At 63.3% G+C, this 54,824-nt stretch carries 57 protein-coding genes (1 of these 57 running past the window's edge); 22 read left to right on the top strand and 35 right to left on the bottom strand.

Translation table 11 applies throughout. The annotated features are described in order from the left end of the window. A protein-coding gene (locus tag B3C1_RS14960) for an EAL domain-containing protein (protein WP_008485846.1) crosses the window boundary here: on the top strand, positions 1-441 show its final stretch. The gene continues 2,076 nt to the left of window position 1, outside the view; the window shows 441 of its 2,517 coding nt (coding positions 2,077-2,517); its start codon lies beyond the left edge, outside the window; its stop codon occupies positions 439-441. 41 nt (positions 442-482) lie between these two features. Here B3C1_RS14960 and B3C1_RS14955 read toward each other — a convergent pair whose 3' ends face one another. Continuing rightward, positions 483-1,661, bottom strand: coding sequence for an acetyl-CoA C-acetyltransferase (locus B3C1_RS14955; protein ID WP_008485845.1), 1,179 nt, complete (start codon positions 1,659-1,661; stop codon positions 483-485). A gap of 144 nt (positions 1,662-1,805) precedes the next feature. On the opposite strand from B3C1_RS14955, the gene tcdA reads away from it, so the two are divergent. Further along, positions 1,806-2,579: a tRNA cyclic N6-threonylcarbamoyladenosine(37) synthase TcdA gene (gene tcdA, locus B3C1_RS14950; RefSeq protein ID WP_008485844.1), complete on the top strand. Its 774-nt coding sequence runs from the start codon at positions 1,806-1,808 to the stop codon at positions 2,577-2,579. A 3-nt stretch (positions 2,580-2,582) separates the two neighbouring features. On the opposite strand, the gene B3C1_RS14945 is transcribed toward tcdA, so the two are convergent. The 18 genes from B3C1_RS14945 to B3C1_RS14860 all read right to left on the bottom strand — a co-directional run bounded on the left by B3C1_RS14945 (position 2,583) and on the right by B3C1_RS14860 (position 19,951). Further along, on the bottom strand, positions 2,583-3,521 hold the full coding sequence (locus tag B3C1_RS14945) for a DMT family transporter (protein WP_008485843.1): 939 nt from the start codon (positions 3,519-3,521) through the stop codon (positions 2,583-2,585). A gap of 70 nt (positions 3,522-3,591) precedes the next feature. Beyond that, on the bottom strand, positions 3,592-4,416 hold the full coding sequence (locus tag B3C1_RS14940; protein ID WP_008485842.1) for an AraC family transcriptional regulator: 825 nt from the start codon (positions 4,414-4,416) through the stop codon (positions 3,592-3,594). Position 4,417: 1 nt separating this feature from the next. Then, complete coding sequence (locus tag B3C1_RS14935) at positions 4,418-4,795, bottom strand: SufE family protein (protein ID WP_008485841.1); 378 nt, start codon at positions 4,793-4,795, stop codon at positions 4,418-4,420. Further along, positions 4,792-5,991, bottom strand: a complete 1,200-nt coding sequence (locus tag B3C1_RS14930) for an aminotransferase class V-fold PLP-dependent enzyme (RefSeq protein WP_008485840.1) — start codon at positions 5,989-5,991, stop codon at positions 4,792-4,794. Before B3C1_RS14930 ends, B3C1_RS14935 begins: the two co-directional genes overlap by 4 nt. Before the next feature lie 74 nt (positions 5,992-6,065). Further along, positions 6,066-7,721 (bottom strand): sensor domain-containing diguanylate cyclase, encoded by a 1,656-nt coding sequence (locus B3C1_RS14925; protein ID WP_008485839.1) that lies wholly within the window; start codon positions 7,719-7,721, stop codon positions 6,066-6,068. Between the two features lie 107 nt (positions 7,722-7,828). After that, entirely contained in the window at positions 7,829-8,203 is a 375-nt protein-coding gene (locus B3C1_RS14920; protein WP_008485838.1) for a YciI family protein, read from the bottom strand. Next, entirely contained in the window at positions 8,203-9,036 is an 834-nt protein-coding gene (locus tag B3C1_RS14915) for a YciI family protein (RefSeq protein ID WP_008485837.1), read from the bottom strand. Before B3C1_RS14915 ends, B3C1_RS14920 begins: the two co-directional genes overlap by 1 nt. A gap of 83 nt (positions 9,037-9,119) precedes the next feature. Beyond that, positions 9,120-10,340 carry an RNA polymerase sigma factor gene (locus B3C1_RS14910; protein ID WP_008485836.1) on the bottom strand — a complete coding sequence of 407 codons (1,221 nt, stop codon included), beginning with the start codon at positions 10,338-10,340 and terminating at the stop codon, positions 9,120-9,122. A 3-nt stretch (positions 10,341-10,343) separates the two neighbouring features. Continuing rightward, complete coding sequence (locus B3C1_RS14905) at positions 10,344-10,658, bottom strand: CPCC family cysteine-rich protein (protein ID WP_008485835.1); 315 nt, start codon at positions 10,656-10,658, stop codon at positions 10,344-10,346. A 3-nt stretch (positions 10,659-10,661) separates the two neighbouring features. Next, on the bottom strand, positions 10,662-11,141 hold the full coding sequence (locus B3C1_RS14900; protein WP_008485834.1) for a DUF2059 domain-containing protein: 480 nt from the start codon (positions 11,139-11,141) through the stop codon (positions 10,662-10,664). Positions 11,142-11,208: 67 nt separating this feature from the next. Further along, positions 11,209-12,039: a patatin-like phospholipase family protein gene (locus tag B3C1_RS14895; RefSeq protein WP_008485833.1), complete on the bottom strand. Its 831-nt coding sequence runs from the start codon at positions 12,037-12,039 to the stop codon at positions 11,209-11,211. A gap of 110 nt (positions 12,040-12,149) precedes the next feature. Then, positions 12,150-12,770, bottom strand: coding sequence for an EF-hand domain-containing protein (locus B3C1_RS14890; RefSeq protein WP_008485832.1), 621 nt, complete (start codon positions 12,768-12,770; stop codon positions 12,150-12,152). Positions 12,771-12,884: 114 nt separating this feature from the next. Then, positions 12,885-15,353, bottom strand: a complete 2,469-nt coding sequence (locus B3C1_RS14885; protein ID WP_008485831.1) for a TonB-dependent receptor plug domain-containing protein — start codon at positions 15,351-15,353, stop codon at positions 12,885-12,887. Between the two features lie 132 nt (positions 15,354-15,485). Continuing rightward, positions 15,486-16,136 (bottom strand): DUF4272 domain-containing protein, encoded by a 651-nt coding sequence (locus tag B3C1_RS14880; protein ID WP_008485830.1) that lies wholly within the window; start codon positions 16,134-16,136, stop codon positions 15,486-15,488. Between the two features lie 67 nt (positions 16,137-16,203). Next, the gene (locus B3C1_RS14875) at positions 16,204-16,683 is read right to left on the bottom strand and encodes a TspO/MBR family protein (RefSeq protein WP_008485829.1); all 480 of its coding nucleotides are present in this window, start codon (positions 16,681-16,683) and stop codon (positions 16,204-16,206) included. A 60-nt stretch (positions 16,684-16,743) separates the two neighbouring features. Further along, positions 16,744-17,100, bottom strand: coding sequence for a cupredoxin domain-containing protein (locus tag B3C1_RS14870; protein WP_008485828.1), 357 nt, complete (start codon positions 17,098-17,100; stop codon positions 16,744-16,746). Next, positions 17,094-17,735 (bottom strand): class I SAM-dependent methyltransferase, encoded by a 642-nt coding sequence (locus B3C1_RS14865; RefSeq protein WP_008485827.1) that lies wholly within the window; start codon positions 17,733-17,735, stop codon positions 17,094-17,096. The genes B3C1_RS14870 and B3C1_RS14865 overlap by 7 nt, the downstream gene beginning before the upstream one ends. Beyond that, a complete protein-coding gene (locus B3C1_RS14860) occupies positions 17,732-19,951 on the bottom strand; it encodes a heavy metal translocating P-type ATPase (protein ID WP_008485826.1) in 2,220 nt (739 codons plus the stop codon). Before B3C1_RS14860 ends, B3C1_RS14865 begins: the two co-directional genes overlap by 4 nt. Before the next feature lie 112 nt (positions 19,952-20,063). Between B3C1_RS14860 and B3C1_RS14855 the strand changes: the two genes are divergently transcribed. Beyond that, positions 20,064-20,291 (top strand): hypothetical protein, encoded by a 228-nt coding sequence (locus B3C1_RS14855; protein ID WP_008485825.1) that lies wholly within the window; start codon positions 20,064-20,066, stop codon positions 20,289-20,291. 26 nt (positions 20,292-20,317) lie between these two features. Here the strand turns inward: B3C1_RS14855 and B3C1_RS14850 are convergent, their stop codons facing one another. Continuing rightward, complete coding sequence (locus B3C1_RS14850) at positions 20,318-21,061, bottom strand: outer membrane protein OmpK (RefSeq protein WP_008485823.1); 744 nt, start codon at positions 21,059-21,061, stop codon at positions 20,318-20,320. A gap of 308 nt (positions 21,062-21,369) precedes the next feature. Here B3C1_RS14850 and B3C1_RS14845 point away from each other — a divergent pair, with 308 nt between their 5' ends. The 13 genes from B3C1_RS14845 (at position 21,370) to gpt (ending at position 33,740) form a co-directional block, all read left to right on the top strand. Next, a complete protein-coding gene (locus tag B3C1_RS14845) occupies positions 21,370-22,872 on the top strand; it encodes an acetyl-CoA hydrolase/transferase family protein (RefSeq protein WP_008485822.1) in 1,503 nt (500 codons plus the stop codon). A 93-nt stretch (positions 22,873-22,965) separates the two neighbouring features. Next, positions 22,966-24,006, top strand: a complete 1,041-nt coding sequence (dinB, locus tag B3C1_RS14840; RefSeq protein ID WP_035482359.1) for a DNA polymerase IV — start codon at positions 22,966-22,968, stop codon at positions 24,004-24,006. 85 nt (positions 24,007-24,091) lie between these two features. Then, positions 24,092-24,274 (top strand): hypothetical protein, encoded by a 183-nt coding sequence (locus B3C1_RS14835; RefSeq protein ID WP_008485820.1) that lies wholly within the window; start codon positions 24,092-24,094, stop codon positions 24,272-24,274. Then, positions 24,271-24,519 (top strand): hypothetical protein, encoded by a 249-nt coding sequence (locus B3C1_RS20475; protein ID WP_008485819.1) that lies wholly within the window; start codon positions 24,271-24,273, stop codon positions 24,517-24,519. Before B3C1_RS14835 ends, B3C1_RS20475 begins: the two co-directional genes overlap by 4 nt. After that, positions 24,516-25,964 (top strand): PepSY-associated TM helix domain-containing protein, encoded by a 1,449-nt coding sequence (locus tag B3C1_RS14825; protein ID WP_008485818.1) that lies wholly within the window; start codon positions 24,516-24,518, stop codon positions 25,962-25,964. The genes B3C1_RS20475 and B3C1_RS14825 overlap by 4 nt, the downstream gene beginning before the upstream one ends. A 62-nt stretch (positions 25,965-26,026) precedes the next feature. Further along, positions 26,027-27,568, top strand: coding sequence for a M17 family metallopeptidase (locus tag B3C1_RS14820; protein ID WP_008485817.1), 1,542 nt, complete (start codon positions 26,027-26,029; stop codon positions 27,566-27,568). A 250-nt stretch (positions 27,569-27,818) separates the two neighbouring features. Further along, positions 27,819-27,941 (top strand): hypothetical protein, encoded by a 123-nt coding sequence (locus tag B3C1_RS20760; protein ID WP_272944687.1) that lies wholly within the window; start codon positions 27,819-27,821, stop codon positions 27,939-27,941. Between the two features lie 173 nt (positions 27,942-28,114). Beyond that, positions 28,115-29,164 (top strand): phosphate ABC transporter substrate-binding protein PstS, encoded by a 1,050-nt coding sequence (gene pstS, locus B3C1_RS14815; protein ID WP_008485815.1) that lies wholly within the window; start codon positions 28,115-28,117, stop codon positions 29,162-29,164. 71 nt (positions 29,165-29,235) lie between these two features. After that, entirely contained in the window at positions 29,236-30,171 is a 936-nt protein-coding gene (gene pstC, locus B3C1_RS14810) for a phosphate ABC transporter permease subunit PstC (RefSeq protein WP_051012933.1), read from the top strand. Next, on the top strand, positions 30,168-31,004 hold the full coding sequence (pstA, locus tag B3C1_RS14805) for a phosphate ABC transporter permease PstA (RefSeq protein ID WP_008485813.1): 837 nt from the start codon (positions 30,168-30,170) through the stop codon (positions 31,002-31,004). Before pstC ends, pstA begins: the two co-directional genes overlap by 4 nt. A gap of 14 nt (positions 31,005-31,018) precedes the next feature. After that, a complete protein-coding gene (gene pstB, locus B3C1_RS14800; RefSeq protein WP_336391126.1) occupies positions 31,019-31,804 on the top strand; it encodes a phosphate ABC transporter ATP-binding protein PstB in 786 nt (261 codons plus the stop codon). A 168-nt stretch (positions 31,805-31,972) separates the two neighbouring features. Beyond that, entirely contained in the window at positions 31,973-33,265 is a 1,293-nt protein-coding gene (locus B3C1_RS14795) for an NCS2 family permease (RefSeq protein ID WP_008485811.1), read from the top strand. A gap of 4 nt (positions 33,266-33,269) precedes the next feature. Beyond that, positions 33,270-33,740, top strand: a complete 471-nt coding sequence (gene gpt / locus B3C1_RS14790; protein ID WP_008485810.1) for a xanthine phosphoribosyltransferase — start codon at positions 33,270-33,272, stop codon at positions 33,738-33,740. 35 nt (positions 33,741-33,775) lie between these two features. Here gpt and B3C1_RS14785 read toward each other — a convergent pair whose 3' ends face one another. Both B3C1_RS14785 and B3C1_RS14780 read right to left on the bottom strand, forming a co-directional pair. Further along, positions 33,776-34,429 carry an HAD family hydrolase gene (locus tag B3C1_RS14785; RefSeq protein WP_008485809.1) on the bottom strand — a complete coding sequence of 218 codons (654 nt, stop codon included), beginning with the start codon at positions 34,427-34,429 and terminating at the stop codon, positions 33,776-33,778. A gap of 80 nt (positions 34,430-34,509) precedes the next feature. Continuing rightward, entirely contained in the window at positions 34,510-36,051 is a 1,542-nt protein-coding gene (locus B3C1_RS14780) for a methyl-accepting chemotaxis protein (RefSeq protein WP_008485808.1), read from the bottom strand. Between the two features lie 235 nt (positions 36,052-36,286). Here B3C1_RS14780 and B3C1_RS14775 point away from each other — a divergent pair, with 235 nt between their 5' ends. From B3C1_RS14775 to B3C1_RS14765, 3 genes are read left to right on the top strand one after another with little or no spacing between them, the layout of a single operon-like run. Further along, on the top strand, positions 36,287-39,010 hold the full coding sequence (locus tag B3C1_RS14775) for an Ig-like domain-containing protein (RefSeq protein WP_192813389.1): 2,724 nt from the start codon (positions 36,287-36,289) through the stop codon (positions 39,008-39,010). Then, complete coding sequence (locus tag B3C1_RS14770) at positions 39,010-41,631, top strand: TonB-dependent receptor plug domain-containing protein (RefSeq protein ID WP_008485806.1); 2,622 nt, start codon at positions 39,010-39,012, stop codon at positions 41,629-41,631. Before B3C1_RS14775 ends, B3C1_RS14770 begins: the two co-directional genes overlap by 1 nt. Further along, a complete protein-coding gene (locus B3C1_RS14765; RefSeq protein WP_008485805.1) occupies positions 41,628-42,722 on the top strand; it encodes a cytochrome-c peroxidase in 1,095 nt (364 codons plus the stop codon). Before B3C1_RS14770 ends, B3C1_RS14765 begins: the two co-directional genes overlap by 4 nt. Here B3C1_RS14765 and B3C1_RS14760 read toward each other — a convergent pair. From B3C1_RS14760 to trhP, 4 genes are all read right to left on the bottom strand, one after another. Then, on the bottom strand, positions 42,719-43,285 hold the full coding sequence (locus tag B3C1_RS14760; protein WP_008485802.1) for a lipid-binding SYLF domain-containing protein: 567 nt from the start codon (positions 43,283-43,285) through the stop codon (positions 42,719-42,721). The two genes, B3C1_RS14765 and B3C1_RS14760, sit on opposite strands and share 4 nt — an antisense overlap. A gap of 159 nt (positions 43,286-43,444) precedes the next feature. Further along, positions 43,445-44,824, bottom strand: a complete 1,380-nt coding sequence (locus B3C1_RS14755) for a YjiH family protein (protein WP_008485801.1) — start codon at positions 44,822-44,824, stop codon at positions 43,445-43,447. Between the two features lie 118 nt (positions 44,825-44,942). Then, entirely contained in the window at positions 44,943-45,182 is a 240-nt protein-coding gene (locus B3C1_RS14750; protein WP_008485800.1) for a YfhL family 4Fe-4S dicluster ferredoxin, read from the bottom strand. Beyond that, positions 45,179-46,450 carry a prephenate-dependent tRNA uridine(34) hydroxylase TrhP gene (gene trhP, locus B3C1_RS14745; protein WP_008485799.1) on the bottom strand — a complete coding sequence of 424 codons (1,272 nt, stop codon included), beginning with the start codon at positions 46,448-46,450 and terminating at the stop codon, positions 45,179-45,181. Before trhP ends, B3C1_RS14750 begins: the two co-directional genes overlap by 4 nt. A gap of 118 nt (positions 46,451-46,568) precedes the next feature. Between trhP and B3C1_RS14740 the strand changes: the two genes are divergently transcribed. Then, a complete protein-coding gene (locus tag B3C1_RS14740) occupies positions 46,569-47,423 on the top strand; it encodes an HDOD domain-containing protein (RefSeq protein WP_192813388.1) in 855 nt (284 codons plus the stop codon). A gap of 89 nt (positions 47,424-47,512) precedes the next feature. Further along, positions 47,513-48,397: a lipid kinase YegS gene (gene yegS, locus B3C1_RS14735; protein WP_008485795.1), complete on the top strand. Its 885-nt coding sequence runs from the start codon at positions 47,513-47,515 to the stop codon at positions 48,395-48,397. Between the two features lie 49 nt (positions 48,398-48,446). Here the strand turns inward: yegS and B3C1_RS14730 are convergent, their stop codons facing one another. The 8 genes from B3C1_RS14730 to B3C1_RS14700 form a co-directional block, all read right to left on the bottom strand. Continuing rightward, positions 48,447-48,806: a YgiW/YdeI family stress tolerance OB fold protein gene (locus B3C1_RS14730; protein WP_008485794.1), complete on the bottom strand. Its 360-nt coding sequence runs from the start codon at positions 48,804-48,806 to the stop codon at positions 48,447-48,449. Between the two features lie 62 nt (positions 48,807-48,868). After that, positions 48,869-50,146 carry an ATP-binding protein gene (locus tag B3C1_RS14725; RefSeq protein ID WP_008485793.1) on the bottom strand — a complete coding sequence of 426 codons (1,278 nt, stop codon included), beginning with the start codon at positions 50,144-50,146 and terminating at the stop codon, positions 48,869-48,871. After that, complete coding sequence (locus tag B3C1_RS14720) at positions 50,143-50,799, bottom strand: response regulator (protein ID WP_008485792.1); 657 nt, start codon at positions 50,797-50,799, stop codon at positions 50,143-50,145. The genes B3C1_RS14725 and B3C1_RS14720 overlap by 4 nt, the downstream gene beginning before the upstream one ends. 93 nt (positions 50,800-50,892) lie before the next feature. Further along, positions 50,893-51,678, bottom strand: a complete 786-nt coding sequence (locus B3C1_RS14715; RefSeq protein WP_008485791.1) for a DUF2071 domain-containing protein — start codon at positions 51,676-51,678, stop codon at positions 50,893-50,895. Beyond that, a complete protein-coding gene (locus B3C1_RS20275) occupies positions 51,675-51,812 on the bottom strand; it encodes a hypothetical protein (protein WP_156804568.1) in 138 nt (45 codons plus the stop codon). Before B3C1_RS20275 ends, B3C1_RS14715 begins: the two co-directional genes overlap by 4 nt. Positions 51,813-51,863: 51 nt before the next feature. Further along, complete coding sequence (locus B3C1_RS14710) at positions 51,864-52,337, bottom strand: hypothetical protein (RefSeq protein WP_008485790.1); 474 nt, start codon at positions 52,335-52,337, stop codon at positions 51,864-51,866. 13 nt (positions 52,338-52,350) lie between these two features. After that, complete coding sequence (locus tag B3C1_RS14705; protein ID WP_008485789.1) at positions 52,351-52,926, bottom strand: O-methyltransferase; 576 nt, start codon at positions 52,924-52,926, stop codon at positions 52,351-52,353. Then, on the bottom strand, positions 52,927-53,259 hold the full coding sequence (locus B3C1_RS14700; RefSeq protein WP_008485787.1) for an Mpo1-like protein: 333 nt from the start codon (positions 53,257-53,259) through the stop codon (positions 52,927-52,929). A gap of 205 nt (positions 53,260-53,464) precedes the next feature. Here B3C1_RS14700 and B3C1_RS14695 point away from each other — a divergent pair, with 205 nt between their 5' ends. After that, positions 53,465-54,208, top strand: coding sequence for a class I SAM-dependent DNA methyltransferase (locus B3C1_RS14695; protein WP_008485785.1), 744 nt, complete (start codon positions 53,465-53,467; stop codon positions 54,206-54,208). A gap of 171 nt (positions 54,209-54,379) precedes the next feature. Here B3C1_RS14695 and B3C1_RS14690 read toward each other — a convergent pair whose 3' ends face one another. After that, the gene (locus B3C1_RS14690; protein ID WP_008485784.1) at positions 54,380-54,661 is read right to left on the bottom strand and encodes a hypothetical protein; all 282 of its coding nucleotides are present in this window, start codon (positions 54,659-54,661) and stop codon (positions 54,380-54,382) included. Positions 54,662-54,824 lie beyond the last annotated feature (163 nt).

Here is a 54,824-nt window from a genome sequence, read left to right as displayed (position 1 = left end):
CAGCATGGCATACCGCCTCAGCTGATCGAGCTGGAGATCACCGAAAGCTGCCTGATGCCGGAGCGGGCTGACGCCATGCTGGCCCTGCTAGAAGCGATCCGGGCCAGGGGCATACAGCTGTCTATCGACGACTTTGGCACCGGCTATTCGTCTCTGGCCTACCTGCGCAAGCTGCCCCTCAATACCCTTAAGCTGGATCGCAGCTTCGTCCAGCACCTGCCCCACAGCGCCGAGGACGTTGAGATCAGTCTGGCGGTGCTGGGGCTGGCTCGGGGCCTTGGCCTGCAGGTGATAGCCGAAGGGGTGGAAACCCCGGAACAGGCCAACTTCTTGGCCCAGCACCAATGTGGCCAGGGTCAGGGTTACCTGTATTCGCCAGCCCTGCCGGCCCATAAAGCCGCCGAGTGGCTGACCGGCCAAGCCTGGCTGGGCGGGCAATAAAAAAGGGGGCCAGCTGGCCCCCTTAAGATCCCGATTATCTGTTAGCGCTCCACCGCCAGGGCTACCCCTTGGCCGCCGCCGATGCAGAGGGTAGCCAGACCCTTCTTGGCGTCGCGGCGGATCATCTCGTGTACCAGGGTCACCAGCACCCGGCAGCCGGAGGCGCCGATGGGGTGGCCTATGGCAATGGCGCCACCGTTGACGTTGACCTTGTCGGCATCCCAGCCCAGTTCCTTACCCACCGCCAAGGATTGGGCGGCAAAGGCTTCGTTGGCCTCGATAAGATCCAGGTCGGCGATGGACCAGCCGGCTTTGTCCAGGCAGCGCTGGGTGGCGGACACCGGGCCTATGCCCATGATCGCCGGGTCGACGCCGGCATTGGCGTAGGCCTTGATGCGGGCCAGCACCGGCAGTCCCAGTTCCTTGGCCTTGTCGGCGCTCATCAGCACCACTATGGCGGCGCCGTCGTTGATGCTGGAGGCGTTACCGGCGGTGACAGAGCCGTCCTTTTTAAAGGCCGGGCGCAGCTTGGCCAGGGCCTCGGCCGTGGTGCCGGCGCGGGGCTGCTCGTCGGTGTCGAACAGCACAGGGTCGCCCTTGCGCTGGGGAATGCTGATGGGGGTGATCTGGCTCTTGAAGAAGCCTGCTTCGATGGCGGCCACCGCCTTTTGCTGGGACGCGGCGGCGAAGGCGTCTTGCTCTTCGCGGCTCAGGCCGTATTTTTCCACCAGGTTCTCGGCGGTAATGCCCATGTGGTAGTCGTTAAAGGCGTCCCACAGGCCGTCCTGGATCATGGTGTCCACCATCTGGGCATGGCCCATGCGCAGGCCGGTACGGGCGCCGGGCAGCACATAGGGGGACAGGCTCATGTTTTCCATGCCGCCGGCGATCACCACCTGGGCATCACCACAGCGAATGGCCTGGGTGGCCAGGTGCAGTGTTTTCAGGCCGCTGCCGCAGACCTTGTTGATGGTCATGGCCGGCACCTGGTGGGGCAGGCCGGCTTTGATCACCGCCTGGCGCGCCGGGTTTTGCCCGGAGCCTGCGGTCAGCACCTGGCCCAGCAGCACTTCGTCTACCTGGGCGCCGTCCAGTTCCAGCTTGGCCAGGGTGTCCTTGATCAGGGTGGCGGCCAATTCGGGGGCCGGGATCTGGCTGAGGCTTCCTTGGAAGCTGCCGACGGCGGTGCGTGTTGCGGCAACGATCACTACATCCTGCATGGTCTTCTCCTATCAAAGGCGCGGTGCGCCCACTCGGTTGGGGGTTTGGTTCATCATGCCTGGGAATTATGTCAATTGGGTATAGGTCATTAGTTGCAGGGGCCAAGCGTGCTAGAATGCGCGCCCAGCTTTCAGGGGCAACAGATGAGCGATTTCGACACCCGCTTTGGTGGCATTATCCGTTTGTACGGGGTATCAGGCGCCACCATATTGAAAAATAGCCACATTTTCGTGGCAGGTATAGGTGGCGTTGGCACCTGGGTGGCCGAGGCCCTGGCCCGCTCCGGGGTGGGCGCCATTACTCTGGTGGATATGGACGATGTCTGCACCACCAACACCAACCGCCAGATCCACGCCCTGACCAGCACCATAGGCCGCCCCAAGACCGAGGTGATGGCCGAACGCATCCGCCTTATCAACCCCGAATGCCAGGTGACGGCGGTGGACGATTTCGTCACCCCCGACAACGTGGCCGAGCTGCTGGCACCGGGCTTTGACTATGTCATCGACGCCACCGACTCCTTGGGGGCCAAGGCCGCCATGATCGCCTACTGCAAGCGCAACAAGCTGCGCATCATCACCATAGGGGGCGCCGGCGGCCAAGTGGACCCTACCCAGGTGCAGGTGGCGGACCTGACCAAGACCATTCAGGACCCCTTGGCCCGCAAGCTCAAGGAGCGGCTGCGCCGCAACTACCACTTCTCCAAGACCCGCAAGTTCGGGGTGGACTGCGTGTTCTCCTCGGAAGCCCTCAAATACCCCAAGCCCGACGGCAGCGTCTGCGCCGCCAAGCAAACCGAGGGCTCCATGCGCATGGACTGCACCTCTGGCTTTGGCGCCTCCATGGCGGTGACCGCCACCTTCGGGCTGGTGGCGGTGGCCCGGGTTATCGAAAAGCTGACCGGCGTCAAGGCCTGAGCCCTAGCGCCGGCCCTTGGCCAGCACCGTCAGGGTGACCGCCAGCAGCATGCACAGCACCCCGGCCAGGGTCGGCCAGTCCGGCCAGCTTTGGCGCAGGCCATAGCTGTAGGCCAGGCCGGTCAGGATCTCGAAGGCGGCCATGGGCCCCATCAGCACCGTCGGTAGCCGCTGGCTGGCGGCGTTCCAGCACAGGGTTCCCAGCCAGGAACAGAGCAGGGCTATGGCCAGCATCAGGGCCACAAAGGTGCCGGGCTCGGGGCCAAGGGGCAGGGGAAAGCCGGGTTGGCTCTGGCCCAGGTAAAGGCAAGCCAGGGCAAAACCCAGCAAGGATAGGGGCAGGGTCGCCAAACCCTGGGCCGTGGCCCAGGCGGCCGGTGAGCGCCTGGGATTATCCTTGAGCCAGCGGGCGTTTTTCAGGGCGTACCAGGCCCAGCAGGCCACGGCGCCACAGGCCATCAGCAATCCCAGCAGGTAGGCCGAGTCGGTCAGGGCCAGGCCTTCCCTTGCCAGCTCACTGATATTGACCAGCACCAGCCCCACCAGCATCAGGGCCATGGCTAGGGCCAGGCTGCCCCAGCCCAGCTGCCCTTCCTTGTCTCGGTACAATAGATTGGCGGCCACCGCTATCACCACCGGCAAGGTGCCCACCACCATGGTGGCGATGGGGGCCCCCACTCGCAGCACGGCCCCGGCCACACCGCAGTAGTAAAAGAGGTTGCCGAACAGGGCCAGCAGCAGCGCCAGCTGCCAGTCGCGCCGGCTCAGCTGCCCAAGGGCCCGGCGCTGCTGCCAGGCCAGGGGCAGGGCGATAAGGCCAAGGGCCAGGTAGCGGCCGGTGGATTGCAGGGCAGCAGGGTAGTCCGGCACCAGCAGGGGGCCGACGAAGACCAGGCCCCACAACAGGCCGGCGGCAAGGGCGAACAGTATCCCGACCAACATGGGCCACTCCTACGACAACAGGGGCTTGCAGACTAGCAGGGCGCCGGTGGCGCCGTATTGTCGCAAATTGCTAGGGACGGTAGCACTGCTGCTGGTAGCGCCCCGGGGTGGTGCCGTAACGGCTGGCAAAGGCGCGGGTCAGGTGGGCCTGGTCGGTCAATCCCACCTGGGGAGCCACCTGGGCCAGGGGCACCCCTTTGGCCAGCAGGCACTTGGCCTCATAAAGGCGTATGGCCATCAGCATCTGCTGGGGAGTGACATGGAACTGGGCCTTGAACTGGCGCAGAAAATGGTAGGGGCTGAGGCCGGCTTCCCTGGCTAGCTCTTCCAGGCGCAGCGGCCTGTGGTATTGGCTGTGCAGCAGATCCCGCACCGCATCGAAGCGGTGCCGGGGGGAGGGGGCCCTTGGCCGCTGCTGGGCAAAGGGGCGCAAGGTGTCCACCAGGGTCAGCAGCAGGCTGTCCACCGCCAGGGGCTGCTGGGGCTGCCACAGGGCGCCCAGCAGTGCCGACAACTGCTGGCAGCGCTGGGGATGGGCTTGCAGCACCTCTTTGAAATGCCAATCCGGGGTACCGGTCAGGTCGGCCAGCAGGGCCGGTTCCAGGTAGATCATCCGGTAATGCCAGCCCTGGTCGCTGGCGGCATGGCCGGTATGGAGTTCGTCAGGGTTCATCAGCACCAGGGCGCCGGTGCCGGCCAGGTGATTGGCCCCCCGGTAGCGAAAATGCTGGGCGCCCCTGTCAATCAGGCCGATGCCGAAGGCCTGATGGGTATGGGGGTCGAAGCTGTGGCGGCTGATATGGGCCCGGTACAGCTCCACCTGGGGATAGCCGGCCAGGGGCTGAAAGTCGGCCCTGTCGGTCTGGCTGGTGAACTGGGCCGGTACCCCTTGCATCTCAGTCCAGCTCGCCGTGGATCTTGGCCAGCATGGCGTAAAGGCCGTTGGCGCGGCTGGGGCTGAGGAACTGGGCCAGCCCCACCCGTTCGAACTCGGCCCGGGCGTCGATATGGCGGGCCAGGGCCAAGGGCTGGCCTTGGTAGAGGCTAAAGAGCAGCGCCATCAGCCCTTTGACGATGCGCGCCTCGCTGTCGCCATGCAGGTCCAGCTTGTCGTCCACCACCGCCACCCTCAGCCAGGTCTTGGCTTCGCAGCCGCTCACCTGGTCTTCCGGCTGCCGGTCGGCCAGGGCCGGCAGGCTGCGGGCCAGGCCCAGCAGGAAACGGGTGCGGCCTTCGAAGTGACGCTCGGCGGCAAAATCGTCAAAAAGGCTCATGGCAACTCCAAAAAGAGGTCGATACCGTCCCCCAGGGCCGCCAGGCAGGCGTCCACCTCGGCGGCGGTGTTGTAGGGGGCCAGGGCGATACGCAGGGACCCGGCAATGCCCAGCAGGCCGTGCAGGGGCTGGGTGCAGTGGTGGCCGGCCCGCACCGCGATATTGTTGCCGGCAAGATAATGGGCCAAGTCGCTGTGGTGGACGCCGGGCACCGTGATGGACACCAGGCTGACCCTGGGGCCGTTCCCCAGCACCTGAACCGGCAGCTTGGCCAGGCCCGCCAGCAGGCGCTGGGTCAGGGCCGCCTCATGGGCGCTGGCGTCCAGGCCTGTTAGCAGCTCGGCCGCCGCCCCCAGGCCGATGATCTCGCTGATCGGGCCGGTACCGGCTTCCAGGCGGTGGGGCAGGGCATTGAAGGTGACGGTATCGAAGCTGACCCTGTCTATCATCTCCCCGCCCCCCATAAAGGGCAGCAGTTCCCCCAGGCTTTCCAGGCGCCCGGTCAGCACCCCCACCCCGGTTGGGCCAAACATCTTGTGGCCGGAAAAGGCGTAGAAGTCGCAGCCAAGGGCCCGGATGTCCACCTTGAGGTGGGCCACGGCCTGGGCGCCGTCAATCAGGCTGAGGGCACCGGCGGCGCGGGCCTTGGCGCAAATCTGGACAACGGGGTTGATCAGCCCCAGGGTGTTGGACACATGGCAGCAGGCCACCAGCTTGGGCTTTTGGGCCAGAAGCCGGTCATAGGCGGCCATGTCCAGGGCGCCTTTGCCATCCAGGGGGATGGGCTCAATCCGGGCGCCGGTGCGCCGGGCCAGCAGTTGCCAGGGCACCAGGTTGGCATGGTGCTCCATGGCCGACACCAAGATCAGATCCCCTGGGCCGAAATGATCGATAAGGCCCCAGGCCACCAGGTTGATGGCCGCCGTGGTGCCGCTGGTGAAGATAACCGCCTCGCGCCTGGGCGCCCCGATAAGGGCGGCGACGGCGTCGCGGCTGGCTTCCAGGGCGTCGGTGGCCCGGGTCGCCCAGGGGTGGCTGCCCCGGTGCACATTGGCCCGGTACTGGCGGTAGTACTGGTCCATGGCGTCCAGCACTGGGCTGGCGGTCTGGGTACTGGCGCCGTTATCCAGGTACAGGGGGGCCCCTGGCTGGGCCAGGGCCGGGAACAGATCACGAAAGGCGTTAGGTTCGAACATGGCTCTTGGCATTGCCGGCTGATGGCCGGAATTGTCGGCAATGGCGAGCGGCGGCGCAAGTGCCCGCGCTTGGCTCAGTGGGCCAGGCAGACCCGGTTACGGCCCTGGTGCTTGGCCCGGTAGACGGCTTTGTCGGCCCGGCTGACCAGGGTCGACACCTCGTCGTCTTCCTGCCCTAGGCTGGCTACCCCTATGCTCAGGGTGGCCCTGAACGGTAGGCCGTCGTCCCCAGGCAGATCCAGTACCGCAAAGGCCTGGCATAGCAGTTCGGCGGCCTTTTTGGCCCCCTCCAGGGTGGTGTCCCCCAGCAGCACCAGGAACTCTTCGCCCCCCAGGCGGCCGGCCAAGTCGGTAACCCGCAGCTTTTCCCGGAACAGGTCAGCCAGGCGTTTCAGTACGGCGTCTCCCACGTGGTGGCCGTGGTTGTCGTTGATCTGTTTGAAATGATCCACGTCGATCAGCAGCACCGAGCAAGGGGTCTGGTAACGCTGGTGGCGCTGGTAGGCGTCTTCCAAGGCCTGGAACAGGTGGCGGCGGTTATAGAGGCCGGTCAGCTCGTCGGTCAGGGACAGGGTTCTTAGCTGCTCTTCCAGGTGCTTACGCTCGGTGATGTCGGTGATAAGGCCGTGCCAGAGCACGGTGCCGTCATCCAGCAACTCGGGGATGGAGTTACCCTCCAGCCATTGCTCCTTGCCGTCAAAACAGACCCGGTATTGGCAGTGCCATTTATTGAGGCTATTGGCCGACAGGCTGATGGACTGGGCCAGGGCGTCCTGGTCGTCTGGGTGGACCCGGTCAAACACCAGGCTGGCGTCGTCCTGCACCTGCTGGGGGCTCAGGCCGTAGATGTCGCGGATCCCTTCGCTGGCGTAGGGAAACCAGGAGTGGCCGTCCCTGTCCAGGGCGTACTGGTAGATAAGGCCGGGTATGGTCTTGGCCAGCTTGCTGAGGCGCTCCTCGGCTTCCTTGCTGTCGGTGATGTCGATATGGGTGCCGGTAACCCACAGGGGCTTGCCGTCCGCCGTGCGGCTGGTCAGCCGGCCTCTGTCGTGCACCCAGATCCAGTGGCCGTCCCTGTGGCGCATGCGGCAGACATGGTCATAAAAGGGCAGCTCGCCGTCGAAGTGGCGTTTGACCTTGGCGCTGGTGCCGACCCAGTCGTCCGGGTGGACAAAGCTCTGGAAAGTGGCCTCGGTGGTGGGCTCCAGTTCGGCCTTGGTGTAGCCCAGCATCTGGGCCCAGCGCTCGTTGATGATGTTCTCGCCGGTCTGGACGTTCCACTCCCAGGTACCGGCCCGGGTGCCGTCGATGATGGTTTCCAGGCGGGTTTTCTGGCTCTGCAGCCGTTCCCTGTCCCTGACCGACAGGGTCACGTCCTTGATCAACACCAGCAACGCCTTGGGTTGGCGGTTGCTGGCCAGCAGGTAACTGAGGTTCAGGCGCAGGTGGCGCCCTTCGCTATCAAGGGCCACCGGCAGGGCCGACACCAGGGGACTGCGGTCGGGCCTTGGCTGGTCAAAATCCAACTTTTCCAAATAGGGACTGAGCCAGGGCAGCAGTTGCGCCAGGGGTTGCTCGAGGAGATTGTCATTGCCCAGGGCACGGCGGGCGGCCTTGTTGGCAAAATGCACCAGGCCCTGGCGGTTGGCCACCAGCACGCCTTCACTGAGCTGTTCGCTGATCTGAGCCAGCTCGTCAGAGGCGTTGAGAAAGTCGATGAAAGGATGCACGGGTCGGGGATGCTGCTTTTGTTGCGGCAACGTTATCACAAGCCGCCCTGTTGCCAAAGTGAACAGGGCAGTTTTTGTCCCGCCCTGGTCGTAAAGGCAAAAAGCCGTCAGCTGTAATGGCTGTTGGACTCGGCCTTGAGCTCCCGCACCGGCCTTATCTCCACGCAACCATAGCGAGCCGGGGGAATGCGCCCGGCCAACTGGATGGCCTCGTTGAGATCCCGGGCCTCCAGCAGGTAAAAACCGGCCAGTTGTTCCTTGGTTTCACTAAAGGGGCCGTCGGTGACCGTGACCTTGCCGTCTCTGACCCTGACTGTGGTGGCACTGGCCACCGGCAGCAGGGCTTCGCCGCCAATCATCTGCCCCGCTTCCCTCAGGCCGTCGCCGCAGGCTTGGCATTCGCGGTTAAGGGCGTCCCATTGGTCCTGGGACAAGGCGGCCATGGCCGCCTCTTGGTAGTAGACCATGGCCAGGTATTTCATCAGCAGCATTCCTTGTTGTCTTGCTCGCAATTGATCATCCAGGGCACGCCGAAGCGGTCGGTAACCATGCCAAAGCCCTTGGCCCAGAAGGTTTCGCTAAAGGGCATGGTGACCTGGCCACCTTCGGCCAGTTGGTCGAACACCACTTTGGCTTCGGCGGGGTCGCTAAAGCCCAGATGCAGGTGCATGCCCTGCGGCGCCTGGTAGTGTTCCTCGGGGGCGTCGGAGGCCATCAGCAGCCAGTTACCCAGGCGCAGGCGGCCGTGGATGATCTTGTCGTGCCATTGGGGCGGCACCTCGGCGGCGGCCGGGGTGTCGCCGTGGGTCATCAGCACTTCTATCTTGGCGCCAAGGGCGCTGGCGTAGAAGTCGAAGGCCTGGCGGCAGTCGCCTTTGAAGTTGAGGTAGGCGTTGCAAAGGGCCGGCCCGGCCTTGACCTTGTCCCACAGCGCCTTGTGCAGCTCGACGCCGCTGCCGGGGGCAAAGTCTTCCATTTCAAAAAGGGGCCTGAGTTCCAGGGTCACGTCCCCGTCTTCCTTGGGCCATTGCTTGGCCCAGGCCAGGGCCTCGTCCATGGAGTCCACTTCCAACAGGGAAAAGCCGGCCAGCAGCTCCTTGGTTTCGCTAAAGGGGCCGTCGGTGACCTGCAGCTGGCCTCCTTCGAAACGCAGCTGCTTACCCTGGGCACTGGGCTTGAGGCCCATGCCGTCCCGCAGTATGCCGGCATTGAGCATGCGCTCGTGGAATTGGCCCATGGCCACCAGCAGTTCGTTATCCGGCAGTTGGCCCGCTTCGGTGTAGGCGTCGGCTTTACGTTGAATGATGACTCGCATGGTAGAACTCCTTTCTCAATATGGGATTGTCACCATCTAGTCGCCCGGCCTTCGGCCATTTCGACAGGCTGGGGAAATTTTTTTCAACAAGAGGCCAGCTGTCTCTGGATAAAGCGTTTTTCCTGGTCCTGGCCGGTCAGGGCCAGGGCCTGCCGATAGGCTTGGCGTGCCTCTTGGGGGCGGCCAAGGCGGCGCAGCAGATCGGCCCGGGCGGCATGGGCCAGGTGATAGTCCTTAAGGTAGCCGGCGGCCAACAGGGCTTCTATTTCCGCCAAGCCCGCCGCCGGCCCCTGGGCCATGGCCAGGGCCACGGCCCGGTTAAGGGCCACCACCGGGCTGGGGTGGCACCGCAGCAGGTGGTCGTAAAGCCCGAGGATCTGAGGCCAGTCGGTGTCCTGGTAACGGGGCGCCAGGCTATGCACGGCGGCAATGGCCCCCTGCAGGCAGTAAGGTCCTGGGTTGCCCTGGGCCAGGGCTTGGGTCAGCCACTGGTCCCCTTCGGCGACCAGAGCCGGCAGCCAGCGGCTGCGATCCTGGTGTTCCAGGGTCACCAGATCGCCGGCTTCGTCGACCCGGGCCGGGCGCCGGGCGTCCTGCAGCAGCATCAATGCCAGCAGGCCCTTGGCCTCGGGGTGGGGCAGCAACTGGCACAAGAGCCGCCCCAGGCGGATGGCTTCGCCGCTCAGGTCCTGGCGCAACAACGCCTCGCCTCCCGAGGCGCTGTAGCCTTCGTTGTAGAGCAGATAGAGCACCGCAAGTACTCCGTCCAGGCGCTCGGCCAGCATGGGGCCTTGGGGCACTTCATAGGGAATGGCGGCGTCGCGGATCTTGGCCTTGGCCCTGACGATGCGCTGGGCCACCGTCGGCGCCGAGGTCAGGAAGGCGCGGGCGATTTCTTCGGTGCTAAGATCGCACAGCTCGCGCAGGGTCAGGGCCAGGCGCGCCTCTGGCGCCAGGGCCGGGTGGCAACAGGTGAAGATAAGGCGTAGCCGGTCATCTTCTATGCCCTGGGGATCAAGGGGCTGCTGGCGTTCTTCCAGCTCGGCGATCAGTTCGGCCTGGGCATTGTCGAAGCGAGCGCGGCGGCGCAGTTGGTCTATGGCCTTGAAGCGGCCTGTGGACACCAGCCAGGCCCTGGGGTTGTCCGGCAGGCCCTGCTCTGGCCATTGGGCCAGGGCGGCGGAGAAGGCCTCGTGCAGGGCCTCTTCGGCCAGATCAAAATCCCCCAGCAGGCGGATCAAGGTGGCCAGCACCCGCCGCGATTCCTGGCGGTAGCACTGGGCTATCTGGCTTTCAATGGTCAAGGCTCAGTCCTGGCGCTTGGGCAACCGCCGGGGCCGGCAGCGGAACTGCTCCCGCTCGTCCACCGGCAGCACATGCACCATCATGTCGGTTTCGCAGGCCCCAAACAGCTGGAAGTTGTACCTGGCCTGGCGCAGGGTCAGGCAATGGTTGGCGGTGGACACCTCGTCAGGGGTGTCCAGATCCAGCCCCTCATCCTCCCAGAAGCAGACAGGGCAGATAAGGTAGCGGCCCCGCTCGGGCAAGGTCACGTAGTCGCAGCAGGGACACTGCAACCGTGGCCTGGCGTCGGCGGGGCTGTACCAGTCGGGGTCTGCCATGGCTTAGCCGCCGGTTTTGCCGCCCTCAAGGGCTTGCAGGCGCTCGGACTCGGCCTGGATCATCTGGCGCAGCTCGTCGCTGTGGGCCTGGACCCGCTCATAGCCCAGTTGGGCGCCCTTGCTCATCAGCTGGGGCAGCTGTTCTATGGTTTTTTGGCCGGTGGGGGTGCTGTAGAAGGCGTTCAGCTCCTTGAGCTCGCTGGCGGAGAAGGCGTCGCTGTAGAGGCGCACCATATCGGGCTTGACGCTCTCGTAGCTCATGTATTTCTGCATGAAGCTCATCATCACGGCCTTGTAGGGCTGCAGCGCCGGGCTCTGGGCCAGCTGCATGTCCAGCATCTGCTCGATGGAACCGGACAGCACCTTGTCCATATGGATGATTTCCAGCAGCCGTTCGGCTTCCTGCTTGGCGGCGTCGTCGGCCAGGGCCTGGTGGGACAGCAGCAGGGTGGAGGCAAGCAGGATGGGTTTGATGAATTTCAAGATCTACTCCTTTAGAGAACCGCCGGGCGGCGGCCTGATGTTTGTTCAGTGTAACGGGGCCAAGGCCCTATGGCGAGACTTGACCAGCGGCCAGGCCCATGGCGTAACCGGCGTCGAGCTTGTGCTTGTCTGTGGTGGTGCGGCCCACGGCGAATTGGGCCGGTGGCGCTATTACCCGGATGCGGCAATCGGCAGGCGGGTTTTCGATAAAGTCGATGGCGGCATTGTAGCTATGGTGCCTGTGGAGCATGGCTTGGGCCAGGGCCGGGGTCTTGGCCAGCAGCCGTTTGACCAGCCAGGGGGCACGGCTGGGGCCCTTGCGGTAACCCAGGGGCCTAGACAGCACCACTGTGATGTCCCTGGCGCCCATCCGGTAGGCCTGGAGTACCGGAATGGAATCCGCTACGCCGCCGTCGGTCATGGCGGCCCCTGCCACTTCGGGGTAGTGGCGGTAGGCCAGGGGCACAGAGCAGGAGGCCTTGAGCAGCTGCTCCAGGTTTTGGGCGTCGGCCTTGATGTAGGCGGCCTGGCCGTCTTCGATACGGGTGGCCACCACATAGAGGGGAATGGGCTGGGCGGCGAAGGTTTCGATATCCAGGCGAATTTCGCGGATGGTGATCTCCCAGAGCCAGTCCAAATCCAGCCAATGGCCACCGGCCAGGAAACGGCGAAAGGCGATAAATTCGGGGCGGCAGGAATAGTCGGTGATCACCTTGTGGTTACGGCCCCGCTGCCCGGCCAGCCAGGCGGCCAGGTTGGTGGAACCGGCCGACACCCCCAGGCAGAAGTCGAAGGGGCGGTAATGCTGGTCGATAAAGGCGTCCAAGACCCCGGTGGCAAAGATGCCGCGCATGGCACCCCCTTCCACCACCAGGGCCCTGCTGTTGTCTGGCTGCATGCTGGCTCTCGTCAGGCTGGTGAGGGGCCAGTGTACCCCAGTTGCGCGGCGCCGGGCCCAGACAGAGTGTCAGGGCCATTGTTATAAAGCCCCCTGGCGGGGGCTTTTGGTCAATGCTTGTTGGGCATGTCCTTGTGGTAGGCGTCAAACTCGGCCCGAGAGATCTGGCCGTCGCCGTTGCTGTCCATGGCTTTGAAGCGTTCGTCGCTGTTGTGGCCCATCATCATCTTGCCCTGTTCGCCTTCGGTTTTGGCCATGCTGCGGTGGGCCTTGTCGAATTCGTCTTTGGAGATGCTGCCGTTACCGTCCTTGTCGAAGGCGTCGAATGACGGCATGCCGTGCATGCCCTTGGCGGCCATGTCGTCCTTCATCATGCCCTTGTCTTTCATCTTGCCGTCGCCGTGCATCATCTGGTCTTTGTCCATCATCTTGCCGTCGCCGTGCATCATCTGGCCTTTGTCCATCATCTTGCCATCGCCCTGCATCATCTGGCCTCTGTCCTTCATGGCCTTGTGCTCGGCTTTCATGGCGGCAAATTCGCCGGGGCTGAGGTTGCCGTCACCGTCCTTGTCCAGGGCTTTGAAGGCGTTGGCACTGCCTTTGCCTTTGGCGAACTCGCTTTGGCTGATCAGGCCGTTACCGTCCTTATCCAGTTGCTCGAAACGGGTGTGGTGGCCGGCCAGTGCCGCCAGGGGCATCAGGGCGGTCAGGGCTATCAGGAAGGTTTTCATATCGGCTCCCAGGAGAGGTTAGGAGTTCAAGCTTAGGTTATGGACTGGCGGGCGCCAGTCCTTGGCAAGCCCCGCCGGTGGCAGCGGGGCTTGACAGCAGCACAGTCCCTTGGCTTAGAAGGTCCAGTTAAGGCGGCCGTAGTAGTAGCCACCGTTGATGCCAAAGGGCAGGGTTTCCCAGCCGTATTGGAAGCCGGCCTGGGCAAAGATGTCGCCTTCGGCGCCCCAGTCGTCCGGGTATTGGTCAAAGAGGTTGTTGGCGCCCACCGTCAGGGCCAGGCTGTCGGTGAAGTGGTAGCGGACGTACAGGTCGGTCAGCCACTGGCTGCTCCAGGTCTTCTTCATGCCGGTAAAGGCCGAGCCGGACACTTCCCCGTAGTAGTGGAAGGCCAGGTTGAAGTCCCAGTCACCAGTGCTGTAGTTGCTGGACAGGGTGGCGGTTTCCCCCGGTTGCCCCTCTTCGATACGCAGGCGCTGGGTGTCGGAGTAGAGCATGTCGGCGGGGATCAGCGATGAGCTGGAATGGACGGCGTCCACTTCGGTGTCCACCCAGCTGAAGGCCAGGTTCAGGCCCCAGCGGTCACCCCCGGCCAGGTCCAGGGTGTAGGCCGCCACCAGGTCGACCCCCTTGGTGGTGGTGTCGATGGCGTTGGTAAAGAACTGGGCCGCCCCCAGGCGGTTGTCGGCCAGCAGCTGGTCTATGGTGGCGTTGCCGCCGCTGATGGCTTCGGACAGCACTATGCGATCGTCAATCTTGATCTGATAGGCGTCCACCGTGATGTTGAGGCCGTCCATGGGGCTGGCCACCAGGCCCAGGCTGATGTCGGTGGAGGTTTCCTTCTTCAGGTCGCTGATGCCGAACTCCCGGGCCAGGGGCGAACTGTTGGCGATGGTGCCGGTTTCCACCAGGGTGCCGTTGACCAGGTTGGTGAGCACCTGGCTGTAGTAGATCTGCTGCACCCCGGGGGCGCGAAAGCCGGTGGACAGGGTGCCCCTGATCGACAACTTGTCGCTCAAGGCATAGCGGCTGGACAGCTTGTAGGAAAGGTTGTCGCCGGCGATGTCGTAGTCTTCGTAGCGCAGGGCCGCCGCCACCAGCCAGTCGTCGCTGAGGTCGTATTGGCTGTCCAGGTAGAGGCTGTAGCTGTCGCGGTTTTCGTCCACTTCGGTGCTGGGCTTGAAGCCGGGAAAACCCTGGATACCGGGGTCGGTCAGGCCTCCCACGTCGGTATTGATGATGTCGATGCTGGCGTCGTCGGTGCGGCCATAGGCGTAGGACCAGAGATCGCCCTTGTTGATCTCGTAGCCGTCACGGCGCAGCTCCAGGCCCAGGGCCAGCAGCAGCGGGTTGCTGGCACCTATGTCCACCGACCCGGCCAAGTCCAGGTTGAAGGTGGTCTGATTGAAGATCAGCTCGCCGTCAAAGGCGGTGGTGGGGGTATCGGCGTAGATGCCGCCCCCCGGCGCCGGTTCGTAGTACCAGGAGACGTTGGCGGAGTTGGCCGAGTAGAAGCGAAACTCCGACTGGCCGGTCACCACTGAGGCGTCCCAGGTCCAATCCAGGCCCATGGCCCCTTTGATACCAAGGCCAAGGGAGGCGTCTTCCACTTCGGTGTTGAGCTGGGGCAAAAAGCCCTGGGGGTAGAGGGCGGGAATGACCCGGGGGTGGCCTACACCCCGGTAGAAACCAAAGCTTTCCCCTTCCCGTTTGGAGTAGCCGCCGAAGGCATACAGGTCTAGCTCCTGGCCCAGGCGGTATTCGCCGTTGGCCCACAGGTATTTGTTCTCGCTGTCGGCATCGCCGATGCGCAGCCTGGTGACCGGCTGGCCGTTTTCGTCCCACCAGTCACCGATCAGCTGGCCGCCGGTGGACTCCAAGGTGGCCTTGGAGGCGCGGTTGGTGTCGCCCCTGTCCCGGTACTCGGCGGTGAGGTTCAAAAAGCCCTTACCCCCCAGGTCGATGCCATGGTTGACCGAGGCCACCAGGGTTTCCCCGTCCCCTTCGTAGGTCTGGCCCGCTTCCAGGCCCACCTCGGTGCGGTCTGTGCCTTCCTTGAGGACGATGTTGATGACACCGGCGATGGCGTCCGAGCCGTACTGGGCGGCGGCACCGTCCCGCAGTATCTCGATGCGGGCCACGGCGCTCATGGGAATGGCGTTGATGTCATAGCCGGCGCTGCCCTTGCCGATGGTTTCCTGGACGTTGACCAGGGCCTGCTGGTGGCGGCGCTTGCCGTTGACCAGCACCAGTACCTGGTCGGGGCCCAGGCCGCGCAGGGTGGCGGGGCGGATGATGTCGGAGCCGTCCGACACAGTGGTGGACGAAAAGTTAAAGCTGGGGGCCAGGGATTGCAGGGCCTTGCCCAGTTCGGTGGCGCCGGTGCGCAGCAGGTCGTTGGCCGATAAAAGGTCGACAGGGGCCGGGGTCTCGGTGGCGGTGCGGGATGAAAAGCGGGAGCCTATGGTGAGGATCCGTTCTATGTCCTCTTCGGCGCCCTGGTTGTCGGCAGCCAGTGCTGGCAGTTGGTAGAAGGTCAGGCAGGCGGCAACGGCGGCGCCCAGGGTGGATGGCCGGTATTTCATGTACTCCCCCTAAGTGGTCTTGTTACGGTGTCTCACTAAGTGGAAACACTCCGTTAACAAACTTAGTCGGCCTCTGAGCCAGGGGGGAGGGCAGGGGCCAAAAAAAGCGGCCCCTGGCCGCCTAGGTCGGGGTCAGGTGTCGGTGGACACCTGGTCCCAGGGCTGGTCCAGATAACCCACCAGCCAATTGAGGGCGTGATGGCGCTCCATCACCACGCCGGGGATAAGGTCAGCCGGCGCCTCCTGCCCCTTGAGGCGGGCGTCCACCACTGCCCAGTGGGTGCGGTAGATAAGGTCGGTGGCATCGAGGATCTCGCCCTGGGACCGCAGCTTGGCGTCGGCAATAAATTGCTCCGGGGGCCTTTGCTGCATCAGTTGCACTGCCATGGGGACGTCGCAGATGGCCGTGGGCTCGCCCAGCTCTGCCACATAGCCCAGGGCCCACAGCAGGGTCCAGGCTGCTTCGTAGCGCCAGGAAAACTGGATACGTTGGTGCTCGCTGGGGTCGAGGTTGGCAACAAAGTCCTGCTCCTCAGGGCTCAGGTGTGGAGCCAGGCGGTAGTCGGCCAGGATCTGCTCGACAATGTCCTGCTCCAGCCCTTCGCCTTTCACCGCCACCAACAGCAGGGCCATGGCCCGCCAGGCGACTTCTTCGGTACTGCGGGCTTGGCACTCGATTTCGTCTTCCACATGGGGCAGGTGGGGGTTGATGGGGATCTGGCGGTCACGAAGCAGGGCTTCAGAGGCGGCCTTGCGCTGGGCCGCCGGGGAAAGTGAGGTCATATTGGGCATCCTTGTCTTATGGTTCCGGCCCCGAGGGTAAAGGGGCCAACCGCCAAGGACAAGTCCTTTAGCCCAGCAGGGCACCGTTAGCCTGCCAAAGGCTGAAGGTCAGGGCCGTGGCAAAGGCCACCCAGGCCAGATAAGGCACCAGCAGGGCCGCTGCCAGGCGGTCGGCCCGGGCAAAGGCGCGGATGGTGGCGAGGATCAGCGCCAACAGCACCAGCATCTCCAGCAGGGCGCCAAGGCCCCAATGCCATTGGAAAAACAGCCAGGACCAGAGGCCGTTGGCCAGCAGCTGGGCCAGGTACAGCACAGTGCCTGGCCAGCGGCGGGCCGGGCTCAGCCAGTAACGCCAAAGGGCCAGGGCCATCATCAGGTACAACAGGGTCCAGACCGGGCCGAACAGCCAGGGGGGCGGTGCCCAGGCCGGCTGCACCAGGCTGGCGTAAAAGCCCTTGGCGTCGATGGAGGCCATGGCGCCAAGGGCGGCGGTAACAAAGGCCAGCAGCAGGCTCAGGGCCAGGGCGGGTAAGCGGTATGCAGTCATTGGCAGTCAGTATGGCTAAGGGTTGCCGGGGCATACGGCCCGGCAACCAGGCTGGATCGGTCAGCGCACCACCAGGGTGCCCCGGTACATGTTCATCTGGCAGTGAAAGGGGTAGTCGCCTGGGGGCAGGGCTGGCAATTCCAGGGTATGGGCCTTGTTGATGGGCAGCTCGACGCTGGCGTCGATGTCGTCAAAGACCACCCATTGGGAGCAAGGGGAGGGGTCTTTACGCAGGAAGGTCAGACGCACCGGTTGCCCGGCCGGCCATTGGGGGCGCTCCGGTTCATAGACGCCGCCGTCCACCACTATGGTGCTGGCCTGAGCGGCGCCGCTGGCGGCAGAGGCCTTGGCCTTTCTTGGCCAGAACCAGAGCACCACAAAGGCGATGAGCCCCAGGCCGATGAGGTTTATCAACATGCTGCCTCCTTGATGGCGGTATAGATGAGGGCCTGCTTGGGCATCAGCTGGCCAAGGATGGTGACGCTGTGCTCCGGCCTTTGCCGATAGCTGACGGTGAAACCGGCCTCTTCCAGGGCCTGGGCCAAGTCGGGGCCGTCGAAGAAGGTAAAGCCCTCTTGGAACTGGGGCTGGCTGGCCATGGTGGCCCGGTCACGCACCCCCAGCACCAGGGTGCCTCCTACCTTGAGGGCCTCAAAGAGGGCCTTGAGGGCCGGCACCAGGGGCTGCCAGAAATAGGCCACGTTGATGGCCAGGGCCTTGTCGAAGGGGCCGGGCAGGGGGTGGCTGAGCAAGTCTCCCTGTTCAAAGCGGATCTGCGGGCTGCTGTGGGCCTGGGCGGCGGCCACCATGTCCGGAGACAGATCCAAGCCCAGGTAGCGGCTACCGGCCAGCCCAGCCAGCAGCGCCGGCACATGCTGGCCGTTGCCCGGCCCCACTTCCAACAGCGATTGCCCCGGCGCCAGGGCCAAGGCCTCCTGGCAGTAGGCGATCAGTTGCTGGTTGGTCTGGTTCATACCCTCGGCCACCTTCAAACCCAGGGGGCCGCTTGGGGTGCGCAGCTGGCGGCCCAGTTCTTCGGGAGTCACGCTCATGGCCGGCCTCCGGTTTTAAAGCGGCGCAGCCGGTTGGCATTGGACACCACAGTGACCGACGACAGGGCCATGGCGGCGCCGGCCACCACCGGGCTCAGCAGGGTGCCGGTCAGGGGGTAGAGCAGGCCGGCGGCAACGGGAATGCCCAGGCTGTTGTAGATAAAGGCGCCGAACAGGTTCTGCTTGATGTTGCCAAGGGTGGCGCGGGAGATGGCGATGGCGTCCGCCACCACGGCCAGGGAACCGCGCATCAGGGTCAGGTCTGCCGAGGCCATGGCCACGTCGGTGCCTGTGCCCATGGCCATGCCCACATCGGCGGCGGCCAGGGCCGGAGCGTCGTTGATGCCGTCCCCGACCATGGCCACCTTGCGGCCCTGGGCCTGCAGCGCCTTGATGGCGTCGGCTTTTTGCTCCGGCAATACCTCGGCGATGACCTGGTCTATACCCAGTTGGCGGGCCACTGCCTCGGCGGTGGCATGGCGGTCACCGGACAGCATCACCAGCTGCAACCCTTGCTTTTTCAAGGCGTCCAGGGCGGCTTGGCTATCCGGTTTGACCGGGTCTGCCACCGCAAAGAGGGCCAGCAGCGTCTTGCCCTTGGCCAGGTAAACCGGGGTGGCACCCTGAGCCATCAGCGCCTGGCCGGGTTCGACGCTGGCCTGGGTGTCCACCTGGTAGTGGTCCATCAGCCGCTGGTTGCCCAGCAGCAGGGTGTCGCCGGCCAGGGTAGCTTTGACCCCTTGGCCGGCCAGGGTGTCAAACCCTTCCAGGGCGGGGGCTGAAACATCCCCGGCCCAGTCCAGCAGGGCCTGGGCCAAGGGGTGTTCGGAGCCTTGCTCCAGGGCTTTTACCAGGGGCTTGAGGTCGGTGTCGCCAAAGGGGTGTACCGCCACCACTTGCGGCCGGCCTTGGGTCAGGGTGCCGGTCTTGTCCAGCACCAGGGTGTCTATCTTGTCGAGGGTCTGCAGGGCTTCGCCGTTGCGGATCAACACCCCCGCCGATGCCGCCTTGCCCACCCCCACCATCACCGACATGGGGGTGGCCAGGCCAAGGGCGCAGGGGCAGGCGATGATCAGTACCGAGGTCAGCACCACCAGGGCATGGCTAAGGGCCGGCGCCGGCCCCAGGTTGTACCAGGCCAGGGCGGCCAGCAGGGCGATCACTACCACCACAGGCACAAAGACCCCGGCGATGCGGTCGGCCAGGCGGCCGATACTGGGCTTGGAGCCCTGGGCCCTTTTGACCTGGTCGATGATGCGGGCCAGGGCCGTGTCCTTGCCGACCCCGGTGGCGGTAAAGAGCAGGCTGCCTTTTTGCACCAGGGTGCCGGCCTTGAGGATATCCCCTTCGGCTTTTTCCACCGGTATGGGTTCGCCGGTCAGCATGCTTTCGTCCACCAGGCCGGTGCCGTCGCTGACGCTGCCGTCCACCGGTACCGTCTCACCGGGGCGCAGCCGCAGCAGATCGCCGGCCAGCACAGCTGCCACCGGTATGTCCGACTCCTTGTTGCCCCTGACCACCCGGGCGGTCTTGGCTTTAAGCCCCAGCAGGTGGCGAAGGGCGGCCGAGGTCTTGCCCCTGGCCCGCACTTCCAGGGCCTGGCCCAGGTTGATAAGGCCGATGATCATCACGCTGGCTTCAAAGTAGAGGTGGCGGGCCCCTTCGGGAAAGGCCTGGGGCAAGAGCACCACCGCCATGGAATAGAGCCAGGCACTGCCGGTGCCAAGGGCGATAAGGGTGTCCATGTTGGCCTGGTGATGGCCAAAGGCCTTGGCGGCGCCTCGGTAGAAGTGGCCGCCGGCCAGCACCAGTATGGCCAGGGTCAGCAGCCCCAGCAGGCCCCAGGTAATGCGGCTGGCCAGGGTAGTGACCATCATCTCGCCACCCAGCAGGCCCCAGGCCATCAGGGGGACACCCAGGGCCAGGCCGGCGCCGCTTTGCCACCAGAGCTTTTTCAGGTGGGTGGCCTCGGCTTGGGCCTGGGTGTCCAGGTCCGCCTCGTCATCACCGGACAGGGGTCTGGCGTCATAACCGGCGGCCTGGATGGCGGCGATCAGCTGCGCTGCGTCGGCGCTGCCCTCGATGTGGGCGCTGCGGTCGGCCAGGTTGACGTCGGCTTTCTCTACCCCGGGTACGGCGTCCAAGGCCCCCTGGATACTGCGCACGCAACCGGCACAACTAACGCCCAGCAGGGCGAGGTGTACTGCTTGACTCATGATTCGCTCCTTGGTTGTGAAAGCAGCCTAAACCCTGGAGTGGCTTCAAGGTCAAGCATTGAGTCAGGGTAAACAGTTGGCTAAACTGCGCGCAGCCAAGGAGGGCGGAAAGATGATTTGGATAGCACTGCGTTTTATGACGCTGACCCTTTGGTTGTTCCCCATTTACCGGGGATGCCAGCGGCGCCAGCAGGGGGATAGGCCCTGGCTGTTTGTGCTGCTGCTGGCGGCCATGACTGGGTTATGGCTGGCCCTGGCGCCGCCAAATGGCTGGAGCCTGCTGCTGAGCTGGCTGATGCTGCCCTGGGTGAGCTGGGGCCTGGTAAAAGCGGCACGATAAAAAAGGGCCCCCAGGGCCCTTTTTTATTAGAAGTGGTATTTCACCAGCAGGTTGGTCACGCTCTGGTCGGTGCGAAAGGCGTCAGTGTCCTTGATGCCGAAGCGGTTTTTCCAGTAGTCGTACTCGATACCCACAAACAGCTTGTTCTTGGCCAGGCCCACAGCCGGGCCCAGGTCGTACTTGAGCTGGGGGTTGATGTGCAGGTTGGCATGGTAGCTGCCGTCGTTGTCCACCACCCAGTCGATAAAGCCGTCGAACACCACTTGGCTGTCGCCCACCGGGAAGCTCATCTTCCAGGCCGGGGTGATCTGGAAGGTTTCGCCGTCGCGGTTCTTGCTGCCACGGGGCAGGCGCTTGTAGAAGTTCAGCTGGAAGAAGTCGAAGCCAGGCAGTTTGAGGTCAAAACCCGGGCCCACCAGCAGGGTGTTGACGTCCCCTTCGCCAAATTCATAGGTGGTGGCCAGCAGCAGGTCGCTGACCACGCCAAAAGACAGGTCCTTGCCGCTCAGCTTGCCGGCGCTAAAGCGCGGGCTGAACTCGCCGTAATAGGTGGTGTTGTCCCCTTGCACACCGTTAAAACGGGTACCGTCGGTGAAGAAAAAGAGATCGCCAAAGTCCCAGCCGGAGACATGCTCAAAGGTCAGGGTCTGTTGTGTGTCGGCGTTGACCTTGAAGTTTTGGCCGTACAGGTAGCTCAGGCTGTTGTCTTGCCATTGCAGGCCGGCGAAAGCGGGGGTGGCAACCAAGCCAGCCAGAAGCAGTGCGCGCATGGATCTCTCCTCTGAAAAATGGCGCACAGTCTAGTGATTGGGGCCGAAAAGGCAATCGGTTTCGCGCCCCCTGTGGCGAAAGTCCGGCAAAGGCCGCATTTTTATCCGTTCAGCCAGGGGATCCGTCCGTTCGCTGGTAAAAAAGGACAAGTTAAGAGCCAAGGACTTGCCTGACTCTGACGTCGGCGTAAACTGCCACCCCACTGGACAGGGCCCCTTTTCCCTCTTAACGCCGGATACCACTTTCCTACTCTCCGGCCCCGGGCCCAAATCCCAAAAACAACAAGCCCTCAGGGTGGAGGAATCTCATGGTAGAACAACGTTGTCGCTTGCCTGGCTGGCAGGATTTGGTCATGTCTGCCGAGCAGGCTGCCGAGCTTATTCAGGACGGCATGATAGTGGGCATGAGCGGCTTTACCCGTGCCGGTGAAGCCAAGGCGGTACCCACGGCCCTGGCCCAGCGGGCCCATGAAAAACCCTTCTCCATCACCCTGATGACCGGCGCCTCCTTGGGCAACGATCTGGATGCCAAGCTCACCGAGGCCAAGGTACTGGCCCGGCGCATGCCCTTCCAGGTGGACAACACCTTGCGCAAGGCCATCAACGCCGGCGAAGTGATGTTCATCGACCAGCATCTGTCCGAGACGGTAGAGCTGCTGCGCAACAAGCAGCTGGGCAAGATGGACGTAGCGGTAATAGAAGCCTGCGCCATCACCGAAGAAGGGGGCATTGTGCCCACCACCTCGGTGGGTAACTCCGCCAGTTACGCCATTTTGGCCGACAAGGTGATCATCGAACTCAACCTGGCCAGCCCCGCCGGCCTCGAAGGGCTGCACGACATCTATATTCCCCAGATGCGCCCCAACCGCCAGCCCATTCCGGTGGTGGCCCCGGACAGCCGCATCGGCACCCCTTATATTCCTATCGATGCCAACAAAATCGCCGCCATCGTCATCACCGAAGGCAAGGACAGCCCGTCCAACGTGCTGCCGGCGGATGCTGAAACCCAGGCCATTGCCGACCACCTTATTCAGTTCTTTAAAGAAGAGATTGCCGCCGGGCGCCTCACCGAGTCTTTGCTGCCGCTGCAAGCCGGTATCGGCACCATGGCCAACGCGGTGATGGAAGGCCTGATTGAAGGCCCCTTCGATCGCCTGACCATGTATTCCGAGGTGCTACAGGACTCCACCTTTGATCTGCTCGACTCGGGCAAGCTGACCTTTGCCTCCGGCTCCTCCATTACCCTGTCGCCCAAGCGCAACGAGCAGGTGATGCGCGAGCTGGACAAGTACCGCAACCGTCTGATCCTGCGGCCCCAGGAGCTGTCCAACCACCCGGGCATAGTGCGCCGCCTCGGTATCATCGCCATCAATACCGCCCTGGAAGCGGATATCTACGGCAACGTCAACTCCACCCATGTCTGCGGTACCCGCATGATGAACGGCATCGGCGGCTCCGGGGACTTTGCCCGCAACAGCCAGCTGTCGATTTTCGTCACCAAGTCCATCGCCAAGGGTGGCGATATTTCCAGCTTCGTGCCCTTTGTCAGCCATGTTGACCACACCGAGCACGACGTAGACATCCTGGTCTCCGAGCAGGGCCTGGCCGACCTGCGTGGCCTGGCGCCCCGGGAGCGGGCCAGGGTCATTATCGACAACTGCGTGGCGCCTCTGTACCGCCCGGCCCTCAACCGCTACTTTGCCGAAGCCTGCGCCCGTGGCGGCCACACCCCTCATTGCCTGGAAAAGGCCTTGTCTTGGCACCAGGCCCTCAATACCGAAGGCAGCATGCGCAGCCTGCTGGCTGAATAAAGAAGAGGCGCCGCAAGGCGCCTTTTTTGTAGTTGCACTTGCGTGCACTGGCGCTAGAATGCAAAGGATACTGTTTTTTTATACAGGCTTGGTGTGCGCAAGATCATTCATGTGGACATGGACTGCTTCTTTGCCGCCGTGGAGATGCGGGACAACCCGGCCCTGCAATCGGTGCCCCTGGCCATTGGCGGCAGCAGTGACCGGCGTGGGGTGATCTCCACCTGTAATTACCAGGCCCGCAAGTTTGGGGTGCGCTCGGCTATGAGCACCCACAAGGCGCAGCTTCTGTGCCCGCAACTGGTGTTGCTACCGGGGCGGATGGGGGTCTACAAGGCGGTAAGCCAGCAAATCCGCGCCATTTTCGCCCGCTACAGCGACCGTATCGAACCCCTGTCCCTGGACGAAGCCTACCTGGACGTGACCGACAGCCCCCATTTCAAGGGCTCCGCCTCCCTTATCGCCGAAGCCATCCGTGCCGATATCTTTCGCGAGCTCAAGCTCACTGCCTCGGCCGGAGTGGCCCCCAACAAGTTCCTGGCCAAAATCGCCTCGGAGGAAAACAAGCCCGACGGCCTCTTTGTGCTGACTCCGGCGGCGGTGGCGGATTTTGTCAAAGAACTGCCGCTTCGCAAGATCCCCGGGGTCGGCCCGGCCACCGAATCAAGGCTGGCGGCCTTGGGGCTCTTTAGCTGCCAGGATGTACAACAAAAGGACGCCGCCTGGCTTTACGAGCGGTTGGGCAAATTCGGCGGCGCCCTCTATGAGCGGGCCTTTGGCCGGGACGACAGGCCGGTGGAAGCCAGCCGCGAGCGCAAATCGGTGGGGGTGGAGACCACTTTGCCCAAGGATCTGCTGGACCTAGAGCAGGTCAGGGAGGTGGCCGAACAGTTGCAACCTGAGCTGGCCCGCCGCCTTGGCGCGCGGGATATCGGCAAGTTGGGGGTCAAGCTCAAGTTCAACGATTTCACCCAGACCACCATGGAACACGGCAGCAGCGCCCTGGATCCCAGCCTGTTCGACGCCTTGCTGGCCGGTGCCTATGAGCGGGGCCAGGGCAGGGGGGTGCGGCTGGTAGGGCTGTTCGTGGGCCTGGCCGAGGCGCGCCAGGCCAGCCAACTGAAACTGCCTTTCTAGATACCGGCCCTTGCCTGGCCGACTCACCTCCTTATAATGAGAATAATTCGCACTTGGGGGTTCTATGTTGGGATTAGGGACAGGGATGCTGATGCTGGCCGCCTGGCGCTGGCGCCGTCACTTTTGGCTGACAGTGGTGCTGGTCGCCCTGGTGGTGGTGGCGGTGGGCCAAATGGCCCAGGACAGCGCCCAGTGGGTGATTGCCCTGAGCGGTGCCATGGCTGGAGCCTTGCTCTGGCCCTTGCTGTTGGGGAGCCGTGGCCGATGAAAGTGCGATTGGCGGTCAGCCTGGTGTTGGGAGGCCTTATTTCCCTGTCCCTGGCCATGAATTGGTTCCTGCTGATGCCCCTGGACAGCGGCAGCAAATTGGCCGGCATAGTGCTGGCGGCCATGCCCCTTTGGGCCATGGTGGTGATGTTTATGCTTTGCGACAGCCGCCGGTTGCGCCAGGGACTGCGATCCTGGGGCCTGGTACTGGTGGTGTCGGTGCTGGTCAATGGAGTGTTTTGGTGAAGCTGCAGCGGCGCGACTGGACTCGGGTCCACAACTGGCTGGGGGTACTGATCACCCCGCCCCTGGCGGTGATCGTCTTTACCGGCATAGTGCTTTTCTTCCATGACGCCCTCAACCAATGGGAGTTTGCCAGGGCGCCGCAGCTGAGCCTGGGCCAGGCCATGGACCAAGCCGCCCAGCGCCTGGAAGAGGACGGCACCCTGGTGGCAGGGGGCAACCTGAGTTTCTATCCGGCCGAAGGCCAGGGTTTTCCGCTGCTGGTATCGGCCGGCAAGGGATACCAGGCGGTACTGGCCGACGGCACCTTGGTGGCAGACGCCGTACACGGCAGCGCCGGCCGGGCCTTGCTGGAAGTGCACTATGCCCTGTCCCTGCCCATGGGCATTTACCTGGCGGGCCTGGTGGCGCTGTTGATGCTGGTGCTGCTGATGAACGGCCTGGTGGTTCATTGGCCCAACCTCAAGCGCCAATGGCAGCAGTACCGGGGGCAGTCCGGTAAGGACAGGTGGCTCGATTTGCACAAGCTGGTAGGGGTGGCGACCCTGCCTTATCTGCTGATGTATGCCCTTACCGGGGCAGCCTTCTGCCTGCTGGTGTTCTACCAGGCCCTGTTATTGCTAGGCCCCTACCAGGGGGACAGGAGCGCCATTCTGGCGGACATGGGTTTTCCCCAGGTACCCAAGGCCACGGGCCTGCCCCTGGCCCAGGGGCAATTGCCGCCCTCGATACTGCTGGCCCAAAGCCAGCAGCTGCTGGGGGCCCAGCCCAACCGGCTGACCATAGCCCCCTGGCAGGACCAGGCCCAGCAGGTTATCACCGCTGCCAGCCGGGGCCGCGAGCTGATAGAGAGCCAGGAGCTGCGCTTTGTGCCCGGTACCGATACCCCTCTGGAAAGCCTCACCCAGGACAACATGGGCCCGGCCCGGCTGGTCTTCGACAGCTTTACGGCCCTGCACTATGGCCATTTCGGCGGTCAGGCCATTCTCTGGCTGTTCAGCCTGTTGGGGCTGGGCACCCTGGCCATGCTCTTTGGTGGCGCCTTAAGGGCCCAAGGGCGGCTGGTGCCGGGCTCGGCCCTTTACCGCTGGAACCGCCAGGGCCTGGTGCTGGCAGGCAGCCTGCCCCTTGGCACTCTGGCCCTGTTGCTGGCCGGTCGTTACCTGCCCATGGACAGTGCCCTGCGTTACGGGGCCTTTCCCTGGATCTTCTGGATAGCCACCCTGGCCCCCGTGCTCTGGCCCCTGGCCAAAGGGCAGGGCCGTAAGCGGGTGGCCTGGCTCTGGTGGAGCAGCGGCCTCTTGGCCCTGGTGGCCATAGGTTCGTTGTTGCAAAAAGGCCTGCAAGGGCAGCTGGCCTGGCTGGTGGCCCTGGCGCTGGGCCTGGGGTTGCTGGCCTGGGGTGGCCTTAAGTTGACAGTCCGTAAGGTGGCCGTCACAAGACTGTGACTTGGTTGGCCCATCGCCCTGGCCTAGAATGGTGCCTTTGATGTCTGCAACAGGACCCTGCTATGGCCTTTGCCCAACCGCAACGTGAAACCGATCTCAAGGCCGCCATCGAGAGTGGCCAATATGATGCCCTTATTCTGATCCAAGGCCCCAAGGCCCAGCTGCCGGCCCCTGTGGCTGAGCTGCTGGCCGACTACGGGCGATTGGATGCCCGCCTGGCCGGCGGCTGCCTGTTGGTGCCCGGCCAAGGCCTGCCCGGCGGCCGCCTGGTGGCCAGTGCCACAGGCCCGCTGCTGCGCGACTACGACGACGTGCGCCGCTTCTACGACGCCGGTAAAAAAGCCGCTGTGCTGGCCCGCGACGCCGGCGTTACCCAGCCGCTGCTGCTGGTTGCCGGCGTGCCGGACGACGAGCGTTATGCCCAGGCCGAACTGGTGGCCCTGCTGGGCTTCTGGCAAGGGCTCTGGCAGCCCCTGGAAGCCCGCGAGGCCCTGGGCGAAGCCGAGGTTGAGCCGGTCTCCCTGGTGGGTGTGTTGTCCGAGTCCTTGGATCTGGACGCCGCCGCCGCCATCGAAGCGGGCCGCCGTGCCGGCCGCGATCTGTGCGGCACCGAGCCGGAGCGCATGGCGCCCCTGAAGTTTGCCGAATACTGCGAGAAGCTCTTTGCCGGCAGCCCGGTCAAGGTTTCCGTGCTCCGTGACACCGACACCCTCAAGCGCGACTACCCGCTGCTGATGGCGGTGGCCCGTGCCAGCCTGGTGGTGGAGCGCCACGTGCCCTGCGTTATCCGCCTGGAATACCAGGGGGAAGGGGAGATAGAGAAGACCCTGCTGTTTGCCGGCAAGGGCCTGACCTACGACACCGGCGGTGCCGATCTGAAAGTGGGTGGCCATATGGCCGGTATGAGCCGTGACAAAGGCGGCGCCGCTGCCGTGGCCGGCTTTATGAAGACCCTGGCCGAACTGCAGCCCAAGGGCCTCAAGGCCATCGCCGAAATTGGCGCGGTGCGCAACTCCATCGGGTCCGACAGCTTTGTGGCCGACGAGATCATCACCAGCCACGCCGGGGTGCGGGTGCGTATCGGTAACACCGACGCCGAAGGCCGCCTGGTGCTGGCCGATCTGCTGTCCCACCTGCGCGAAGACGCCAAGAACGCGGTGGAGCCGGAGATCTTCTCCATCGCCACCCTGACCGGCCATGCCGCCCGGGCCCTGGGCCCCTACACCGCCGTGGTGGAAAACGGCCCGGCCCGTCAGTTGCAGATCGGCCGTACCCTGGCCACCCTGGGTGACCAATACGGCGACCCGGCCGACATCTCCCGGGTACGCCGGGAAGACTACGCCTTTATCGCTCCCCGTACCCGTGCCGACGATGTGCTGAGCTGCAACAACGCCGGTTCCTCTGTCACTGCCCGTGGCCACCAGTTCCCCATGGCCTTCCTGGACCTGGCGGCAGGCCTGGACAAGCACGGCCTGGACAGCGACCAGCCTATCCCCTACGCCCACCTGGATATCGCCGGTAGCGGCGTTGAAGGTGGCGACTGGCAGCACGGTTCGCCTTCGGCGGCCCCGGTCATTACCCTGGCGGCCAGCTACCTGCTCTAAGCCTTTCAAGCCCACCTTCCGGTGGGCTTTTTACTGCGCGTAATTGTAATTAAATTACACTAATCGGCCATTAAAGCTGTTTTTAGGGTGCTTGTTTGTAATTTAATTACATTGCTGCCATACTGGCCCTGAGCTTAAAAAGCTCCTCGTGCTTACTCCAAGGATGGGGGAAGGTATCTCCAAGGAACCGAGATCAGGCGCCCGTCAGGGCAAGTGCCGAGAAGCCTGGATCACCACTTAGGAGCCTGTGATGAAGATCGTTTTTCCTTTTACCAACCCGGGTGTGTTTCCCTTCCATAAAGGCCAGCAGCAAAGCCTGCCGTTGTTCCTTTATCCCCAGAACTGGGCCAAGGCCCCGGTAAAGAAGCGCTGACAACATCCGAGAAAAGGGCCTAAAAGGCCCTTTTTTGTTGCCTGCCATGGACTTGTCTCATAGTCAACAGCCTGTCTTTAAAGTGTCACAAGACCGTCATATTGGGGTGTTTTAATCCGTGTCGACCTAAAGGGCCTTGAAGCCCCTCCATAAACTGGTTTTAGGATTTCGGCATGAACAAGTTGCTTAAAGGTGTAGTACTGAGCTGCGCTGTTATGGGTTCCGGCTCTGTGCTGGCTGACACTGTGATCAACGGTGCTGGTGCAACCTTCCCCTATCCCGTTTACGCCAAATGGGCCGAGCAATACAACAAGGAAACCGGTGTCAAATTGAACTACCAGGCCATCGGCTCTGGTGGTGGTATCAAGCAAATCATCGCCAACACCGTGGATTTCGGCGCCTCCGACGCCCCCCTGGACAAAGCCCAACTGGATAAAGAAGGCCTGGTGCAATTCCCGGCCGTGATGGGCTCCATTGTCGCCGTCATCAACGTCCCCGGCATCAAGCCCGGCGAGCTGAAACTGTCCGGCACCGTGCTGGCCGATATCTACCTGGGCAAAGTCAAATACTGGGACGACGCCGCCATCGCCGGCCTCAACCCTGGTGTCAAGCTGCCCCACAGCCCCATTTACGCCGTGCACCGCTCTGACGGTTCCGGTACCACCTACAACTTCACCGACTACCTGGCCCGCGTCTCCAGCGACTGGCAAGGCCAAGTGGGTGTTGGCAAAGAAGTGGCCTGGCCCAAAGACGCCCACCAGCTGGGTGGCAAGGGCAACGCCGGCGTTGCCAACTTCGTCAAGCGCACCAAGGGTGCTATCGGCTACGTTGAATTCGCCTACGCCAAGTCCAGCAACCTGACTTACACCCAGATGCAGAACAAGTCCGGTGCCTTCGTTGCGCCTACCATGGCTGCCTTCCAGGCTGCTGCTGCCAACGCCGACTGGGCCAATGCTCCTGGCTTCAAGCTGATGCTCAACGACCAGCCCGGTGCCACTTCCTGGCCCATGACTGCCGCCACCTTCATCCTGATGCACAAGGACCAGGCCAACGTCGACACCGCCAAAGAAGTGCTGAAGTTCTTCGAGTGGGGCTATGCCAAAGGTGACAACCTGGCCGCAGAGCTCGAGTACGTACCCATGCCGGACAACGTTGTGAAGATGGTGGAAACCATGTGGCACAGCGACATCAAGTCCAGCCAAGGTCAGGCCATTTATCAGTAAGTTACTGGCCATTAAACAGCCCCTGCCCAGCGCAGGGGCTGAGTCGTTTGTGGAAATGATGCGTTTTGACTATGAAAGCACTCATGCTTAGGGCTCTTCCCTGGGACGGGGACAACCTGTTCCGCCGGGCTTGCCTGGCCAGCGCCGGGCTGATCTCGGTGCTGATGTTTGCCATTCTGGTGTCCCTGGTGACCGGCGCCTGGCCGGCCCTGGAACAGTTCGGCCTGGGTTTCTTCGTCAGTGACGAGTGGAACCCCATCACCGAGCAATACGGGGCGGCCAATGCCCTCTATGGCACCCTGGTGTCTTCCCTTATCGCCGTACTGCTGGCCTTGCCGGTGGGGGTAGGGGTGGCTATCTTCCTGTCCGAACTCTGCCCCAAGTGGCTGTCCAAGCCCTTGTCCATCGCCATCGAGCTGCTGGCCGCCGTACCCAGCATCATCTACGGCATGTGGGGCCTGTTCGTTTTCGCCCCCTGGTTTGCCGACGGCTTCCAACTCTGGGCCGGTGAGAACCTGGCGGACCTGCCGGTGATTGGCAGCCTGTTCAGCGGCCCGCCCATGGGCGTGGGCCTGCTCACCTCCGGCATCATCCTGGCCTTTATGATCCTGCCGATCCTCACTTCTCTTATTAAAGAAGCCCTGAGTACAGTGCCCAATGTGCTGCGCGAAGCCACTTACGGCATAGGGGCCACCCAGTTCGAAGTGATCGCCAAGGTGCTGCTGCCGGCCATCAAAGGTCCCATCTTCGGCGCCCTGATCCTGGCCCTGGGCCGCGCCCTGGGCGAAACCATGGCCATCACCTTCGTAATAGGCGGTGCCCAAAGCATGGAAATGAGCCTGTTCATGCCGGCCACCTCCATCTCCGCCACCATAGCCGAGCAGTTCAACGAAGCCACCGGTGAACTCCATGTGGCGTCCCTGATTGGCCTTGGCCTGGTGCTCTTTATGATCACCTTCGTGGTGATGGGCACGGCACGGGTACTGCTGCGGAGGAAAGCCCAATGATCGCGACCCGTAAGGTCAAAAACCTGGTGTTCAAGGGCCTGTGCCTGGGCGCCACCCTGCTGGGGCTGGGCATACTGGTATTGATCCTGTTCACCCTGCTGCAAAAGGGCCTGGCCGGCCTGCATTGGAGCCTCTTTACCGAGAGCACCCCGGGGCCGGATGGTGAGGGTGGCCTGGCCAACGCCATAGTCGGCAGCCTGATGATGACCGGCCTTGGCATCCTGATGGCCGCCCCTGTCGGCGTATTGGCCGGCACCTGGCTGGCCGAGTACGGTCAGGATTCCAAGACCGCCGACAGCATCCGTTTCCTCAACGGCATGCTGATGAGCGCCCCTTCCATCCTTATCGGTCTGTTCGTCTACCAGATGATGGTGGTGTCCATGGGCCACTTCTCCGGTTGGGCAGGCGCCGTGGCCCTGGCCATCATCGCCTTGCCGGTGATCATTTCCACCACCGAAGAGATGCTCAAGCTGGTGCCCCGCAACCTGCGTGAAGCCGGCGCCGGCCTGGGCACGCCTCGCTGGAAGGTGACCGTCAAGCTCAGCTACAAGGCGGTGGGTACCGGTATCATCACCGGTATTCTGCTGTCGGTGGCACGCATCAGCGGCGAAACGGCGCCGCTGCTGTTCACCGCCCTCAACTCCAGCTTTATGACTACCAATCCCAATGAGCCCATGGCCAACCTGCCGGTAACCATCTACCAGTTCGCCATGAGCCCTTCTGAATCCTGGAACCAACTGGCCTGGTCCGGCGCCTTGCTGATCACCATGGCCATACTGTTCCTCAATGTCTTGTCCCGGGTACTGCCCCAGCTGAAAAAACGGAGATCCTGATGAGCCAGGTCGCCATGATCCAAGATTACCAAGCCTCTCCCCTGGTACACCGCATGGATGTGCGGGGGCTCAACTTCTTTTATGGCAAGGACAAGCAGGCCCTGTTCGACGTGACATTGCCGGTTTACCTGAACCGGGTCACCGCCATGATAGGGCCGTCCGGCTGCGGTAAGTCCACCCTGCTGCGCTGCCTCAACCGCATCTATGAGCTCTATCCCGGCCAGCGCGCCGAGGGTGAAGTGCTGCTGGACGGCAACTGCGTGCTGACCAACAAGGTGGACTTGAACGACCTGCGGGCCAAGGTGGGCATGGTCTTCCAAAAGCCCACCCCTTTCCCCATGAGCATCTACGACAACATCGCCTTTGGCATCAAGCTCTACGAGAAGCTCAACAAAAAGGCCATGGACCAGCGGGTGCAAGAGGCCCTGGAGCAGGCCCAGCTGTGGAACGAGGTCAAAGACAAGCTGCACAGCGACGCGGCCGGCCTGTCCGGCGGCCAGCAGCAGCGCCTCTGTATCGCCCGCACCATAGCCCTCAAGCCGGAAGTGATCCTGATGGACGAGCCCACTTCGGCCCTGGACCCCATCGCTACCCAGGGTATCGAGGAGCTGATCATGGAGCTGCGCCAGCACTACACCATCGTCATCGTTACCCACAACATGCAGCAGGCCCAGCGGATCTCCGACTACACCGCCTTCATGTACCTGGGGGAACTGGTGGAGTTCGGGGAAACCGAGCAGGTGTTCAACCAGCCGGTTCACCAGCGCACCAAGGATTATGTGAAGGGAACATTCGGTTAACCCGAAGGGCCGCGTAAGCGGCCCTTTTTATTAGCACTTTACGGCAGAGCGGATTCCGGTAACATTTCACTAACCAAAAGCCCGTCCGGAACGGCCGTGCCGCGCCTTGCAAAACGTTTGCCTTGCTTGGATAATCGCGCGCCATTCCCCTTCGCTGAGTGGCTCGCCATGCTCGAAAAACTGTTCAAACTGTCTGAACTGGGCACCAATCCCAGGCAGGAAGTGATCGCCGGTATCACCACCTTCCTGACCATGGCCTACATCATCTTTGTTAACCCTTCCGTGCTGGCCAAGACCGGCATGGACCACGGTGCCATCTTTGTGGCCACCTGTCTGGCGGCGGCCTTTGGCTGCTTCGTCATGGGTTTTCTGGCCAACTACCCCATCGCCCTGGCGCCCGGCATGGGCCTCAACGCCTTCTTTACCTATACAGTGGTCCTGCACGACGGCTACAGCTGGGAAGCGGCCCTGGGCGCCGTGTTCTTCAGCGGCTGTATCTTCGTGCTGCTGTCGTTGTTCAAAATTCGTGAGTGGATCATCAACTCCATTCCCGGCGCCCTGAAAGTGGGCATTGCCGCCGGTATCGGCATCTTCCTGGCCCTTATCGGCCTGACCAACGCCGGTGTGGTGGTGGACAACCCCGACACCTTGGTGAGCATGGGCAACCTGGGTAACCCGGCGGTGCTGTTGGCTATCCTCGGCTTTTTCCTGATCGTGGCCCTGGAAGCGTGCCGGGTGAAAGGGGGCGTGATGATCGCCATCCTGCTGATCACCGCGCTGGGTGTGGTCGCCGGCCTGACCGAGTACAAAGGCATTGTTTCGGCGCCGCCATCCCTGCTCCCGACCTTTGCCAAGATGGACTTGGCCGGTGCCTTCAGCATCAGCATGCTGTCGGTGATTTTTGCCTTCCTGTTCGTGGACCTGTTCGACACCTCCGGCACCCTGCTGGCGGTGGCCCAGAAGGCCGACCTGCTGGACAAGAAGGGCAACCTGCCGCGCCTGTCCAAGGCCCTGCTGGCTGACTCCACCGCCACCATAGTGGGCGCCACCCTGGGTACCTCCACCACCACCTCCTATGTGGAAAGCACCGCCGGTGTCGCCGCCGGTGGCCGCAGCGGCCTGACCGCCGTTACCGTCGGCGTGCTGTTCTTGGCAGCCTTGTTCTTTTCGCCCCTGGCGGGCATGGTGCAAGGCTATGCCACCGCCGGCGCCCTGGTGTACGTCGCGGTGCTGATGCTCACCAGCCTGCGCCATCTGGCCTGGGACGACATCACCGAAACGGTGCCGGCAGCCGTGGTGCTGATCATGATGCCTTTGACCTATTCCATCGCGACCGGTATCGCCTGCGGCTTTATCAGCTACGCCCTGGTCAAGGCCCTGGCCGGCCGTTTCAAGGAAATCAGCCCCGCCGTCTGGGTACTGGCGGTGCTTTTTGTACTGAAATTTGCGTTTGCAGGATGATGCTATGACGAAGAAATACTTGGTCACCTGGGAAGCCTTTCACCAAGCCGCCCGCGAACTGGCGGCCCGCCAACTGCCTGCAGAGCAGTGGAAGGGCATAGTGGCGGTTACCCGTGGCGGCATGGCGCCGGCCTTGGTACTGGCCCGCGAGCTGGGGATCCACAGCCTGGACACTGTGTGCATCTCTTCCTACGACCATGACCACCAGCGTGGCCTGAACATCATCAAGCCCGCCAGCGATCTGGTTGGGGACGGCGAAGGCTGGCTGATCGTCGACGACCTGGTGGACAGCGGCGCCACCGCCAAGGCCCTGCGGGAGATGTATCCCAAGGCCAAGCTGGTGGCGGTATTCGCCAAGCCCGCCGGCAAGCCGTTGGTGGACGAATACGTTATCGATATCGCCCAGGACACCTGGATAGAGCAGCCCTGGGACATGGGCCCCGCCTTCCAGCCGCCCCTGTCCGGGCGCGACTGATAAAAAACCGGCCAAAGGGCCGGTTTTTTCATGCCTTACCAGTGATGTATGGGCCAGCCCCGCACCTCGGCAATGGCTGCCAGGCGCGGGTCAGGGGTTACCGCATGGGCCTGGTCGGCCAGGCTCAGCAGGGCCAGGTCATTGATGGAGTCGGAATAGGCACTGAGATGCACCGGCTTGGCGCCCAGGTGCGCCGCCAGGCGCCAGGCCTTGCCCTGGCCCAGGTTGGGTATGCCCTGGGGGCGGCCGGTAAAATGCCCCTGGTTCACCTCCAGATCGGTGGCCAGATAGTCATCCAGCCCCAGCAGGCGGCAGATGCCGCCGACGATGGGGGCTATGGTGGCGGAAGAGACAATCACCCTGTCTCCCTGGTCCTGGTGGCGGCGCAGGGCGTCCATGGCCTGGGGGCGCAGGTGGGGCAACACCCTGGCCTTGGCAAAGTCTGCCACCCAGCCGGCCACAGTTGCTTCGGCCTTATTGGCCAGGGGGGAGACGATAAAGTCCAGGTACTGTGCCACCGGCAAGCGCCCCTCGCCGTAGAGGCGGTGCCAATGGGCCAGTTGGCCGTGCAAGTCGTCGATGGGCCACAGGCCTTGTTCATGGGCCCAAAGGCCGAAGCCGTTGGCGCTGTCGGTGTTGATCAGGGTGTGGTCGAGGTCGAACACCGCGACCTTCGGGGCTGCCGTCATGCAACTGCTCCAGGCATGGGGGAGGGGGCATGATAACAAAAAGGCCGGCCCTGGGGCCGGCCTTTACCGTAGGGGCGCGCTTAGCCGAAGGTCTTGGCCAGGCCGTCGATACGGGCGGTGTTCTGGTTGAGCAGCAGGCCGCTCTGTTCCAACTCGTCCATGGCGTGGGAGGTGCTCTCGGCCAGTTCCTTGAGGCGCACTATGTTGTCGTTCACCTCGGTGGCCACGGCGCCCTGTTCCTCGGCGGCGGTGGCGATCTGTGCCGCCAGGTCGTTGATCTCCGCCACCCGTTTGAAGATGTCGTCGAGGATGGTGGTCACTTCCTGGGTGCCGTCCACGCAGCTCTGGGCGTGCTCACGGTTGCGCTCCATCAGATCGCGCCAGGAGTCGAGCATACGGCGCATGCCGGTCAGGCTGTCGCGGATATCACCGGCCGATTGCTGGGTGCGGGATGACAGGGCACGGACTTCGTCGGCCACCACCGCAAAGCCCCGGCCATGTTCGCCGGCGCGGGCCGCTTCGATGGCGGCGTTAAGGGCCAGCAGGTTGGTCTGGTCGGCAATGCCCTCAATCTCGCCCATGATGCTGGTGACCTTTTCGGTCTCCTTTTGCAGGGCCAGGGCGGCACGGGCCGACTCTTCCACGTCGTCCTGTAGCTTGTTGATGCGGTTGGACGAGCTTTTCAGGGCGGTGCGGGCATGGTGGCACTGCTGGTGGGTGTCGCGCACTTCGTCAGAGGTGTTCTGGCTGGAGCGGGCGATCTCCTGGATGGTGGCGGTCAGCTGGTTGATGGCCACCGCCATCTTGTTGGCCTCGTCCTCCTGGGAGCGCACTTCCTGGCGGGTGTGGGTGACGTTGTGCACCAGGTTGTCGGACACCTCGGTCAGGGAATGGGTGGCGTCCTTGGTACGGCCCAGCATGGCGGCGTTGCGGGACCAGTTCATCATGGCGTCAAAGCGCATGCCGGCACCGAAGCCGTTGCCCACGTAAATGGCTTGGGACAGGGGCAGATCGTGGTAGCTGCTGGCCTTTTCGTCCAGCACCCACAAGGGGCGCAGCCAGGCGAAGATGCCAAGGGCCGCCACCAGGCCACCTATGCCGAAGGCCAGGGCGGCGCCCCAGCCCAGGGTCAGCAGGGTGATCAGGCCCAGTAGGGCCACCGGCAGGCCGCCAAAGACAAAGCCGCGCATGTCCACGCGTTTTTTGACCTTGGCACCCTGGTTGAGGTTGTTGTAGGCCGCTTGGGCTTTTTCGATGAGATGGCGGCTGGGGCGGCGGCGTACCGACTGGTAGCCCACGCATTGGTTGCCTTCCATGATGGGGGTGACGTAGGCGTCGACCCAGTAATAGCGGCCGTCCTTGCAGCGGTTTTTCACCACGCCGCGCCAGGGGCGGCCGTCTTTGAGCTTGCCCCACATGTCGGCAAAGGCCAGCGGCGGCATGTCGGGGTGGCGCACCATATTATGGGGCTGGCCCAGCAGTTCGCTCTCATGGAAACCCGACACCCGGATAAAGGTGTCGTTGGCATAAGTGATAATACCGCGAAGATCCGTGGTGGAGACCAGCTCCTCTCCTTCGGTGAAGGTTACTTCCGAATCCACAACAGGAAGATTCTTGCGCATCTGTATTTCTCTTCCCAACAAAGTCCCTGCGCCTGTATCGGCCACAAGGGTCAGGACTTTAAGTTATTGAACGTTTTATGAATGGCTACTCTATCGCCTTTCCCTTTCCAGGTCTGCAACTGGATCAAACATTGGTCGCAGACGAACAGCAATTGATAAAAGATCTCATTTGATAACGAATCTCATTTGTGTATAGTGCCGGGCCATTGTTGAGTCGCCGTTGTGGGTCATGGACATGTACGTAAGAAGAGGTTGCTTGTTGTTGCCGCTGTTGTTGGCGGCTTGTGGTGGGGGCTCGGGCGAGGAAAGCCTGTCCGAGCAGGAGATGGCGGTGGTGCTGGACGAGGACAGCCTGTGGCAGCAAAGGTTGGCCGGTAGCAGTGTCAGCCTGCTCGAAGTCCCCAGCCATGGCACCCTGAGCATCAATGGCGCCATGGATGCCAGTTACCAGCCCCAGGCCAACTACTTCGGGCCAGACCGGGCTCTGCTGGAAACCCGCGACGGCAACATAGTGACCCGCCTGACTTTGGTGTTCACGGTCAATCCGGTGAACGACGCGCCGGTGGTGGAGCCGGTAGCCCTGCTTGAGGCCACGGGGGACTACAGCTACCAAGGCCAGGTATTGGCCAGTGACGTGGACGGCGACCCGCTGACCTTCAGCCTGGTCAGGGCGCCGGATACTGGCACCCTGCTGCTGTCGTCCGACGGACATTTTAGCTACCAGTTGGACGGCCTGGCCCTGCCGGACCAGGACATGGTGGTGGCGGTAAGCGACGGCCAGACCCAGGTGCAGGCCACCGTCGCCTTCAAGGCCAGCTACCAGACCAACGAAGAGAAGGCCGCTTACTACTATCGCTGGCCGGGTAGCTACCTGATACAGGCGGGCCAGGTGGCCGACAGCCTGGTCTCGGACGACCAGCGTGCCCCGGTGCTGCTGGCCCTGGCGGTGGGTTATGCCCAGGCCAACCTGGACACCGAGGTGACCCGGATCCTGGACCAGCAGATCCAGGGGCAAGAGGCCAGGGCCAAGGCCTACTGGCAGGTAGCCCAGACCTACCTGGACATGGGCCTGACCGAAAAGGGCCGCCAGGCCGCCCTGACCAGTGCCAGCCTCTATAACCGTTTCGTGGCGGACAACGGCCTGGATAACCTGGTCACGGGGGACGCCGACTTCTTTCGTAATATCAGCCGCCGCCTGAGCCAGGAGGGCCTGTTCCAGGACGCTGCCCAGGTCCAGCAGATAGTGCAGCTCTATTTCGACGCCCTGGTCAGCCAAGGCTACAGCACCACCCTGGGTAAGCTGCTCACCTCAAAGCACAACGACGCCATGGCCATGGTGCTGGAGGCGCTCAAGGACCCCAGTCTCCATGACACCGCTGTTGCCAGCGCCGACGAGTTGGCGCAGATGGCCCTGGCCATGCCGGCCGACAAGCGGGGCTCTTACGGCGTTTCCCTGACCTACCTGAGTTACGCCATCAAGGACATGCTGCTGCTGGGCGCCGAGGACAAGGGCAAGGATTACCTGGCCGACATGGTCTCCTATTTCCAGGCCGCCGATTATGACCAGGTCCATGTCCGCGCCGTGAGAGCCGGCAGCGAACTTAACTGGGCCAATTACAGCCTGGGGCTGGCCAGGGCGGCCGGCTTCTTTGCCTACCTTTACCCGGGCCAGGACAATGTGCCCTTGTTAGCCCTTCAGGCCGTGGCGGACAAGCGGGTGGGTGACGCCGAGGAAGCCATCGTCAGCTACCAGGCCAGGCGCCTGGCGCTGAGTGGGGACGCCGCTGGCGCCGCCGCCCTGCTGGCCGGCACCGACAATGCCCTGTGGGAGAGGGTGCGGGATCTGGCTTATCCCCTGGACAACGCCAAAGACGGCCTGGCCCAGTGGCTCTGGGCCCTGGGGGACGAAGAGGGTGCCATGACGGTGGTGGACGCCAAGCTGGCGTTGATCTTTTCCGACCAATACCTAGAGACCTACGCCTCCCCGGCCTATGTGATGAACGGCTACGGCAACAGGGGGCTCATCCGTTTCCTGATGGACATAGGCCAGCAGCAAAAGGCCCTGGACGTTGCCCAGCGCTCCCAAGCCTTTGTCACCGAGCATTACAGCCAGGTCACCACTCTGACCCTTATCGGCTATTACCGGGACCTGGCCAACCTCTGGCACCTGGCCGGGGGCCACAGCCAGGCGGCCGCCCTTATCAAGGAACAATTAGTGCCGCAGCTTGCCCGGCTCGACTCGCCCCTGGAGCAGGCCAACCAGCGCCTGGACGCCGCCAGGCTGCTGGCCAATGCCGGGGATTTTGACGCCGCCCTGGAGCAACTGGCCCTGGGTGCCGGTTACTGGCTGGCCGACGACAGCCAGGCCGATGTTGGTGAAGAGGCCCTGGCGGCCCTGCTGGCCAACACATCGGGCCTGCTCACCTTTAACGCTGCCAACCCCAGCAAAGCCTTTGCCGACAACCGCGAAGTAGACGGCGCCGATACCGGCAACTACCTGCTGATGGGGGCCATCAAGCGCTCGGCCGCCAGCAACGGCGGCTACGGCCTGCACTACAGCGCCGCCTACCAGCTGCTGGCCGAGCTGCTAGCGCGTATCGACCAGCAGGCCCAGCTATTGCCTGACGTCAGCCAGCAGGCCCTTAACCCCGAACTCAGCCGGCAATTGGCGGCCCTGGGGCAATGGCAGCAAGCCCTGGTGGTGGCCAAGCGGCCGGTCAACCTGGCGGTGAGCAGCCAGAGCATGCTGGCCATCGCCGCCATGGAAAGGGCCCTGACCGACGACTTTACCGGTACCGCCGTGGCCACGGTCGACACCGACCATGACGGCCAGCCCAACTTCTTTGCCATCGACGCCAGCAGCGAAGCCATTGCCGCCTCTGGCCTGGTAGCCGACCAGGACGCCGACAACGACGGTATCCCCGACCAAGACGATCTCAGTCCGCTGGGGAACCAATAATGCTGTCATTGTTGTTGCTGGCCCTGGCGGCCGGCCCCCAGCAAGGTGCCGAAGAAGAAGCCTGCCCTGATAAAGCCGCCAAGGCCCAGTCCGCCAAGTGCCGCCCCGCCGACGAGCATGTGGAGGTCACCGGCCGCTACATAGGCCCCGAGTCCATCGAAGCCATAGGCCGTTACACCCTGTCCCGTGACTTTCTGGATAGCAGTGCCCTGGGCAACGGCAATATCACCGACCAGTTGGCCATTTTGCCTGGGGTGCAGCTGTCCGAGAACAGCCTGGACGTGAGCAACCTGGCCGAGCTGAAACCGGCGCTGCTCACCATCTCCGGGGGCCAGCCCTGGCAGACCGGCTTTTTCCTCGACGGCCTCAACTTCAACTCGCGCCTGGACCCGGCCGCCACCGGCGTGGCGGCGGCCAATATCAACCAGGTGCAGGGCCACCCCCAGGGGCTCTTTATCAACCAGGCCATCGTCGATTCGGTCACGGTGTTCGACAACAACATCCCGGCCGAATACGGCAACTTCTCCGGCGGGGTGGTGGACGCCAAGACCCGTGACCCAAGGCAGAGCCCTGCCTTCAGTTTCCAATACCGGGGCACCCGCAGCGACTGGGGCCAGTACCGGGTGTTTGAACAAGAACAGCTTCAAGAAGACGATCTGGGCCTGGACGACGGCAGCGACAACGAACTGCGGGCGCCGGTGTTCGAGAAGGACCAGCTCAATATGAGCGCCAGCCGCCAGATGGGGGACCACAGCCTGCTGTTTTCGGCCAGTGCCACCCGTTCCCGTATCTCCGAGCTGTCTTTCAACCAGCCCAAGGTGGCCAAGCGCCGCAGCAGCAACTTCCTGCTCAAATACGGCTACCAGGGCTGGCTTGACGAGCTGAACCTGACCGCTGTCTACGCTCCCTATCGCTCCGAGCAGTTCGTCAAAGACACCAAAGACAGCGACTTTACCCTGGACGGCGGTGGCGGCAGCCTGAGCCTGGAGGCGGCCCAGGCCCTGGGCCCCTGGTATTGGCGGGGCAAGGCCTCTGGCCATTACAGTCAAAGCAGCAGGGAGGCGCCTCAGGCCTACCTGCCCTGGCTGCGGGCGCCGGGCAAGGCCTGGGGCCTTAACAGCGGCGACATTCCCCTGTCCAAGGAAGGGGGCTTTGGCAGCCTGGAAAACCGCCAACTGGGCTTTCGCTTAGACCAAAGCCTGGCCCGCAGCTTCAGCGCCCTGGGGGCCGACCACCAGTTCAAACTGGGTTACCAGTTGGAACACCAAGCCCTGGAGCGGGACCGCCACCAGCCGGCCTACACCTACAACAGCCCGGTAAGGGACGCCGATATCATCTGTAACGGCCAGACCCTGGACTGCGTGGAGCAGGCCTACCACAGGCCCCTGGTGGAATTGGAGGCAGAGCTGGGCGAACCTTTGGACCTTCTTAACCCCGAGCATTTTGCCCTCTACAGCGCCAACGTTGCCATGCGTGGCCAGTACTTCCAGATGCGCCGCCTCTACCCAGAAGAGCATATCCAGGTGCAGTTGCTGACCCAAGGCCTGTACCTGCAGGACGACATGGCCTGGCAACGCTTCGGCCTCAATTTGGGGCTTCGCCTCGACCATGACGACGTCCTGAAAAACCTCAACCTGGCGCCGCGCCTGCAACTGAGTTACGACCTGCTGGGGGACGGCGACACCCTGCTGCTGGCCGGCCTCAACCGCTACTACGACGCCAATTTGCTGACCTACAAGATCCGCGAAGCCCAGGTGCCCTACGTGGTGCAGTACAGACCCATAGTCGACGGCGCCGTGCAAAGCTGGATGACCTCCGGCGGCGCCAGCCGTTTTCGCTACCGCTACCAGGATCTGGACACCCCCTACAGCGACGAGCTGGTGCTGGGCCTCAAGCAGGCCCTGTGGGGCGGGGTGCTGTCCCTTAAAGGGGTGTGGCGTAAAGGCAAGGACCAGATAGCCCAGGGTGAGTCAGAGCTGCTCAACGGCTACACCTATGTCCAGCAGATCAACCAGGGTGAGAACGAGCACCAGAGGGTCAGCCTGTCATGGACCGGCACCCTGGGCCGCCACAGCCTGTGGATCAACGGCAGTTACACCGAGAACACCCTGAGCACCGACTCTTACGACGGTACCGTCGACAACACCCCGGAGGACGAGATCGTCTTCTTGCAATCGGGGCAGGACTACCAGTTGGTATCCCTTGGGGACCTCAACCGTTACGCCACCGATTTCAGCCGCCCGGTGACCGTCAACGCCGGCCTGGTATCCCAGTGGACCCGCAGTCTGACCACCTCCCTTAGCGCCGGCTGGCGGGGCAGCTACGACACAGTGGTGGACACCGGCCAGGAAAGGGCCAGCGACCGCCTGTTGCAGGTCTGCCCCGAATGCCAGGTAAGCAATATCTACTATCCGGTGTACCGCAAGGTCCGACTCAAGGGCCGGGTGCTGCTGGACGGCGCCATTCGCTGGCAGATGCCCCTGGTAGGGCAGCACAGCCTGGAGTGCAAGCTGGAGATCAACAACCTCCTTAACAGCCGCACCAACCTGGTGGCCGACGGCGTCTCCGGTATCGAGACCGGCCGCCAGTTCTGGCTGGGCCTGGGGTATAGCTTCCCATGAGGTGGTGTATCGGTTGGCTGCTGTGGTTGCCGGGCCTGGCCCAGGCGCTGCCCCTGGTTTGGCAATGTTCTTTGGGGGGCCACTGCGTGCCGGAAGACGGCCTGGTCCTTGGCAGCCGTTACCAGCAAAGCCCGGCCAGCTGGCCGCTGCGGGCCGGTGGGCAAGAGCTGGCGGCGCTGCCGGCCAAACCGGCCTTTGGCGCCGTCGCGGCCCTGGGCCAAGCGCTGTTCTTTGACCCGCGCCTGTCGGCGGACGGCAGCCTGAGCTGTGCCAGTTGCCACCAGCCCGAGGCTGCCTTTGCCGACGCCAGGCGGGTATCGGTGGGGGTCGGCGGCGCCCTGGGTCAGCGCAATGCCCCTTCGGTGCTGCACGGAGATCTCTGGCCGGCCCTGTTCTGGGACGGTAGGGCCAAGGATCTGGCCAGCCAGGCCAAAGATCCCCTGACCAACCCCATAGAGATGGCCAGCAGCCCGGAGCAGGCGGTCAGCCTGGTGGCGGGGGACCCGGCCTACCGGTTTTTATGGCAGCAGGCCTATGGCGACCAGGCCCCGGCCTGGCCGGGCCTGGCAGGCGCTCTTGCCGCCTACCAGGGTGGGCTTGCGGGGCCCTGGTCGGCCTATGAACTCTTTATGCAAGGGGTGGCCCTTAACAGCGAATGGCTGACCAGCAACAGCCTTACCGACCAGGAACTGCAGGGGCTGCACCTTTTTCGCACCAAGGCCGGTTGTATCCGCTGCCACGGCGGCCCCTTGCTCAGCGACGGCGACTTCCATGTCACCGGCCTTAGCTTTTACCAGCGGCCCTTTGAAGATCAGGGCCGTTACCTGGTGACGGGGAAAGGGGCGGACATGGGCGCTTTTCGCACCGCCAGCCTTCGCCACCTTAAGCACAGCGGGCCCTGGATGCACAACGGCCTCTTTACCGACCTGCGCGGCATAATCCGTTTTTACAGCCATGGGGGGGCCAGGCCCAAGCCCAGGCGGGAACAGCGGTTGGACCCGCTGCTCCCGGTGACCAGCAGCGAGCTGGTGCCCTTTAGGCTCAGCCGTCAGGAAGAAGAGGCGTTGCTGGCCTTTTTGCAGGCGCTTTAACGGTCGTTGAGTTCGTCCCAGCGCCAGTACTTGGCGGCTCCTATGGTGGCTTGCAGGGCGATGCCGGACTCGGTGAGCTGGTAGGTGGTTACGTCCAGGTCCACCGACTGGTTGGCGGCCAGCTCGCCGCCGCTGTCGTTGGCCTTGGCGGTGGCTTCGGCCTGGGCGCCGGCATCCCAGCCCTGGTCGCGAAAGCGCTCAAAGTCCTGCTGGTGCTTGAAGATAACCACTTCCTGGTAGTCCTTGACCCCCAGGCCAAAGCCGATGCCGCCACCGCCCATGCGCATATAGGTATGGCGGCCGCCCTGGTCGGTCAGCACCCCGTAACCACCGGAGGTGGACAGCAGGATGACGTTCTGGTTGGCCAGATCAAAGACACCGTAGCCGTAGGCGCTGGCGATTTGACTGCGGGCCTTGGGGTGTTTGGCGTAAAGGCGGGCCAGGGTTTGCTGTTCCATGGTCAGTACCGCCTGGCGCTTTTGCGCCGGGGTGTCGCCGGTGCTGGTGCAGGCAGCCAGCAGCAAGGCCAGGCTCAGGCCGGCCAGGGTTTTGGCAGGTGACATGAGGTATTCTCCGCTATGGGCCTGTCCTCCACTATAGGCGGGCCGCCTGAACCCTGGGCAAAGGGCAGGGCCGCCAGGGGCTTAAGCCCGGGCCCTGTTCAGCCGGCGGCCAGGCAATAAAAAAGCGCCCCTAGGGGCGCTTTTTTTTCAGGGGATACCTTAGAACACCAGGTGCGCCACGCCAGCTATCACCGGCAGGGTGACCAGGGTGCGCAGGATGAAGATCACGAACAGCTCGATGAAGTTGACCGGAATGCGGCTGCCCAGCAGCAGGGCGCCCACTTCCGACAGGTAAATCAGCTGGGTGACCGACATGGCCGCCACCACGAAGCGGGTCATGTCGTTTTCCACGCCGGTGATCAGCACAGAGGGGATAAACATGTCGGCAAAGCCCACCATCACCGTCTTGGAGGCGGCCACGGCTTCGGGTATGCCCAGCAGTTCCAAGTAGGGCACAAAGGGTTTGCCCAGCCAGCCGAAGATGGGGGTGTGCTCGGCAATCAGCAGCGCCACAGTGCCCACCGCCATCACCACCGGCAGTACCCCCAGCAGCATGTCGATGGCGTTTTTCACGCCGTCGGCCAGGGGTTTTTTCAGGGTGTCGATGCTGTTGGCGCGGTGCAGGGCCCGTTCCAGACCGAAGCTCAGTACCCCGTGGTGGCTGGGAATGCTCTCTTCTTCGCCGGTGCGCTGGCGGCCGTCGATAAAGTGGTCTTTCTTCCAGCGCAGGGGCGGCAGCCGGGGAACGATAATGGCGGCCACAATGCCGGCCAGGCAGATGGCACCGTAGAAGGGCAGGAAGTAGCTTTCCAGTTTGACCTGGGCCAGCACCACCAGGGAGAAGGTGATGGACACCGCCGAGAAGGTGGTACCTATGATGGCCGCTTCGCGCTGGGTGTAAAAGCCCCCTTCGAACTGCTTGCCGGTCAACAAAATGCCCACCGAGCCGTCTCCCAGCCAGGAGGCAAAGCAGTCCACGGCGCTGCGCCCGGGCAGCTTGAACACCGGGCGCATCACCTTGGTCATCAGGGTGCCCACGAATTCCAGCAGGCCAAAATCCAGCAGCAGCGGCAGCAACAGGCCGGCAAAGATAAAGACCGAGAGCAGGGTCGGCAGCAGGTCGGAAAACACCAGGCCGCCGGTGTTTTCGTCCAGCAGGGCGGCCGGGCCCTTTTGTGAATAAATCAGCACGGCAAAGGCGGCGCCAAGCACCCGGATCAGCACCCAGATCCAGTTGGGGCAGAACAGGCCTTTGAGGAAGGGGCTGGCCATGACCTTGGCCGGGCGCAGCAGGCTACAGGCCAGGGTCAGCAGGGCCGACAGGCTGATGATGCCGGTCAGCAGCTCGGGCATGATGTCCAGCAACAGCGCCTTGAAGCTCTTGGCCACCACGGCGATGGCGATGGTGATGTCCCCTTGGTAGCTCAGCGGTGTCATGAAAAGGCTGATGCCGATCAGGGAAGGGATCAGGAACATCAAATAGTTACGAAGCCGAGAGCGCTGCGGGCTGTTTTGGGCGTCGGTCATGGCGTTATCCATGGAGAGCGTACTTCCTTCCGGGCCCCACTGGCGGGGGCTTACAAAAGGCGGAAGTGAAACACGCCAGGGCCCGCCGGTAAAGAGCAGGGCGCAGGGACTGGGCCGGGGATCGCAAATTTCAGCCCCAAAGGGCGGCAAAGCGTGCAAGCAGGCATTGCTGGCTTTCGGCAACGTGCATGGTTATGCAATCAAGAGGACAGACCGCCTGGCACTGGGGAGCCGGGTAATGGCCCAGGCATTCGGTGCAGCGGTTCGGGTCTATTTGGTAGATGTCCGGCCCAAGGCTGATGGCGCCGTTGGGGCATTCTGGCTCGCACATCTCGCAGTTGATGCACTGCTGGGTGATCGCCAGGCTCATGGTCCCAGCCGCACCAGCAGCCCCATATGGCCGTCGCAGCCCTCGGGTGCCGTTATCTGTACCTGGTGGCCGTCGCCTGGGGCCACTTGGACGGGCTGGCCCCTGTGGTCCCACAGCCCGTCCAGTACCAGGTGGTGGTTGCCCAAGGGGGTAACCAGCAGCAGCTTGTCTCCCAGGGCGAAGCGGTTTTTGACGGCGATCTGCAATAGGCCGGCCTGCTGGCCTGTCACTTCTCCCACAAACTGGTGGGGCGACTGGGGCGCCCCTTGCTGGTAGTTCTGCATGGCGTCCCCGTGGCGGTTCAAAAAGCCCTCGGTGTAGCCCCGGTTGGCCAGGTGCTCGAGGTCGTCAAGGTATTGGTTGTCAAAGGCTTTGCCGGCCAGGGCGTCGTCGATGGCGCGCCGGTAAGTCTGGGCGGTGCGGGCCACGTAGTAATGGCTCTTGGTGCGCCCCTCAATCTTCAGTGAATGCACCCCCATGGCGGTCAGGGCGGCCACGTGCTGTACGGCGCGCAGATCCTTGGAGTTGAAGATGTAGCTGCCGTGCTCGTCTTCTTCGGCGGCCATCAGCTCCCCGGGCCGGCTTTTTTCTTCCAGCAGCATCAGCTTGGGGTCGGCCAGGGCCACCGCCTGGCCGCAGCCGTCGGTGCTGGCCTCTGTGCCCTGGTATTGCCAGCGGCAGGCGTTGGTGCAGGCGCCCTGGTTGGGGTCGCGCCTGTTGATGTAACCGGACAGCAGGCAGCGGCCGGAAAAGGCCATGCACAGGGCGCCGTGCACGAACACTTCCAGTTCGGTGCCGGGGCAGCGCTCGCGGATGGTGGCAATTTCCGCCAGGGACAGCTCCCTTGAGAGGATCACCCGCTCTATGCCCTGGCTGGCCCAGAACTGCACGCTGGCGTAGTTGATGGCGTTGGCCTGCACCGACAAATGGATAGGCATGGCCGGGAAGGCCTGGCGCACCAGCATGATAAGGCCGGGGTCGGACATGATCAGCGCGTCCGGCCCCATGGCCACCAGGGGCGCCATGTCCCGCACAAAGGTGTCCACCTTGCTGTTATGGGGCTGGATGTTGGCCACCAGGTAGAACTTCTTGCCCAGGGCATGGGCCCGGTCGATACCGGTCTGGAGGTTATGAACGTTGAAGCTGTTGTTGCGAACCCTCAAAGAGTAGCGGGGCAGGCCGGCATAGACGGCGTCGGCGCCGTAGGCAAAGGCATAGTCAAGGTGCTTGAGGCTGCCGGCAGGGCAAAGTAATTCAGGGGCTTGCATCAATTTCCACGGTACAACTGGTTAAAGAGAGCGCAGCATACCGCCGCTTTTGAAAGGTGCATTTGATCTGCCTTAAGGTATAGTGAAGGGGCATATAACGATGAATGGCTTGGATACCATGGCCAACGAAAATGACTTGCTTGCATCCCTGATCACCAAGATCAAAAACGACTCCCTGATCCTGCCGACCCTGCCGGAGATAGCCCTGCAGGTGCGTGACGCCACAGAGCGCGAAGACGTCTCCATGGACGCCCTGGCGGACATCCTGGCCCAGGATCCGGCCCTGGCCGCCCGCATGACCCGGGTGGCCAACTCCGCTCATTTCCGCCGCGCCGCCGCTGTGGACTCCATCCAAGGAGCCCTCAGCCGCATTGGCATGCGCCAGATCCGCTCCCTGGTCACCGCTGCCGCCATGCAGCAGCTCTTTATCTGCAGCCACCCCATTATCGAGGACGTGATGATGGGCGAGTGGGAAGAGAGCGTGTCGGTGTCCTGTGCCTCGGCGCTGCTGCTGCAAAGCTACCTGGCCAAGGGTGGCAGCAACCCCCGTGACCTGACCGTGGACGGCACCCAACTGGCTGGCCTTATCCACAACATCGGGGTCTTGCCGATCTTGGCCGAAGCCGAGCGCATGCCGGATGCGGTGACCAGCCCCTACCTGCTCAAGAAGGTGCTGGCGCGCCTGTCCCAGCCTTTGGGGCTGAACATACTGCGCTCCTGGGACTTCGGTGAAGACCAGCTCAAGGTGGTCAAACACTGGAAGGACCCGGACTACGACGCCGGCGTGCCGGACTACGCCACCTTTGTGCGCCTGGGCGCCCTGGGCTGTGGCCTGTTGCAGCGCCACGGCCTGGACACCGACCAGTTGGCCCAAACGGCGGTGGCCCAGGGGCTCATCCCGTCGGAAGACTATTTCGACGACCCCGCCTTTACCGAGCCCTTCAACGAGCTCAAAGAGGCCTTCGACCTCTGACAGCAACGCGGCCAAGGCCGCGTTTTTTATTGGCTGTTAGACGGCATTCAGGGCGCGGCGCTAAGGTGGAAGGGTGCCAAGGAGGTGTCATGAGCAAACGCATTCGCTTGATCGTCAACGGAAAAGCAGCGGGCAACGGCCAGCTGAGAACCCTTATCGCCCAGGCCAGGGACAAGGGCCACCAGATCTCGGTACGGGTCACCTTCGAAGAGGGTGACGCCCAGCGTTTTGCCGCCGAAGCCCTGGGCCAGGGGCTGGACAGCCTGGTGGCGGTGGGGGGCGACGGCACCCTTAACGAAGTGCTGGCCGGCATGCTCAGCAAGGGCCCGCCCCAGGAAGCCATGGGCCTGTTGCCCATGGGCACCGCCAACGATTTTGCCCAGGGGGTGGGCATAGGGCCGGACAACCTGGCCAAGGCCCTGGCCCTGGTCCTTAACAAAACCCCCAGGCCCATAGACGTGGGTCTGGTCAACAGCCGGCCCTTTCTGAACATGGTCACCGGCGGCTTCGGCTCGGAGGTCACGGTCAACACCAACCCCGAGCTCAAGCAATGGCTGGGCAAGTTTTCCTATTTCCTGACCGGCCTTGGCAAGCTGTTCGAGTTCCAACCCATAGCGGCCCGGCTCAACCGGGGCGACCAGGCCTGGGAAGGGCGCTTGATGGCCCTGGCGGTGGGCAACGGCTGGCAGGCCGGGGGCGGTATCCGCCTCTGCCCCGACGCCCGCCTGGACGACGGCCTCTTGGATATCACCCTGCTGCCGGAAAACCGGCAACTGGGGCTGCTGGACATGCTGGACGCCCTGGCCCAGGACGGCCTGCGCGGCCACGAGTCCTGGGTGGAGCGGCGCCAGGCCGAGCAGTTTGTGCTGGAGGCCGAGGCGCCGCTGCACATCAACCTGGACGGCGAACCCATGACGGACACCCGCTTTGTCTTCGAGGTGTTGCCCAAGGCCCTGCGTTTTCACCTGCCCTGACCCAAAAAACAACGCCGGGCTGAGCCCGGCGTTGTCGTTCGTTGCAGCCTTATTCGGCCAGGCTCAGCCTGTCCACGTCCAGCTCGGTGCTGTTCCACTCCTGGTCTACCTCACCGCGCAGTTCAACCTTCTGCTCAGGACCTATCTCCCGGCCTTGCCAGAGGTCCTTGTCGATCTCTACCACCAGGGTACCGGTGTCGTCGCGGAATTCGTATTTGTCGTCCCCCAGGGCCTTGACCAGGAAACCGGTAAGCTTGATGGCCGTGTCGTCCCGCAGCCCCTTGGCCTCTTCCACCGTGCTCATCTTGACGCTGTCTGGGCCGGTAAAGCCGCCCTGGGCGGCGCTGCTGTTGGCGGTGGCAGTAAAGGCGGCGCTGGCCAGGGTCAGGGCGATCAGGGTCTTGGTCATGGTGTTGTCCTCTTTGGCTTAGTGCGTGGGTTCCATGCTAGGGCGAGGACATGAAGTTCACCTTAAGTGGGAAAATGGACCCCGGCCCAGAGGCCGGGTTGGCCGTCGTCAAAACTGAGCCGGGCGCCGTGGATCTCGGCCACCTGCTGGCAGATGGCCAGGCCCAGGCCCAGGCCGTCGCTTTTGCTGTCCAGGCGGGTGAAAGGCTCGGCCATGCGGGCCCTTTGCTCGGCGGCAAGGCCGGGGCCGTCGTCCCTTACCCACAGCTCACCCTGTTGCCAGCCCAGTTGCACCCGGGTGCCGCCCGGGCAGTGGCGCAAGGCGTTGCTGAGCAGGTTTTCGGCCAGTACCAGCAACAGGGTGGCGTCCCCCCTAACCTGGCCCTGGTCCAACTGCCAGGTCAGCGCCATGTCCCTGGCGGCAAAACGGGGTTGGTAGCGTTCGGCCAGCTGCGCCAGGGCCGGGCCCAGGGCCAGGCTGTTGAAGCGTTGCTGCCAGTGGCCCTGTTCCAGGCGGGCCAGGGTCAGCAGCTGTTCCACCACCCGGGCCAGGCGCTCCGTTTCCTGGCGCAAGGCCTTCAGATCCGGGTCCGGGCCGGCCAGTTCCAGCTTGAGGGTGGTCAGGGGGGTGCGCAGCTCGTGGGCCACGTCGCTGGCAAAGCGCCGTTCCCGGCTCAATACCTGGTCTACCCCGGCCATCAGCCGGTTAAGGCTGGCGGTAAGGCTGGCTATTTCCCTGGCCGGGCTGCGCACCTTGAGGGGGGACAGATCGTCCGGCTGGCGCTGTTCCAGTTCCCGTACCAGCCGGGTCAGGGGCCTTAGGGTCAGCCACATCAGGGCGGCCAACAGCAACAGGCTGATGGCACTGCTGACCAGGGTTGGGGTGGTGATCTCCTCGGCGATGTCGGCCTGGATGTCACGGGTCAGGTCGTCCCGGCGCAGCAGCTGTACCACCAAGTCCCCCTGGCGGCGCTGGTAGCCGTGCCAGTGGTGGCCGTCAAACTCCCGCTGCAAGGAGCCGCTGTCGCTGCGTTCCAATGGCAGCCGGTGTTTGAGGTTGCTCAGCAAGGTGCCGTCATCGAGGCGATAGAGGCTGACCCAGAGGGTGTCTTCGCCATCCTCTTCCAGGTATTTGCCCAGCAACGCTTCCAGGCGCTGCGGGTCCACCTGGGCACTGTTGACCAGGGCAGCCAGCAGTTTGGCTTGGTGCTTGAGGTCGTCGGCCAGCACGTCCTGGAATTCGTCGTCGGCGGCGATATAGGTGGCCAGGACACCGGTCAGGCTGGCGGCCAGCAGGCTCAGGCCCAGCAGCCAGGCCAGGGTACGGAGGCGAAAGCTCACAGGGCCACCAGCCGGTAGCCAAAGCCGCGCACCGTTTCGATACGGGGCTTGCCCACCGCCTTGCGAAGGGCGTGAATGTGCACTTCCAGGGTGTTGGACTCGGCCTCGTTACCCAGGCCGTAAAGCTGTTGCAGCAGCCGTTCCCTGGCCACCGGCTTGTCACCGGCCTGGATCAGCACGGCCAGCAGTTGCTGCTCTTTGCGGGGCAGTACCAGGCGCTGGCCGTTCAGGAAGAAGTCCTGGCTGTCGGGGGCGTAGTGCAGGGCGCCGGCTTCCAGTACCGGCTTGGCCTTGCCGGCCTGGCGGCGCAGCAGCACCCGGATCCGTGCCAGCAGTTCGTCCGGTTCGAAGGGTTTGACCAGGTAGTCGTCGGCGCCGGTATCCAGGCCCTGGACCCTGTCGTCCAGGGCGTCCCGGGCCGAGAGGATCAGCACCGGCAGGTCCAGGCCGGCGCCGCGCAGCGACTTGAGCCAAGCCACCCCGTCACCGTCCGGCAAACCCAGGTCCAGCAACAGCAGGTCATACTGGGCGGCCTGCTGGTGGCGCCTGGCCGAGGCCAGATCACGCACCCAGTCCACCCGGTACTGGCTAGCCAGCAGTTTCAACAGGGCCGTGCCCAGGGCCAGATCATCTTCCACCAGCAACAGGTACATAAAGCGCTCCTCCACAGGACAGCCCAGTATCGCCGCCCCAGCTGAAGCTTACCTTAAGTCCCTTGGTGACAAGAGCCTAATCAAGCACTTAGCTCAATCCAGCCGCTTGGGCGGCAGGTAAATGGTGAACTGGTTTAACGGCTCTATCAGCACCGAATAGGGGGCCTGCTGCTCGGCCGGGGTCACCAGCCCCAGGCGGCTGAGCAGGCCGAAGTCGGCCTGGTGCAAACGGGCCGGGCTGACCGCCAGTTCCTTGTGCCAGACCCGGTAGGTGCCCAGCTTGCCGTCCCGCCTGTGGTAGAAACCGGCCAGGGGGTGGGTCAGGTAGACCAGGGCCGACTCGGTGTCGGCAAAGCCGGGAAAGTCCAGGGGGTCGCTGCCGTCCTGGCTGAGGCTGACCTGGGCCGGGGCCCATTGGGCCTGGGTCTGCATCCGGTAGTGCCGGTAGCGGCCTTCGGCGTCCTGCTCGCAGTCAAAGCGCACCCGGCCGCTGTACCAGGGTAGTTGCCACAGGTAACGGGGAACCAGCAGGGTCCAGGAGTCCAGGGTGGTGCCCAGGAACCAGACACAGCGCTCCTGGGTCTGGGTGTCGATGATGTAGATGCGGTAGTTGGTCTGCCCCATGGTGAACCGGGGAAAGGGGTAAACGGCAGAGGTGAAGTCCAGGTCGATAAAGGGTACCACCGACACCAAGCCCATCTCCTGGCCGTCTACCTGGATGCTGTCCAGTTGGAAACGGTCGGGGAAAAGGCCTTTGAAGCGTTCTGCCGGCACCGCATAGGTGATGATGGCAAAGTGCTTGAGGCCACAGAGTACGTCTATGCCCTTGGGCTGGGGGCGTTCGGTCAGCGCCTGGTCAAACCGCAGGGAGAGGCTCATGCCTTGTCCTCGCCGGCATTGGCTTTACTATACAGGGCCATCAGGGCCAGGAAGATCCCGCCCCCCGTCACCAGGGTAAAGCCGGGGGCTACGGCCGCCTGGCTGGCGGCGATACTGACTTTGTAGCGGTACATGGTTCCCTCTTATACCGGTTTGGTGTCTGCGTCTGTCCAGGTGCCCGGCCTTTACAGCAGGCTTTGCACCCGCTCTTGTACGTCCAGGGGCTGGCCTTGGCGGCCGAAGTGGGCGTCTAGGTCATAGGCCATTTCTTCCAGGGGCGAGGCCCGGTAGCCGTATTGGCTCAGCTCCCACAGGTAGCGCTGGATAAAGCCTGCCAGCCCCAACTGCTGCCATTGCACCACGTGCACCAACTCGTGGAAGTGGGTGCGCAGGGAACCCATGGCCTCGGGGGTGATGTAGTAGGTGTCCTGGTAGGTAATGGCCGCCGCCGGCATGTCGATAAAGTCGCCCAAGCCGGCGTCCCTCAAGGCCGGGAAGTCCGGCTTGGGCAGGTGCTCTGTCACCACGTAGTAGGCCTGGTCCAGGAAGGCGGGCGGGTAAAAGCCGGCAAAGGCCTTGGCAAAGCGGCTACAGGGCTGGCGCCGGTGCAGGTTGGCCAGGTTGGTGTCGGTTATCCATTGGCTGATAAGGGGGATCATGGGCCTTCCTTGGTTATTGGCCTTTGTACACCAGCAGCTCCCCTTTGCCCACCGGCACCTGGGCCTTGCTGAGGTGTGCTTGGCGGTCCACCCAGGCGCTGAAGTCGGCCATTTCCTCCTGGTGGGAAACGGCGTTGTCGCAGATCAGCAAGCCCCCGGCCCTTAAATGGCTGAAAAAGCGTTCGGCCAGGGGCAGGTAGGTGCTGCGGTCGGCGTCGAGGAAGATAAGGTCCAGCTCGCCGGGCACGGCGTCAAGCTGCTGGGCCAGGTCCCCTTCCAGCAGGGTGATGCGGCCGCTTAGCCCGGCCTTGGCAAAATGGCTGCGGGCCTCGGCCGCCTTGCTGGCCTGGCGCTCTATGGTGTAGAGGTGGCCCCCAGGGGGCAGGGCCTTGGCCAGCCACAGGGCCGAATAACCGTTGGAGGTGCCCACTTCCAGCAGGGTGCGGGCGCCAGTGGCCTTGACCATCAGCGCCAGGAACTCCCCGGTGTCCCGGGTGATATTGAGGTAACGCCTGGCCCTGTCGGTCTCGACGGCGTCGTTTTCCCGGCCCTTGTGTTCCAGCTCGGTCAGCAGTTGCCATAAATCCATTTACTTGTCCTTGGTGATGCCTTGGTTTGGCTCAGGCAACTGGCCCAGCAGCATGTCCTTGTACATCACCCAGTCGCCCCAGAGGCTGTAAAGGGGGTAGCTGAAAGTGGCGGGCTTGTTCTTTTCAAAGAAGAAATGCCCCACCCAGGCAAAGCCGTAACCGGCCAGGGGCATCAGGGCCAGGTACCACCAGTGGCCGCTGACCAGGGCCACCAGGGCGATCACCAGCACCAGGGTAGAGCCGGCAAAATGCAGGCGCCGGCAGGTCTGGTTGCTGTGCTGCTCCAGGTAGAAGGGGTAAAACGCGGCAAAACTACGGTATCGCTGCTGCATCAGGGTTGTCCTTTTTATTGTCCCTTGGCCTGATGTTAATCCCCCTGGGGCCAACTGGCGACACTTTAAACAACGCCTTTGGGCGGCCAGCCAGGGGCCCAGTCCCCATGGGCCTTGCGGGCATCTTGCCGGTGCTAATTAATCGAATACTTTTTCACCGGGCCAGTGTACTATGCGCCACCCTCAGCTTTAGGCGCTGTTCCCGATGTCCCGCACCGCCCTTTATACCGACCTGTCCGGCTACTACGACCTGATGTGTGCCGACATCAACTACCAGGCCCAAAGCCAGAGCCTGCAACGGCTGCATCAGATTTTCGGCAACCGGGGCACCCGCCATTTAGACTTGGCCTGCGGCACCGGCCCCCATGTGCGCCACTTCCTGGACGCCGGCTTTGACAGCAGCGGCCTGGACATCAACCAGCCGATGCTGGACCTGGCCGCCAAGCGCTGCCCCGAAGCCCGCTTTACCCTGCAAAACATGTGTGACTTCGAGGTGGACGCGCCCCTGGACCTCATCACCTGCTTTTTGTACTCCCTCCACTACTGCGACGGCCTGGCCAACCTCAAGGCCTGCATAGGGCGGGTACACCAGGCCCTGGGCAGCGGCGGGGTCTTTTCCTTTAACGCCGTCGACCGGCTGAAAATCGACAACAGCTCCTCGGTCAGCCACAGCGCCAGCCAGGACGACGCCCTGTTCTGGTTCCGCTCCGGCTGGCACTACGGCGGGGAAGGGGAGCGCCAATCCCTGCGCCTGCATATAGAGCGCCACCACCAAGGGGATATCGAATTCTGGCAAGACGAACACCCCATGGTGGCGGTGACCTTCGCCGAACTTGAGGCCCTGCTGGACCCACTGTTTGAGGTGCATATCTTTGAACACGACTACGACAAGATACTGCCCTGGGACCAGGCGTCCGGTAACGCCATCTTCGTGTGTGTGAAGCGCTAAGCGCCCCAAAAGCAAAAGGCCCGAAAGGGCCTTTTGCTTGTTAAGGGTAGGGCAGGGCAGTTAACTCTTTGTACTAGGTTAAGAAAGAGAATACTTTGAATGCCATGCCGCCTGAATGGGTCGGGATAAGGAAGAGTTTGTATGGTTCAGTACTTTTTATAATTTTCATACCTATTCCACACACTCGAATTGCACCTCCGATTTAGGGAAGTTTCCCATAACAAAGGGTGGCTGTGCCTCTATTACCTTAAGCACTTCCAATGCCTTCTGCTTTGATTGGCAGTACGCTGCTGCTTCCTTCAAAGCATCGGCCTTTAACGTACCCATGCCCGTGAACCCCGTTGCAGCTTGCCTGGAGACCATATATTTATCATTACCCATGGGAATGACACCGGAATTCTGAGCACATCCGAACATGGAAAGTGAGGATATCAACAACAGAAGCTGTTTCATTGTACATCTCCTCTTGAAGTAACTGTTCCAGTTTCTTGAACGCCGGGATTCGCTCCGGCAGGCGGAGAAAAAAGAAAAAGGACACCCATCCCATCATGGCGAAGTTGCCTTGCGAAAACTAGCCTTGAAAGACCCCTCTCTTGATAAAGGCTCCGGCCATGAC

This window comes from Gallaecimonas xiamenensis 3-C-1 (assembly GCF_000299915.1).
Taxonomy (GTDB): Bacteria; Pseudomonadota; Gammaproteobacteria; order Enterobacterales; family Gallaecimonadaceae; genus Gallaecimonas; species Gallaecimonas xiamenensis.
This window is presented reverse-complemented; position numbering and strand designations above follow the sequence as displayed.

What these genes read in the sequence shown, in the direction of transcription:
- B3C1_RS14955 (WP_008485845.1), bottom strand. Translation starts at nt 1,661, where the DNA reads ATGCAGGATGTAGTGATCGTTGCCGCAACACGCACCGCCGTCGGCAGC.
- tcdA (WP_008485844.1), top strand. Translation starts at nt 1,806, where the DNA reads ATGAGCGATTTCGACACCCGCTTTGGTGGCATTATCCGTTTGTACGGG.
- B3C1_RS14945 (WP_008485843.1), bottom strand. Translation starts at nt 3,521, where the DNA reads ATGTTGGTCGGGATACTGTTCGCCCTTGCCGCCGGCCTGTTGTGGGGC.
- B3C1_RS14940 (WP_008485842.1), bottom strand. Translation starts at nt 4,416, where the DNA reads ATGCAAGGGGTACCGGCCCAGTTCACCAGCCAGACCGACAGGGCCGAC.
- B3C1_RS14935 (WP_008485841.1), bottom strand. Translation starts at nt 4,795, where the DNA reads ATGAGCCTTTTTGACGATTTTGCCGCCGAGCGTCACTTCGAAGGCCGC.
- B3C1_RS14930 (WP_008485840.1), bottom strand. Translation starts at nt 5,991, where the DNA reads ATGTTCGAACCTAACGCCTTTCGTGATCTGTTCCCGGCCCTGGCCCAG.
- B3C1_RS14920 (WP_008485838.1), bottom strand. Translation starts at nt 8,203, where the DNA reads ATGAAATACCTGGCCATGGTCTACTACCAAGAGGCGGCCATGGCCGCC.
- B3C1_RS14915 (WP_008485837.1), bottom strand. Translation starts at nt 9,036, where the DNA reads ATGCGAGTCATCATTCAACGTAAAGCCGACGCCTACACCGAAGCGGGC.
- B3C1_RS14905 (WP_008485835.1), bottom strand. Translation starts at nt 10,658, where the DNA reads ATGGCAGACCCCGACTGGTACAGCCCCGCCGACGCCAGGCCACGGTTG.
- B3C1_RS14895 (WP_008485833.1), bottom strand. Translation starts at nt 12,039, where the DNA reads ATGCAGCCAGACAACAGCAGGGCCCTGGTGGTGGAAGGGGGTGCCATG.
- B3C1_RS14890 (WP_008485832.1), bottom strand. Translation starts at nt 12,770, where the DNA reads ATGAAAACCTTCCTGATAGCCCTGACCGCCCTGATGCCCCTGGCGGCA.
- B3C1_RS14885 (WP_008485831.1), bottom strand. Translation starts at nt 15,353, where the DNA reads ATGAAATACCGGCCATCCACCCTGGGCGCCGCCGTTGCCGCCTGCCTG.
- B3C1_RS14880 (WP_008485830.1), bottom strand. Translation starts at nt 16,136, where the DNA reads ATGACCTCACTTTCCCCGGCGGCCCAGCGCAAGGCCGCCTCTGAAGCC.
- B3C1_RS14875 (WP_008485829.1), bottom strand. Translation starts at nt 16,683, where the DNA reads ATGACTGCATACCGCTTACCCGCCCTGGCCCTGAGCCTGCTGCTGGCC.
- B3C1_RS14870 (WP_008485828.1), bottom strand. Translation starts at nt 17,100, where the DNA reads ATGTTGATAAACCTCATCGGCCTGGGGCTCATCGCCTTTGTGGTGCTC.
- B3C1_RS14865 (WP_008485827.1), bottom strand. Translation starts at nt 17,735, where the DNA reads ATGAGCGTGACTCCCGAAGAACTGGGCCGCCAGCTGCGCACCCCAAGC.
- B3C1_RS14860 (WP_008485826.1), bottom strand. Translation starts at nt 19,951, where the DNA reads ATGAGTCAAGCAGTACACCTCGCCCTGCTGGGCGTTAGTTGTGCCGGT.
- B3C1_RS14855 (WP_008485825.1), top strand. Translation starts at nt 20,064, where the DNA reads ATGATTTGGATAGCACTGCGTTTTATGACGCTGACCCTTTGGTTGTTC.
- B3C1_RS14850 (WP_008485823.1), bottom strand. Translation starts at nt 21,061, where the DNA reads ATGCGCGCACTGCTTCTGGCTGGCTTGGTTGCCACCCCCGCTTTCGCC.
- B3C1_RS14845 (WP_008485822.1), top strand. Translation starts at nt 21,370, where the DNA reads ATGGTAGAACAACGTTGTCGCTTGCCTGGCTGGCAGGATTTGGTCATG.
- B3C1_RS14835 (WP_008485820.1), top strand. Translation starts at nt 24,092, where the DNA reads ATGCTGATGCTGGCCGCCTGGCGCTGGCGCCGTCACTTTTGGCTGACA.
- B3C1_RS20475 (WP_008485819.1), top strand. Translation starts at nt 24,271, where the DNA reads ATGAAAGTGCGATTGGCGGTCAGCCTGGTGTTGGGAGGCCTTATTTCC.
- B3C1_RS14820 (WP_008485817.1), top strand. Translation starts at nt 26,027, where the DNA reads ATGGCCTTTGCCCAACCGCAACGTGAAACCGATCTCAAGGCCGCCATC.
- B3C1_RS20760 (WP_272944687.1), top strand. Translation starts at nt 27,819, where the DNA reads ATGAAGATCGTTTTTCCTTTTACCAACCCGGGTGTGTTTCCCTTCCAT.
- pstS (WP_008485815.1), top strand. Translation starts at nt 28,115, where the DNA reads ATGAACAAGTTGCTTAAAGGTGTAGTACTGAGCTGCGCTGTTATGGGT.
- pstC (WP_051012933.1), top strand. Translation starts at nt 29,236, where the DNA reads ATGAAAGCACTCATGCTTAGGGCTCTTCCCTGGGACGGGGACAACCTG.
- pstA (WP_008485813.1), top strand. Translation starts at nt 30,168, where the DNA reads ATGATCGCGACCCGTAAGGTCAAAAACCTGGTGTTCAAGGGCCTGTGC.
- pstB (WP_336391126.1), top strand. Translation starts at nt 31,019, where the DNA reads ATGATCCAAGATTACCAAGCCTCTCCCCTGGTACACCGCATGGATGTG.
- B3C1_RS14795 (WP_008485811.1), top strand. Translation starts at nt 31,973, where the DNA reads ATGCTCGAAAAACTGTTCAAACTGTCTGAACTGGGCACCAATCCCAGG.
- gpt (WP_008485810.1), top strand. Translation starts at nt 33,270, where the DNA reads ATGACGAAGAAATACTTGGTCACCTGGGAAGCCTTTCACCAAGCCGCC.
- B3C1_RS14785 (WP_008485809.1), bottom strand. Translation starts at nt 34,429, where the DNA reads ATGACGGCAGCCCCGAAGGTCGCGGTGTTCGACCTCGACCACACCCTG.
- B3C1_RS14780 (WP_008485808.1), bottom strand. Translation starts at nt 36,051, where the DNA reads ATGCGCAAGAATCTTCCTGTTGTGGATTCGGAAGTAACCTTCACCGAA.
- B3C1_RS14775 (WP_192813389.1), top strand. Translation starts at nt 36,287, where the DNA reads ATGTACGTAAGAAGAGGTTGCTTGTTGTTGCCGCTGTTGTTGGCGGCT.
- B3C1_RS14770 (WP_008485806.1), top strand. Translation starts at nt 39,010, where the DNA reads ATGCTGTCATTGTTGTTGCTGGCCCTGGCGGCCGGCCCCCAGCAAGGT.
- B3C1_RS14765 (WP_008485805.1), top strand. Translation starts at nt 41,628, where the DNA reads ATGAGGTGGTGTATCGGTTGGCTGCTGTGGTTGCCGGGCCTGGCCCAG.
- B3C1_RS14760 (WP_008485802.1), bottom strand. Translation starts at nt 43,285, where the DNA reads ATGTCACCTGCCAAAACCCTGGCCGGCCTGAGCCTGGCCTTGCTGCTG.
- B3C1_RS14755 (WP_008485801.1), bottom strand. Translation starts at nt 44,824, where the DNA reads ATGGATAACGCCATGACCGACGCCCAAAACAGCCCGCAGCGCTCTCGG.
- B3C1_RS14750 (WP_008485800.1), bottom strand. Translation starts at nt 45,182, where the DNA reads ATGAGCCTGGCGATCACCCAGCAGTGCATCAACTGCGAGATGTGCGAG.
- trhP (WP_008485799.1), bottom strand. Translation starts at nt 46,450, where the DNA reads ATGCAAGCCCCTGAATTACTTTGCCCTGCCGGCAGCCTCAAGCACCTT.
- B3C1_RS14740 (WP_192813388.1), top strand. Translation starts at nt 46,569, where the DNA reads ATGGCCAACGAAAATGACTTGCTTGCATCCCTGATCACCAAGATCAAA.
- yegS (WP_008485795.1), top strand. Translation starts at nt 47,513, where the DNA reads ATGAGCAAACGCATTCGCTTGATCGTCAACGGAAAAGCAGCGGGCAAC.
- B3C1_RS14730 (WP_008485794.1), bottom strand. Translation starts at nt 48,806, where the DNA reads ATGACCAAGACCCTGATCGCCCTGACCCTGGCCAGCGCCGCCTTTACT.
- B3C1_RS14720 (WP_008485792.1), bottom strand. Translation starts at nt 50,799, where the DNA reads ATGTACCTGTTGCTGGTGGAAGATGATCTGGCCCTGGGCACGGCCCTG.
- B3C1_RS14715 (WP_008485791.1), bottom strand. Translation starts at nt 51,678, where the DNA reads ATGAGCCTCTCCCTGCGGTTTGACCAGGCGCTGACCGAACGCCCCCAG.
- B3C1_RS20275 (WP_156804568.1), bottom strand. Translation starts at nt 51,812, where the DNA reads ATGTACCGCTACAAAGTCAGTATCGCCGCCAGCCAGGCGGCCGTAGCC.
- B3C1_RS14710 (WP_008485790.1), bottom strand. Translation starts at nt 52,337, where the DNA reads ATGATCCCCCTTATCAGCCAATGGATAACCGACACCAACCTGGCCAAC.
- B3C1_RS14705 (WP_008485789.1), bottom strand. Translation starts at nt 52,926, where the DNA reads ATGGATTTATGGCAACTGCTGACCGAGCTGGAACACAAGGGCCGGGAA.
- B3C1_RS14700 (WP_008485787.1), bottom strand. Translation starts at nt 53,259, where the DNA reads ATGCAGCAGCGATACCGTAGTTTTGCCGCGTTTTACCCCTTCTACCTG.
- B3C1_RS14695 (WP_008485785.1), top strand. Translation starts at nt 53,465, where the DNA reads ATGTCCCGCACCGCCCTTTATACCGACCTGTCCGGCTACTACGACCTG.
- B3C1_RS14690 (WP_008485784.1), bottom strand. Translation starts at nt 54,661, where the DNA reads ATGAAACAGCTTCTGTTGTTGATATCCTCACTTTCCATGTTCGGATGT.